A 55,367-nucleotide genomic window follows, 5' to 3' on the forward strand; every position below is an offset into this window, starting at 1 on the left:
TTCCAGCCTTCCATACGTCCACACCCCGTCACACCCCCACCCCAACGTTCCCACGCCCTCCCTTTCTTCCCCCCGAACCCACACCCGACCCCCCTTTCCAGCGGGCGCCGGGCGCGCACCAGGACCAGGAGGTCACCCGTGCAACTCCGCTTGGCCCGCCGCATCGTCCCGCTGGTGACGGCGATCGCCGCGCTGACCGCGATCCCCGCCGCCTCGGCTACCCAGGGCACGGCCCCGATCACGGCCCAGATCACGGCCCAGAGCACAACGCAGGCCACGGACCAGGCCCCGGACCAGGCCACGGCGGCCCGAGGCGCGCACCGGCAGTTCGCCGTCGGTCCGCAGTACGACTCGACCCACGTGTACGTGGCGCCGGGCACCGAGCAGGCCTTCGTGGCGAGTTGGACGTCCACCTTCGGCGGCACCACGATCGGGCCGGTCGCCACCCAGGTGACGCCCACGCCCAGCCGGACGCTGTCCGAGCTGGTGGTCTCGCCGGTCGGCACGCTGTCGGTGTTCGACTACACCACGCCCGTCCCGTACCCCTTCGGCACCGAGCGCACCGGCTGGCTGGTCACCGACCTCGACCAGGCCGTGCGCGCCGCCCGGGCCGACGGCGCGGCCGTCACCGTGGCCCCCTTCGCCGACCCGATCGGCCGGGACGCCGTCATCCAGTTCCCCGGCGGGATCAACGCCCAGCTCTACGTGCACACCACGCCGCCGTCCTACCCCGCCCTGGCGAGCGTGCCGGAGAACCGGCTCTACCTCTCACCCGACGCGGTCGGCGCCTTCCTGCGCAGCTACCTCTCCTTCACCCAGGGCCGCATCGTCTCCGACGACCGCCGCGCCGACGGCGCCGCCATCGGCCTGCCCGGCACGACCTACCGGCTGATCCGCCTGACCTCCGGCTTCGGCACCACGGTCGTCACCGTGACGGACGGCCACCTGCCCCACCCCTACGGCACCGAACTCACCGGCTACGGCGTCCCCGACCTCGGCGCCACCCTCCAGCGCGCCACCGCGGCCGGCGCCACCGTCCTGTCCGGCCCGGTCCGGACGGGCGGCCGCGACAGCGCCATGGTCCGCTTCCCCGGCGGCTACACCGCGGAGCTCCACACCGATCACTGACCCCACTCCTCCGATCCGCGACCGCCACCGGGCGGCCAGGCCCTCCCCGCCTGGCCGCCCATCGGCACGTCCGGGTCCCCCGGCTCACCGCCCCGGCTCTCCGCCCCGGCGCTGGGCACCCCGCCCGACGCAGCACAGCACCCCCGCGACCGCGGCCGGCCGCCCCGACCACCCCACCGCCCGCTCCGGACAGTCGGGCGAGCCCCGCCCCGGGGCCGCCGGGAGCCTGCTGCGAGGCGGGAGACGTGCGGCACCCCGCCTGGCGCGACCGTCGTGCTCGTCCACGACGGCCGCGCCGGGGCGGGGTGCCGGGCTGTGCCGGGGCTGCTCTTCGGATGCCGCCGGGCCGAGGCCCGCCGCAGGCGGACCGCGGTCCGGCTCATGGCGGCGGCCCGGTCAGTCAGGACGCGGTGTCTCGGCTGCCGCCCCCGGCCGCGTACGCCTGCCACTCCCGGGGCGAGACCCCGTACGCCTCGCGGAACGCCCGGCTGAAGTGGGAGTGGCTGACGAAGCCCCACCGGTGTGCGACGGCGGCGACGTTGGGCTGCCGGCGGGCGGGCCGTTCGAGCTCCCGGCGGCAGGCGTCCAGGCGTCGCCCCCGCACCCACTGGCCCACGGTGGTGCCGTCCTGCTGGAACAGCTTGTGCAGGTAGCGCACCGAGATGTGCTGCGAGCGGGCGATCGACTCGGGTGAGAGGTCCGGGTCGGCGAGGTTCTCCTCGATGTGGGCGCGGAGCCGGGTGAGGAGTTCGGCGGCGCCGCTCCGGTGCTCGGGGTCCTCCCGCTGGAGCAGTTCGGTCACCAGGACGGCGACGATGTCGGAGACGCTGCGCGCCAGGTGGTCGCCGGGCCGGGCGCGGTGGGTGCGGGTCTGGCCGGCGAGGGTGCGCAGGAACTGGGAGGCGAGCGAGCCGATGCCCTCGTTCCCGCGTGCCAGTAGGCCGCCGGTGCGCCGGACGTCGCCGTGCCGGACGCCGAGGTGGAAGCAGGGGACGCGGAACCGGATCATCCGGCACCCGGCGTCCTGCAGCAGGCCGGCCGGGTGCGGGGTGGTGTCGATCAGCAGGTCCCCGGGGGCAAGGTCGGTGCTGGCGCCGTGGCGGCGGACCGAGGCCGCGCCGTGGACGTGCAGGGCGACGTACAGGCAGTCGTCGGGGTCGCCCCCGGGCGGCGGGGCGAGGACGTCGATGCAGCCGTTGCCGCCGTCGTCGTAGGCCTGGTCGTCGCCGCCGTCACGGTGGGCCAGGCGCCCACCGTCGTTCGTGATCAGTTGGTGCATGGTGCTCGTTCGGGTCCGTTCGGAAGGTCCGGGGACCGGCGGGTCTCCGGGGGATGAGCGGCAGCTCGTACGGAGGATTCTGGCGACGGTCCGGGGCCGTTGACCACCGACCGGCGTAGGGATTGCCCGACGGAGCTTCATCGCTCTGTAGCAAGGACGGCGCCCCCTCCCGACCCCTGACGTCGCAGGTCAGACCCGGGGACGTCCCCGGGCTGCTGGAGCAGGTCCCACAGCCGCAGTCCCAGGTGGAGGACGAGTCGGTGCGCGCCGTCGTCCAGGTCCAGGCCCGTGATGTCCTGGATCCGGCGCAGGCGGTAGTACAGCGAGGTGCGGTGGACCTCCAGGGCCTCCGCCGTCCTGGGCACCGAGCCCGCGTTGTCCAGGAAGCAGCGCAGGGTCTCCTCCAGCCGGGCGCTGCCCCCGCCGTCCAGCAGGCGCCGCAGCGGCTTGGGCAGCAGCGCCGCGTCGAGCACGCTGTCGGGCAGGTGGAGCAGGACGGCGTACTCCCCGAGCCGCTCCCAGTCCCCGATGCCCTCCAGCCGGGGCAGCCGACGGGCCGCCCGGAGCGCCGCGCGGGCCTGGTCGTGGGAGATCCACGCGTCGGCGAGGCCCGTCCGGCGTCCGCCCACGCCCACCAGCGGGACGGCGTCCGCGTCCAGGAAGGTCCGCAGGGAGCGGAGGATGGCGCGGGACTGCAGGTCCAGGTCCTCGTCCGTCGGTTCCTTCTCGAAGACCTGCACCAGGACCGCCCGGTCCTGGTCGACGGCGGCCAGGCCGCGGGCCGTCCGGGTCCGGCGGAACGGTTCGAGCGCGCCGCGCAGCGCCACCGAGACGTGCCCGGACGGCCCGCGCCGGCCGGCGACGGCCACGCCGGTGACCACGACGTGGGGGCCGGCCGGCAGCAGTCCGTCGTCCAGCAGGCACCGGTGCGCGGCGCAGCGCAGTGCCACGTCCGAGCCGACCAGGTGGTGCACCAGCCGGCGGGTGCGCTCCTCGGCGGCGTCCGAGGCGAGCCGCTCGGCGTACATCTCGACGGCCACGGCGCGGGCGGCCCGGTCGATGGCCTCGGTCTCGGCCGGTGTGAGGGGCTTGGCCGCCACGACCATCAGGATGCCCAGCACGTGGCCCCGTTCGCGGATCGGGACGCAGTAGCGCGGCTGCAGTCCCAGGTCGTCCCGGCCCGGCAGGACGCCCGGGCCGGTCCACCGGGCGACCCCCTGCGCCAGCACGTAGTGGATGGCCTCGTCGTCCGCGATGCCCTGCAGCAGCGTGCGGACCCGTACCGGGTCCTCGTCCCCGAAGTGCCGGCTGGTGCAGATCATCCGCACCAGCGGGTCGTCGAGGACGACGGACCGCCCCAACTCCTCGGCCAGGCCGTCCACCAGTGCCTGGAGCGCCTCGCCTCCCGGACGCGCGCGCCGACTCCACCTCTTCATGATCAATTGCCTCCCGGGGGGCATTGATACAGGGGGTGAAACCGGCCGGACAAGCCTCCGACAAACCGAGGAACCGAGGGCCGCGACACGCCCGGGCCACACCCACACGGAGCGTCCGACACCCCCCGACCAGCGCGCTCGCCCCCACCAACTGCCCTGCACGCCACCATCATTGACGGAGCATCACCTACAAACGCCCCTACCCCCCGGCCCGCACCCCCCACGACGCGAAGCAGCCCCGCCACCGCCCGCGGCCCGGACGGACGGTGCACGGATCGTCATGTCGCGGTGCACCGCCGGAACACCTGCCCCACCTGCGCCGCCTAGCCTGGGGAGCGGCTCCGCCTCCCCCTGTTCCCGGCAGCTCCCAGGGCCCGGGGGCGAGAGCACCGGCCCGCCCCGCCCCCGCGCACCGGCCGGACGCCCTTCCCCCACGCCCCACGGGCCGCCCGTCCCGGCACGCGCCCCGCACCACCCAGGAGAACCCATGCCCACCCACCACCCCCTCCCGGAGGCCACCAGCACCGACCTCCTCCTCGACGCCCGACTCGTCCTCGGCGAGCACGACGCCGTCGACGTCCCGGTGCGCCTCGGCTACCGCAGCGACGACCCCCTCGCCGTGGCCCTGGAGTTCCTCGGGCCCGCCGCGGAAGCGGGCGTCTGGCGCTTCGCCCGCGACCTCCTCTGGGAGGGCCTGCAGAAACCCAGCGGACTCGGCGACGTCCGCATCTGGCCGCCCTGCCCCTGCCACGGCCGCCCCCACCTGCGCGTCATGCTCCGGGGACACGGCGCCGTCGTCCTCCTCGACCTCCCCGCCCGCCAAGTCCGCCGCTGGCTCCGCCGGGAGACCTTCCCCCTGGTACCCCCCGGCTCCGAAGGCCCCCTCCTCGACTGGTCCACCCCGCCCCGCTGAGGCGGCAGTGACGCGCAGTCCCGCCCCGGACGGTCTGCGGTCAGACCTGACTCGCGGAGGCGAACCGGACGAACGCCGCCCAACCAGCCGACTCGATGCGGAGGACCGGCCCTTCCGGGTCCTTCGAGTCACGGACGTGGACGAGGGCTCCTGTCAGCGCCACTTCCACGCACTGTCCGCCTTCCGCACCACTATGACTGCTTTTGAACCAGGCCAAGGCCTGCGACTCTCCGGTGCTCTCGTCGGCATTCATAGCTCTCCCAGCAACTTCTCGACGTACGCCAGTGACTCACGAGGGGTCAGCGCCTGCGCGCGGATGATCCCATGACGTGCGGCGAGGGCGCGGACTTCCTCGCGATCAGTGACCAGTGTGCTATGCCCCTGCATCTCCATGTAACCGATCTGTTCGCCGCCCTTGCGGGTGAACAAGGTGAAGCCGCCGTCGATACCCGCATTGTCCTCACGGTCGAGGGGCATGACCTGCGCCTCCACATTGCGTCGTTGCCCGACCAGGAGAATCTGCTCCAGCTGGCCGCGCATCACCGCTACACCGCCGAGTCGCCGCAGCAGCACGGACTCCTCCATGACGAAACTCATCAGCGGGGAGACCCGGGATGCGAACAGCTCCTGCCGAGCCAAGCGGGCGGCCACTCGCTGCTCGATAACGCTCTCTTCCAGGAGAGGCCTGCGCATCGCGAGCAGCGCCCGCATGTATTCCTCGGTCTGCAGCAGGCCATTCACCACATGGATGTCGTAGGTCTGCAGCTCCACCGCCTCCGCCTCCAGCTTGGCGGCGTCCCGGAAGAACGCGGGGTACCGGGCCCGGGCGACCTCGTCCTTCATCGCGATCAGCACGCCGCCCGCGTTCAGCTCGTGATCCGCCCTGTCGATCAGCTCGGGCCGGGGAATCCTCCGCCCGAGCTCCACCGAGGCGATCAGGTCCTCGCCGTACCCCAACCGGGCGCCCAACTGGGCCCGGGACAGACCCGCCCGCTCCCGCAGGAGCTTCAATTGCCGCCCGAAGGCGCGTAGAAGGCCTGCCCCGTCGTCCTGTTCCGCCATGTCGACCACCTCCGGCCCGCCAAGTCCACCCGGACATCCGCCCACGATCGGCTAGCGGAACCCTACGGAACGCAACCGGTCGGGGTGTCCGGAATACTGCGAATTCACCCGCTACGCGGCTGGTGCGACGGCCGCACCCCGCAGCAGGCCGCGCGCGCGTTCCGCGCCCCGGCGGTTGCGTTCGACCACGGCCACATCCGGCCCGGCCTGAGGAGGTGCTACTCCCCTACAGCGTCCGCAGATCACGCCGCCACCCGGCACGGGATCCGCGCAACTCGCGCATTCCCCCATGCCACCGGCCGCAGCGCCGGGCGCGGCGACGACCGCCCCCGGCATCCGTCGCTCCAGGCGTGCTCGCACGAAGCCCGCCGGCGCGAGCACATGCGGGGGCAGACCGCCCAACAGGGCCTCCCGCAGCCGCCCGACGTCCGGATCCCGGGCGAGCCAGTCCGCCACGAGCGGCGCGAGATCGAGGACTTCAGCCGCCCCCAACCGCAACCGCCGGTCCCGGGCGGTCAACCGACCGAGCAACCCGGCTGCTTCTCCCTCGCCGCACCCCGCGCGGGAGGAGGTGTTCCCCTCGGTCTTCTCCCCCTTGGGGGAGGTGCCGACTTCCCGACGCTCCCCCTCACCGAGTGCCGGGTTTCGGACCGAATCGCACCAGGCCGCCTCGATCTCGTCCGCCTCCGTCAGCGGCACGCTGCTGACGAGGACGCGGGTCGTCCACGTGCCCTTCGTCGGGTGCTGGGAGCGCCGGACGTGCAGGTAGCCCTCCTCGATCAGCTGGGCCCGCGCGCGGGCGATCGCCGTGCGCCCTTCGGGCATCCGCCTGCCGATGGTGAGGACGGTGTCCCGGCTGCCGGGCGGCAGCGACAGCGCCCACAGCAGCAGTGTCTTCGCGGTGGCCCGCAGACGCGGGTGGCGGACGATCTCGTGTGACGCCCGTACATAGCGTTCGGGCGCGATAAAGTGCACGTGCATGAGGAGTGCTGCTTCCTTGTGCCCGACCCCGGGGTGTTCCAGCACCGCCGGGGTCATCTCTTGATCTGTAGCCGGACGGTAGCACGCGGTGACCGCCTCCCGCCCCCGAATCCGTGAACCGCCGGCCTCAGCCCGCTCGGCCGCAGACGGCACCGGACTCCGCCGCTATCAGCCGCACCTGGCACACCTGGCACACCGTCAATGTGAGGGGTTCACCGGCCGCCCGCTCCCAGAGCGCCGCCGCGCACCTCGTTCAGCGTCAGAACGCGCCGGTCGTCCACCTTCGTTCCCGTGCGCGGCCTACCCGCAAGGACCTCCTCGACACCCGCGTACACGGCTGCCCGCCGGCCGTACACGGCCCGGCCGTACGCGCGTCGCCGCTGGTCACGGCCTCTCCGCGCCCGGCACGCTCCTGCCCATGACATCCCTGGACAGCCCCAGCACTCCCGAAGCGACCACTCCTCTCCGGGAGTTCGCCACGCGGTTCCGCCCCACCCCGCGCGGTGCCCGGCTCGCCCGCCGACTCGTCTCCCGCCGCCTCGACGACTGGGGGTACGGCTACGACTCCCCGCTCAACGAAACCCTGGCCCTGATCACCGCCGAACTCGCCTCCAACGCCGCCCGCCACGGCCGCGTCCCCGGCCGGGACTTCGCCGTCCGGCTCGCCGAGCACCCCGGCGTCCTCCGCATCGAGGTATCCGACACCCGCGCCGAACGGACGCCGCCGACCGCTCCCCCGGCCCTGCCCACCGACGCCGAGTCCGGTCGAGGACTGCTCCTGGTCGCCGCCCTCGCCGACGACTGGGGTACCTCCCCGCGCTCGGCAGCCCCGGGCAAGACGGTCTGGGCGGAGTGCCGGCGTCGGTAGTCCCGGAGTCGTCCCCCTCCCCCACGAACCGAGCAGTAGGATGACCGTACGTATGCCGGTCGTCACCGGCGCATCGGGGGCAGGGGACACATGAACGACATCCGGAGGCCCTGCGCCGACAAGCCTCCACGCACAGTGGGGCGCGGGCGGTGACGGGCTGTCCCAGCGAGCCGACTGCGCGAAGAGCCGGGCCGGCGCGCAGAACATGGACGACTTCCTGATGCGCGGGAGCAGCACGGCCCCCGGAAACCGCCCTTCGTCCGCGTCAACCCGGACCGGTACCGGACCGACGTCGGACGACCAGCGCCCCCCCTCGCCCGTTCCGGGCACGCGGCCCACTGGTCCTCGTCTGCGCGAGCTGGCTGTGCACCGTGCCCACGGTCATCGCGGACGGCGACGTCCATGCGCTCGTCAGCCGGTGCCACGACGGCCCCGGCGCCCCGGCCTACGTCCTACCGCTGGCCTGGACCGGCCTGGCGTTGGGGATCGGCGCGCTCTGCTGGGGCGGTTGGCAGCTTTTCACCGCCCTGCGACGGAAGGACCTGCGGCTCAGCCTGGGGCACGGCCTGCTCTGCGTCCTCCTCCCGGCGGCGACCATCGGCCTCCCGTTCCAGTACGCCCTTGCGCAGACCGCCGCCCACGACACCGGCCCGCAGCGGAGCAGCTGCTTCGGGAACGGCCCGCTTCGCATCACCGTCGACGCTGCGGGAGGCCCCCGAACACACGGTGTCGACATCTTCCGGCACGGCGAGCCGGGCCCCTCCTGAAGGCCGTTCTCACGCCCTGGGACACGTCACGACGCCAAGCCGGTCGGCCGCAGAACAGGAAGCGCCCGGGTGAGCCCGTCCCCGGGGCCCGTCCCTTGTCCGCGCCTGCACGGAACGCGCGATGCGACGACCCCCGGGCCGCCCTCCGAACGGCCTCCCCCGGAGGGGCCGGCGGCGCGGAACGCCCGGGCGCGTGCCCCCGGGTCAGCGCTCCCGCCCGCGGGGCTTCAGGGGCAGCGCGGGGAGCTCGGGGGCGGGGAGGCGGTCGCCGGCGTAGCCGTGGACCTCGCCGAAGCGGGTGCCGGTCATCCAGTCGGCGCGGGCCTGGGCGATGTCCTCGGTGGAGCGGCCGATGAAGTTCCACCACATGACGATCTTCTCGTCGAAGGGTTCGCCGCCGAGGAGGAGGACGGCGGCGTCGGTGTAGGCGTGGAGGGGGAGGTCTGGGCGGCCGCAGCCGAGGTAGAGCATGGAGCCGGGTTCGACGGGGACGCCGTCGACGTCGGCCCGGCCGGACATGGCGAGGACGGCGTACTCGAAGTCGGGGACGAGGGGGAGCCGGAGGTCCGCGCCCTCGGTGAGGGCGAGGTCGGCGCCGACCAGGGGGGTGTGGGTGGTGCCCGGCGAGGTGGCGGTGTCGAGGGTGCCGAGGATGACGGTGCCGCGCAGCCCGGGGGCGGTGACGACGGGCAGGTCGGGGTGGTGCTCGAAGGCGGGGGCGGTGTGCCGGCGGGCCTCCGGGAGGGCCACCCAGAGCTGGGCGCCGTGCAGGTGGCGGGCGTGCGGGCGCGGGGACTCCTCGGAGTGCGAGATCGCCCGGCCGGAGGTCATCAGGCCCAGCTCGTACGGCCGGACGGTCTGCAGGCTGCCGAGGCTGTCGCGGTGCAGCACCTCGCCCTCGTGCAGCCAGCTGACCGTCTGCAGGCCCATGTGCGGGTGCGGCGGCACCTGCATGCCGGGCTCGTCGGCGATGTCGTCGGGGCCGTAGTGGTCGACGAAGCACCAGGCGCCGACCATCCGGCGGCCCAGGTTGGGGAGCAGGCGGCGGACCACCGTGCTTCCCCCGAGCGGGACGTGACGGGGCGTCAGCAGATCCCTCACCGGGCCGGGGCCGGCCTCGCGGCCGCAGGTGGTCGGGGCGGGCTTGAGGTCGAGGTTGCTCATCGCGGTTCCACCACCGTACGAGGAGGGGCTGGCGGAGGGGAGCCCGCAGGAGGGCTCCCTCACCGATCATCCGGCAGCGGCCGACGTTCCTCCACCCGTGCCCGCCCCGTCCGGCGCCCCGCCGGCCGACGCCCGGCGCTGGGCACCCGGTCGCGAGCACCCCGCCCAGGCCGCCCCGCCCCCGACCCCAGGCAGCCCCCGACCGCGCCCCGTAAGCCCCGGGCCGTAAGCCCCCAGGCCCGGCCCCCGCCCCGACTCAGTGCCGGCAGGCCCACCAGGCGTCCGCCGACGCCTGGTCGGCGAGCTCCCGCAGCTTGCGGACCGCCTCCGCCGGGTCCTCCGCCCCGTACACCGCCGAGCCGGCCACGAACACGTCCGCGCCGGCCTCGGCGCAGCGCTCGATGGTGCTCGCCGAGACGCCGCCGTCGACCTGCAGCCACAGCTCCAGGTCGTGCTTGGCGATGAGCTCCCGGGTGCGGCGGATCTTCGGCAGCATGATGTCCAGGAACGCCTGGCCGCCGAAGCCGGGCTCGACGGTCATGATCAGCAGCATGTCGAGCTCGGGCAGCAGGTCCTCGTACGGCTCGATCGGCGTGCCGGGCTTGAGCGCCATGGAGGCCCGGGCGCCCTTGGCGCGGATCTCGCGGGCGAGCCGGACGGGCGCGGCGGCGGCCTCGACGTGGAAGGTGACCGAGCCGGCGCCGGCCTCGACGTACTGGGGGGCCCAGCGGTCCGGGTCCTCGATCATCAGGTGCAGGTCGAGCGGGATGTCGGTGGCGCGGGCGAGCGACTCGACCACCGGGACGCCCAGGGTCAGGTTGGGCACGAAGTGGTTGTCCATGACGTCCACGTGCAGCCAGTCGGAACCCCGGACGGCCTCGGCCTCGTCGGCGAGCCGGGCGAAGTCCGCGGACAGGATGCTGGGGTTGATCTGGGCCATGACCGACTACCTTCACATGAGGGCTGGGGCGCCCCGGGATCGGGCACCTCGCCCCATCATCTCGCGCCGTCCCACCGCCGACCGCACACGGTGACCCCCGCGTGACCGTCATCACACCCGCGCCGGGGTTACCGGGGCCGTCGCCGTGGTCATCAGCCCTGGAACGGTCCGCGCACCCGCCGGAGCGACCCGTCCCCGGGCCGCCACGACGCCCGCGGACCGTCCCGAAACACGGGCCGCCACGGCACCCGCCGGACCGTCCCGACCAGCCGAGCTCCCGCTCCCACCCGGAGCTCCGTCCGAGGAAGGTCTCCCGATGACCGATCTCGTCCACCCCGCCCGCGCGCTGTGGTGGCTCTTCGAGCCGGTGCACGCCGTCACCTACTTCCAGCCCGAGGGGCGCGCCGCCTTCGAGGAGGCCGGACTGCACGGCCGGCTGCACGGCTACTTCGCGAGCCGCTCGGCCCCGCTCGGCGCGGTGGACGCGGCGCCGGTGGTGGCCGCCTTCTTCACCTTCGCCCCGGCGATGGTGGAGCGCGCGCTGCCGGAGGTGTGGACGCTCGCGAGCCCCGAGGAGGCGCTGGCCGCCCGTCTGAAGGGCTCGGCGGCGACGCTGGCCCGGCTGCTGGAGCGGGTGGACCCGGAGCAGGTCGAGCTGGTCGCGGAGACCCTGGAGCGGGCCGCGTCCCGACTGGACTGCGCCGGCCGGGTGCTGGCCGCCGCCAACGCGGCGCTCCCGCGGCCCAGCGGCCGGTACGAGCGGCTCTGGCAGGCCGCCACCGTGATGCGCGAGCACCGCGGGGACGGCCACGTGGCCGCGCTGGTGGCGGCCGGACTGGACGGCTGCGAGGCGCTGGTGGTCCGGTGCGCGATGGACATGCGGCGGGAGATGATACAGCCGCTGCGCGGGTGGACGGACGCCGAGTGGGAGGCGGCCGCGGAGCGCCTGGTCGAACGCGGCTGGCTGACCGAACGGGGCACGCTCACCGAGCTCGGCCGGATGGGCCACCAGTCGCTGGAGGCCGCCACCGACCTCGCCGCCGCCCGGGTCTGGGAGGACTACCCGCGCGCCGAACTCGACCGGCTGGCGGCGGCGTTGAAGCCGATGTCGGCGCTGTGTCGCAGCGGACAGCCGGTCAACCCGGCGGGGCTGCCTGACCAGCCGTAGGGCAGATCCCGGGCCGGCCGTCAGCGGGGCCGGCCCGGCCGACTTTCGGCAGCGGCGGACGTCGGCAGCGCCGACCCGACCGGCCGTCAGCAGCGCCGAGCCGGCCGGCCGCAGACCGCGCGGCCCCGGCGGCGCGCCCCCTCAGACGCCGGGCGGCGGCCCCAGGACGATCCCCCGCCCGGCGTAGAACGCCCCGAACGACCGCCACGGCACGCGCGCGAAGGCCTGCGACTCCCCCGGGAAACCGGACGGGTTGTGGATCACCAGCGCCGTGTCCGTGGCGCCCACGGCCAGTACGAGGTGCCCGCCGCGCCGCACCGGCGCCGGCCCGCCCGGCTCCCGGATCGACGGGTGCACCGACAGCATCACCAGCCGACCGCCGACCACCTCGGCGGCCACCTCCTCGGGCGTCAACTCCCCTGCCTGCGCCACCAGTCCCCACCGCCGCCGGACGTAGTCGGCGAACGGCTGGTGGATCAGCCCGCGCAGGTTCTCGCCGTCCCGCACGTACGCACCGGCGGCCATGCACTCACCCGCGAGCGCCATCGCCGTCGGTGTCACGCCCCACCAGTGCTCCAGCACCATCCGCAGGCAGGCCACCCCGCACAGCCGCCACGACCACCACGCGTACTCCTCGGGATCGGCCGCCCCGGACTCGCCCCACCGCGGGTCCGCCGACGCGTTCAGCCGTCCGTCGACGATCTCGCGCACCAGCTCGGGCGACTCCCACTGCGCGCGGTACGGCACCTCGTGCACCACAACCTCGTCCGCCATCCCCCGACGCTCTCACGCCGGGGCGACCGACCGACTCACGACACTCCTGAGTACCCGTACTCAGGCGCCCGACCTGCGGCTTTTCCTATCGCGATGACGCCGCGGAGAACCACCGGGCACACCGAGGACGACCGAGGGCCGAGGCCCGGGAGGCGACGCCGATGAACGCCGGAGCAAAGGTACTGCTGGGTCTGCTGAGCGTCCTGGCGGCGGGTGCCCTGATCGTCATCGGACCATGGCTCTACCTCGCGGCCACCCTGGGGCCCGACTCGCCCCCCGCCCCCGCCACCTACGCGCCCGGCGCGGCCGTCGGGCCCACGCCGTCCCCGGCGGCCGCCTCCCCGACGGCCCCCTCCCCGAGCCGCTTCCCGGCGCCGGCCGAATCGCCCGCCCCGCCCGTCTCGCTCGACCGGTAGGCCAGCCGCTGCGCCGCGTGCCGTCCGCGCTGCTCCACGGGGACCGCCCCGGTGGCACGGGCCAGGCCGAACGGCGGCATGTCGAAGTAGATCGACTCGTACCCGCCCTCCGGCGCGATGTACGTCTCGTGCCAGAGCCCGACGTGCCCGCGGGCCTTGCCCTCGCGCAGCTTGCGGTTGGCGATGCCCCACACGGTGTGGTGGAAGCCGTCCGGCGCCGTGGCGTAGCCGTACAGCTTCTCCTTGGACTCCCAGTACTGGACGACGTAGTAGGTGCGCGGCGAGGCGGTGAGCAGCACCCGCGCGAGCAGGCCGCGTTCCCGGCCGCGCTCGGAGCCGCGGCGCAGTTCCCAGAGCATCCGGAACATCGCGAACATCACCGGGCCCCAGTGGTGGACGGCCCAGAACCGGTTGATCCGCATGCCGATCAGCAGGACGACGGTGTCGCCGGTGGCGGCGGCGGTGGTGTAACCCCGCAGCGGCTTGGCGGACACCGACCGGACGAACGCGCCCTCCGCCCCGACGGCCGCGCCCGCCGACCCACCGGACGTGCCCCCCGCCCCGACGGACGTGCTCTCCGCGTGCATCCCGGCCTCCCCCTGCCCGCACCCATGTAATCGGTGATTACATCAGCGCGCGACGACCCGGTCAAGGCTCGTCACCACCACAATTCGGCTACGTCGCAGGACGGTTGACCATCGCGATGCCCTGCCCGAAGGTGTCCAGCACCTGCCCGGCCAGCTCCTCCGCCCGCTCCGGCGGCAGGTAGCCGTCGACGATCATCTGCGCCAGCCCGTACACCAGCGCCTGCCCGGCCAGCGTGACCAGCGCCGGGTCGCCCGGCCGCAGCCGACCCGCCTCCTGGTCCGCGACGACCACGTCCGTCAACGCCCGGTCGATCCCGTCCAACCGCTCCCGCAGCTCCGGCTCCGGCGCGGACGTGAACACCCGTGAGCGCACCAGCTCGAACCGCCGCGGATGCCGCATCGCGTACCGGACGAACCCCAGTCCGACCGTCCGCATCACCGAGCCGCCACCCGAGCCACCGCCCGGCCCGCCACTCGACTCCCCGCCCGACCCGGCGGTCGACCCGGCGCCAGGCCCGGCGGCCGCCACCTCCGCCTCCTGCCACCGCATCAGGTCCGCCAGCACCCGGTCCGCCAACGCGGTCAACAGCGCCTCCCGGTCGGCGAAGTGCCGGAACGGCGCCCCCGCCGACACCCCCGCCCGGCGGGCCACCTCCCGCACACTGACCTTCGCCTGCCCCTGCTCGTCCAGCACCTCCAACGCCGCCGCGATCAGCGCCTCCGGCAACGCCCCGTGGTGGTACGCCCCCCGGCTCTTCGTCTCCCTCATGCCCGCCTTGCTACCACAGCCGACCGGCCCCGCCCCCTCCGTCCGGGGGCGGGGCCGGCAGCCTCCGCGACGACCGCGCCGCCTACCGGCGCGGTCACCTACCAGGCGTAGTCCTCCGGGGCGGGCCGGTGGCCCGGGAAGAGCTCGTCGAGGCGGTCCAGGGTCTTCCGGTCGAGCTCCAGATCGAGCGCACGGAGGGACGCGTCCAGGTGGGCCGGGGTGCGCGGGCCGATGATGGGGGCGGTGACGGCCGGACGGGAGAGCAGCCAGGCCAGGGCGAGGTCGGCGGGGTCGGTGCCGAGCTCGTCGGCGAAGTCCTCGTAGGCCTGGATGCGGTCGCGGTGCTCGGCGAGGATCTCGCTCGCGTGGCCCAGGGCGCTGCGGCCGCGGGTGCCCTCGCGCTCCTTGCGCAGGACGCCGCCGAGCAGGCCGCTGCGCAGCGGGGACCACGGGAGGAGCCCCAGGCCGTAGTGCTGGAGCGCGGGGATGACCTCCAGCTCGACGGTGCGGTCGAGCAGGTTGTAGAGGGACTGCTCGCTGACCAGGCCGAGGAAGTGGCGGGAGCGGGCGGCCTCCTGGGCCTGGGCGATGTGCCAGCCGGCGAAGTTGCTGGAGCCGACGTAGATGATCTTGCCCTGGGTGACCAGGACCTCCATCGCCTGCCAGATCTCCTCCCAGGGCGTGGCCCGGTCGATGTGGTGCATCTGGTAGAGGTCGATGTGGTCGGTCTGCAGTCGGCGCAGGCTGGCCTCCACGGCCCGGCGGATGGCGAGCGCCGAGAGCTTGCCGCCGTTGGGCCAGTCCGTCATGTCGGCGTAGGCCTTGGTGGCGAGGACGGTGCGCTCGCGGCGGCCGCCGCCCTGGGCGAACCAGCGGCCGATGATCTCCTCGGTACGGCCCTTGAGGTTGCCCTCGCTGTCGCGGCCGTAGGCGTTGGCGGTGTCGAAGAAGTTGATGCCGTGCTCGTGGGCGGTGTCCATCAGGCGGTGGGCGTCGGCCTCTTCGGTGTGCGGGCCGAAGTTCATGGTGCCCAGGCAGAGGCGGGAGACGGTCAGGCCGGTGCGGCCGAGGTGGGTGTACTCCATGGCGCTCCACCCAAGTCCACACCGGCCCCGCTGTCCAGCACATTCCACGGGTGTGCCGGAGCCCCTGCTCACCGCCCGTGCGTGGCGAACTTCCGTACGGTGAGCGGCAGGCAGAGCGCGAGCAGCACGGCGCTCCAGAGCAGTGCGGCGAGCACGGCGTGCTGCACCGGCCAGGCCGAACCGGGCGCCGAGGGGTTCCCGAAGAGCTCCCGGCACGCCCGGACCAGGTCTTCGACCGCACCCCGGACCGGATGACCTCCGCCATACCGGCCCCAGCGAGGAGCATCTGATGGCCCGTCAGTCCGAGAGGTCCTCCCGCGACAGCATCCCGGCCACCCGTCCGTCCACCAGCACCAGGACGGCGGGGTGCGCCGCGCCCGGCCCCCCGCCCGCCAACGCCGCCCGCGCCTCGGCCGGCGACTGCCCGACCCCCACCGTCGGCAGCGCGGGCCCGAGCAGCGCGCCCAGCGGATCGTCCGGCTTGGCACCGCCGTCCGCGAGCGCCGCCGCCAGCACCTCCCGCGACACCGAGCCCACCACCTCCGTCGCGCTCACCCCGAACGGGCGCGCCGCCCGGGCCAGCGCCACCGGGGCCACACCGCCCGGCACGTCCCGCAGCGCCTCCACCGCCCCGCCGACCGTGGCGTCGGCCGGCACCACCGCCAGCGGGCCGGCCGCCGCCAGCGCCTCCCGCAGCGCCGTCCGCCCGTCCTCCGCCGGCTCCTCCAGGAAGCCCCACTCCCGCATCCACGCGTCGCTGTGCACCTTGGACAGGTACGAGCGGCCCGAATCCGGCAGCAGCACCACGACCAGGTCCTCCGGGCCCAGCCGCCGCGCCACCCGCAGGGCCGCCGCCACCGCCGTCCCGGAGGACGGGCCGGCCAGGATGCCCTCCTCCCGCGCGAGCCGGCGCGCCGTCAGCAGCGACTCGCGGTCCGGGATCCGCTCGAAGGAGTCGACCACCTCGGGCCGGTAGGCCTGCGGCCGGCGGTCCTCGACCGTCTCGGGGTGGAGGAAGTGCCCGATGCTCTCGACGAACCAGGGGCTGCCGTCCCCGCCCCCGTAGGTGGAGGACTCCGGGTCCGCGCCGACCACGGTCACCGCGCCGCCGGACACCTCCTTCAGGTACCCGCCGGTGCCGGTGATCGTGCCGCCGGTGCCGACGCCCGCGACGACGTGGGTCACCCGGCCGCCGGTCTGCTGCCAGATCTCGGGGCCGGTGGTCCGGACATGGGCGTCCGGATTGGCCAGGTTGTCGTACTGGTTCGCGAGCCAGGCCCCGGGGATCTCCTCGGCCAGCCGCTGCACCACGTTGAACAGGTGCCGCGGATCCTCCCTCGCCACGGCACTGGTGCCGAGCACCACCTCCGCGCCGTACGCCCGCAGGATGTCCGCCTTCTCGGGCGCCGACCGGTCCGACACCCCGACGATCACCCGGTACCCGCGCTGCCGCCCGACGATGGTCAGGCCGATGCCGGTGTTCCCGGAGGTCGCCTCGACGATCGTCCCGCCCGGCCGCAACAGGCCCTCCCGCTCGGCGGCCAGCACCATGGACAGCGCCGCGCGGTCCTTGACGCTGCCACCGATGTTGAGGAACTCGGCCTTGGCGTACACCGGCGCCCCGACACCGGCGCCGAGCCGCGCGAGGCGGAACAGCGGCGTCCCGCCGATCGCATCGAGGACGGATTCGTGCACTGCGGTCATTCCGGGCTCCTTCATCGGTGCGGTCCTGTACGAACGCTCCGCCCGAGCCTGCCCCACCCGACCCCCGGCTAGGCCCGCGTCCTCCTTCCGGCACCGAAGCGCGCCGAACGACCGGACGACCGGCAGGCCGGAAAGACCGGACGACCGAAGCGCGCCGGACGACCGGAGAGCCGGGGTCGGCGCGTGTCCGTCCGTCACACCCGTCCCACCAGCCCCGGCCTGAGGTAATCCGCTCGTCACGGCCGTCCGGCTCCCGTAGCGTGGTCCGGTCGATCTTGAAGGCAGAACGGGGCACCACATCATGCACCAGTATCAGGGTTGGGCCGACGAACGGTTCGGCGCCGTGGCGGGCGTCTTCGCCGCCAACTTCGAGGAGTTCCCCGAGCTGGGCGCCGCGGTCACGGTGTTCGCCGGGGGCCGCAAGGTCGTCGAGCTGTGGGGCGGCACGGCCGACGAACGCACCGGCCGTGCCTGGACGCAGGACACCGTGGTGCCGGTGTTCTCCTGTGCCAAGGGCGCGGTGAGCATCTGCGCGCACCTGCTCGCCCAGCAGGGCCGGCTCGACCTGGACGCCCCGGTCGCCCGCTACTGGCCCGAGTTCGCGCAGCACGGCAAGCAGGCCGTCTCCACCCGGATGATCCTCGGCCACCGGGCCGGTCTGCCGGCCCTGGACGCGGTGCTCTCCTTCGAGGAGATCGCCGCCTGGGATCCGGTGATCCGGGCGATCGAGGCGCAGCGGCCGCTGTGGGAGCCCGGCACGACGTACGAGTACCACGGCCATGTGCTGGGCTTCGCGGTCGGCGAGCTGATCCGCCGGATCACCGGGCTGACCCCGGGCGCGTTCCTGCGCAAGGAGCTCGCCGAGCCGCTCGGCCTGCCCGTCTGGATCGGCCTGCCCGAGAGCGAACTTCCGCGCCTGGCACGGCTGGTGGATGCCGAGGGACGCCGTCCGATGCCCGGCCCGGAGCACCTGCTGACCAGGATCGTGACGATGAACGGCGCGCTGGTCTTCCCCGGCCTGGACGCGCCGCACGGCTGGAACGACCCGGCCCTGCACGCGATCGAGCTGCCCGGCGCGGGCGCCGTCGCCTCCGCGACCGGCCTGGCCGGCCTCTACGCGGCGGCGGTCACCGGCCTGGACGGCTCGCCCCGCCTGCTCTCCCCCGACACCGTCACCGACGCGGTGCGCGAAGTCTCCTCCGGCGCGGGCTTCCTGGGCTTCGACATGGGCGCCCGCTGGGGCTCCGGCGTCCTGCTCGACTCCCCCGCCTTCCGCCCGCTGCTCGGCGCGCGGAGCTTCGGCAACGACGGCGCCGGCGGCCAGTTCGCCTTCGGTGACGACGAGTTCGGCATCGGCTTCGCCTACGTCGCCAACCGGATGATCGGGCACGGCGACGCCCGGGCGAACCGGCTGATCGAGGCGGTGCGCGGGTGCCTGGGGTGACGGACTTCCTCCCCCTCCTCACCGGTCTGGCCACCACCGGCGGCCTCGGCGACCTGCACTGCGGCGCCTCGCTGCCCGAACTCGCCGCCCGCTACGGCGAACCGTGGGACGGCGGTCGGATCCACCGCGCCACCCGCTGGCCGCACGGCTTCGGCTGGGGCGACGTCCAGACGGTGTTCTGCCGCTGCCGGGAACTCCGTTCGCTGTCCCTGCCGGTCTGGCACGGGGAACTCGAACTCCCGCTGCCGGGCGGCGAGTCGGTGACGCTCGGCACCCGCGTCACCGAGTCCGCCCTGATGGCGGCCCTGACCGCCACCGGCCACAGCTGGCGGACGGTGACGTACGAGAACCTCCCCGACCAGCGGAACCTGATGTTCTCGCCGGCCGAGGAGGTCCGGGTGGAGCTGGTGCTGACCAACCGCGAGGCCTACGACGAGCCTCCGCTGGAGGAGTTCGTCCTGTACAAGGCCGTGCTCTGGGACTGCGACCACGTGGACTGCCCCGAGCCGGACGGCGCCCTGCCGGACGACGGCTGGGGCGCGGCCGACCACTGAGCCGCCGGCCGCGCCGCCCAGCCCCGGAGCCCCGGGAAGCCCCCAAACACCCTCGCGCCCCGAGCTCCCGGACTCCCGGACTCCCGGGATTCCCGAGCTCTCCCGAGCTCCCGAGCTCCCGGGATTCCCGAACTCCCGAACTCCCGAGTCCCCGAGCTCCCTGGCCGGGCCACCCTGCCCTCGCCCCGGGCCCGCGGCGGGCCGCTCCCACCCCCGTGGGGAGCGGCCCACCGCGCCTACCCCCGCGGTTACTTGAGCAGGAAGTCGTACACCGCCTGCTGCCCGGCCGTGGTCCGCTGCACCGAGTGCGCCGCCCCGGGGACGATCACGATCTTCGGGTCGTGCGCCGACTTCGCCTGCTGGTACAGCCACTCGTACGGCGTCGAGAGGTCCCGGTCACCGCCGAGCAGCAGCACCGGCACGTGGGGCAGCTTGCGGTGCGCCGGCGGCGTCGGCGGCACCTGCTCGCGCGGCCAGTCCTGGCAGACCAGCAGGCTGCCGAGCCCGGTCGCGGTCGCGGCGTCGTAGGGCCAGGTCTGCTCGGTGGTCAGCGCCTGCCGGGTGCGCTCCAGCGCGGCCGCCCGGCCCGCGACCGGGGTGTCCGACGTGCCCCACGGGTAGCGCCCGTCCGCGCACAGGGTGGCGGCGTGCAGGCCCTGGCTGAGCAGTTCGGCCGGAGCGGCGTCGTTCGTGTGCACGTCGGCGATGAAGGCCTGGAGCTTCTCCGGCTTCCCGGCGGCCGCCTCGTGGAGCACCTCCGGCACGCCGCCGTAGTTCGGGTCGGCGAACTCGTAGCTGGTCAGCGCGTCCAGGATCTGCACCCCGTTGCCGTACTTCCGCACGGTGGCGGCGAGGTCGGCGGCCGGGTCGGTGGTGCAGCCGGTGGCTTGGCAGGCGGCCCGCAGCACCCGGGCGGTGGCGGGCAGCGCGACGAGGTCGAGCGGGTCGTAACCCTGCTGCGGGACCACCGAGTCGAGCACCAGACCGGCCACGTGCGCCGGGTGGGCGAGCGCGTACCGCTCGGCGACGAAGCTGCCGTACGAGACGCCGTCGATGGTCAGCCGACGGGCGCCGAGGGCCTGGCGCAGCAGGTCCATGTCGGCGACGGTGTCCGCAGTGCTGTAGAAGCGCGCGTTCGGGCCGAGGGCGGCGGCGCAGTCGGCGATGGACTGCTTGCGCGGCGGGGTGAGGTCGGAGGAGCCCATGTCCTCCTGCAGCCCGGGGCACTGCAGCGCCCGCTGACCGGTCCCGCGCTGGTCGTACATCACCAGGCGGTAGTCCTTGAGGAGCGGGGCCAGCCTGGTCGCGACCCGCTGGAGCAGCGGCAGGCCGGGCTGGCCGGGGCCGCCGGTGAGGAACAGCAGGTCGCCCTTGGGGGCGTCGGCGTTCCCGGTCATCGCCACGTCGAGCTGCAGGGTGCCGGGGACGGCGCCGCCGTGGTCGAGCGGCACGGTGAGGGTGCCGCAGGTGTACTCGGGCATGCCCTGGCAGGGCGCCTGCCCGGTGATCCCGCCGTGCCGGTCCGGTCCGGCCGGCGCCGCGACGGCGGGGGTGGCCAGGGTGGTACCGGCGACCACCGCGACGGCGCCCAGCAGGGCGGCGACGCGGCCGCGCGTGCTCGTCATGTTCGTCCTTCCGGTCGCACCGCGTCCGTACTGACGCGGTCACGGAGTCAGCTTGGTCCCGGGCCGCGTCGAAGGCGAGCTTTCATGCCAGGATTCGACCAGGGTCGAAACGTCGTGGGCCGAATGGCCGGCAAATCCGGTCAGGTCCGGCGTTCGACGATGCGAAGGAACGACACGCGACCGACAGCAGCCGACCGACCCGACCGCCCGTCAGCCGCCGGCCCGACGGTCCGGCGACCCGAAGATCCGGCCACCCGGCAACCCGCCGGCCTGACACATCCACGAGCCGACCCGCTTGACGAAGCGTCAGACCGCCCGCTCGCCAGCCCGCCAGTCCGCAAGCCCGCCAGCCCGACAACCAGCCCGCCCGTTGGTCCGACAGGGGAAGGACGCCGTGATCCGGCTCACGATCGACTCCACCGGCCTCGCCCGCACCCGCTTCGTGCTCTCGCCACTGCACGAGGCGGTCAACACCCTGATGGCCTCGGCGCGCAACTCCCCCACCGGGCCGTACGCCTGGGTCGGCCGCACCCGCCGACTGCTGCGCCGGGAGAAGCTGGAGCTGCTGTCCGGGCTGGCCCTGGACCAGGACGGCGGCTACATCCCCGACTTCCTCTCCCCGCACCCCGACGGCCCGGAGCCGACGGTGGCCGAACAGCTGGAGGCCGTCCGCCGCACCGACCCGGCGCGAGTACTGGCGGAGCTGGAGACGGCCCAACGCGGGCTCCCGCAGGCGAACTTGGCGGGCCGCCGCCTGCCCGAGCCGGTGCTGCGCACGCTGCGGCGCGGCCCCCGCTACTTCGCCGAGCGGGTCGCCGACGAACTGGGCCACTACTGGGAGTCGGCGCTCGCGCCGTACTGGCCGGACGCCCGGGCCGTGCTGGACGCCGAGATCGACCAGCGCGGCCGTTACCTGGCCCGGTACGGCTCCGGCTCGCTGTTCAACTCCCTTTCCCCGCAGCTCTCCTGGGCCGACGGGCTGATCCGGCTGGAGAGCCGCTTCGACGTGACCCTGCCGGCCAGGATGGTGCTGCTGATGCCGACCCTGGTGAGCCGGAGGATCCACGTCATCCTGGACCCGGTGGACGGCTGCCACCGGGCACCGACGCTGATGTACCCGATCGGCACGCCGACGGCCGTCCCGCAGAGCCCGACCCCGGCGCTGGCGCAGCTGCTCGGGCCGACCCGGGCGGACCTGCTGGCCGCCCTGGTCGACCCGATCACCACCGCCGACCTGGCCGCCCGGCACTTCCTGAGCGCGGGCACCGTCTCCTACCACCTGGGCGTCCTGCACCGCTCCGGGCTGGTCAGCCGGGTGCGCAGCGGCCGGGAGGTGCTCTACCGGCGCACCCCGCGCGGCGAGGAGATGCTGGCCCCCGAATAGCCGGCCGCTCGCGCCCCCGCCCCGGGGCTGCCAGGCACCAGGGCCCCGCCCCGCCCCCGGCCCTCAGGCCCCCACCCCCGGCCCTCAGGCCACGGCCCGCGGCAGGACCACCCGCACCCACTCCTCCGGCTGCGACAGATGCGGGGCGTGCCCGGCGCCCGTGTACAAGTGCCGCTCCGCCTTCGGCAGGGCGAGGTCGACGAGGTCCAGCACCTCGCCGAACATCGGCGCACTGTCGTCACTCTGCGTGAGCAGTGCAGGTTCGGTGAACCGTCCCAGCCCGGTGAGGTCGAGGTCGAGCGCGTCGGGGTCGCGCAGCTCGTCCAGGTAGGTGGGCGCGTTGCGGATGTAGGTGTGCCGGACGGGCGCGGGCAGCTGCTCCCAGGCGCCCGGCCCGAAGGCGAGGCTGTCCACGTACAGTTCGGCGGCAGCGGCCGACTCGGCCTGCTCCAGCAGCTCACGGACGGCGGCGATCCGGTCGGCGAAGGCGGTGCCGATCGGGCGCAGATCGGGGTCGGCGAGCAGGATGCCGGTGCCGGGCGGCTCGTGCACGCCGATCCCGCGGAGCAGGTCGGGCCGGGCGGCAGCGAGCCGGAGAGTGACCAGGGCGCCGTAGGAGTCGCCGTAGACGAAGGCGGGTGCGAGGCCGAGTCCCTGGATCAGCCCGGCCAGGTCGGCCGCGTCCTCGTGCACCGAACCCTGGGTGAGCAGGTCCTCGCTGCGGCTGTGGCCCCGGCGGTCGTACGTGACCACGCCGGCGGACTCCGCCAGGCCCGGGATCACCCGCGCCCAGGTGTCCCCATCGCTCCACGAGCCGTGCACCAGGACGACGCCGGGGCCCTCGCCGTGGACCTCGTAGTGCAGCGCCACCCCGTTCACCCTGATCTCGGCCATCATGAGCCTCCCGATCTCGGCGGTGCTCCCCCACCAGCCTGACACAACCGTCTGGAAGGCTCAGTTCCGCCGGTCACGGGCCTCGTCTCCCCGCCGCGGACGGGCCCCGGTGCGCCCCGGCCCGGGCGAGCCCCCTCAGCCCATGCCGCGCACCGGAGGCTCGTCCCGCGTCCCGTCCTCCGCGACCACCGTGAACCGCCTGGCCCCCGACCCCGACCCGGCGCCCGACCCCGACACCGCCAGGTCCGCCGGGTACAGCGAGGCCGTGCCGTTCACGTCCAGCTCGGCGCTCCGCCGGCCCGTCGCGGTGTCCACCCGGGCGAGCCGGCTGCGCGTCATCGCCCACACCGACGTCCCGTCCACCGTCAGCCCGGTGACCTGGTCGTCCAGCCCCGCCGTCCAGCGCTGCCCGCCGTCCGCGAGCGAGTACGCCACCAGGCGGCCCGTCGCGCTGCGGCTCGGGTGCCTGCCCCCGCTGATGCTGACGTCACCGGGCTTCTCGCCCGGCACGATGAACAGGTCCCCGACGACCACCCCGCCGAACAGCGGCCGGGCGTCGAACTGGTCGAAGGCGTGCAGCCCGCCCAGCATCACGTCCAGGTCGTACTCCGCACCGGAGACGGGGATCGCCGCCCGTTGCCTGCCCGCGCGGTCGTAGCTGAGCACCGCGTGCGTGCCGCGTTCGCCCTGGGCGTCGACCCAGACCGCGAGCGGCTCGACCGACACCACCGCCAGGTTCTTCAGCCCGCCCGCCGCCGGGAGCGCGATCCGCGACTGCTCCCGCCCGTCCGCGGCGGCCAGCGACGTCAGGACGGGCTCCGCCGCGCCGCACTGCGCGACCGTCACCACGTCCGCCGCCCCGCCCGCGACCTGCAGCGGGGTGCAGCCCGCGTCGGCCGTGCCGCGCCAGGCCGGCGCGCCGTCCGCCAGCCGGACCGCCCGCCAGCCGGACCTCTCCTGCAGGACGGCCTGCCGCCCGGCGACGGCGACCACGTCGGGCGCCGCCGCGTCCCCGCCCCGGGGCGGCGCGTCCACGGCGGTGGTCCAGGCCTCCGTGCCGGCGGCGAGGTCGAGCGCGGTCACCGCCGAGCACGGCCGGTCGTGCGGCGAGTGGCCGATCAGCCCGACCGCGCCCGCGCCGGCCCGCCCCGGGGCGCCGGGCCCCGCGCCGACCTGCCCCCCTCCGGCCTGCTCCGCGCCGGCCTGCCCCAAGGCGCCGGGCCCGGTCCCGCGGCTCATCGCGCACACCGAGTCCTCCCCGGGCGGCGTCCACCGCCAGGCGACGGCCCCGGTGGCACTGCGGTACGCGACCACCAGATCGGGGCGGACCCGCACCACCAGGTCACCGTCCGCCCAGCTGCCCAGGGCGCGGGTCGTGGACGGCCGGTCCAGCGGCGCCGTCCAGGAGTCGTTGAGGCCGTCACCGGCGAAGCCGACGAAGATCCCGAGGCCGAGCAGCACGCCGACGGCGGCCGCGGGCAGCCCGCGCCGGGGGTGGATCAGCGCCCAGACGAAGCCCGCGCCGCACGGCATCAGCCCGAGGATGCTGATGATGCCCATGTACGCGAGGCTGTCGCCGCCGAACCCGTTGGCGGGACCGAACAGCACCGCGAGCCCCATGCTCGCGAACAGGGCCCCCAGCACCCCGCCGCAGACCACCAGCCAGGTCTCCTTGTCCCAGGCGAGCCTGGCACCCCACCCCGCCCGGACCACGCTGTCCTCGGGCCCAACGGCCATGCCGGTCTCTCCCCTGCGACGCCCTGCGACGCGTCGCCCGCCACAGCAGGCGACGATCATCGGATCGTCGCAGAGGCCCGGGGCGCTCCGAAACAAAGAGCAGGGAAAACCCGGGCCATCACCTGCACATGAGAGGCGTGGAATGGGCCGCTCATGACGAATCCTCACCTCCCCGCACCCGACCGGCCGTTCGGCCGACGACGTCGAGCCCTCCCGGGACCACGCCCGCCCTGACACCGACCGACGTCGGCGCGGTCTCGCTCCCGCTCCTCCCTCACTCGACCGGGTGGGCCTCGGCGTCCGACAGTGCGTGTACGCCGGGTCGACTCGTTCTGCAGGGCATGGCTCCCCCGCTCTTCACACCTCCGCCACCATCCGCGCACAGCGCCGCGCCGAGGCCCCCGTGGCGGTGATCGGCCGGGCGACGGCGGCGGCGATCTCCCTCACGATCCTGCTCGTCCCGGCGGCGGTCACCCCGGCCGCCGAACGGCCCCCGCCCGTCGGGGCCGGCCGGTGGGAGGTCTCGGCGACCGCCGCCAACGTACGGAGCGACCACTCCGGCGGGGAGCCCGTCGTCGGACTGGCCCGCTCCGGCGACGTCGTGGAGGTCATCGACACCTGGACCTCGCCGCTCGGCGCCCGCTGGGCCGAGGTCATGGTGGCCCGCACCCGGGTCACCGGCTGGGTCCTGTGGTCGCTGCTCGCGCACCGTGACGCGCCGCCGGAACCGTAGAATCCACCGGTACGAACCAGGGAGGATTCCGCGTGTTCCGAGCGCACCGTCCGCGCACCCCCGAACTGACCCCGCGCCGGGGGGACGGACCGGTCAGCGGCGTCGCCCTACTGCTGCCCGGCGGGTTCGTCCGGAGCCGGACCGGTCCGTCGAAGGTCGCCGAACTGGGTCTGCGCGAACTCGCCGCCGAACTCACCGAGCGCGGCCGGCCGCACGGCCTCGCCGTGCACCTGCTCCGCTACCGCTACAGCGGCTGGAACGGCGACGACGCCGACACCGCCGTCGACACCCGGTGGGCGCTCGACGAACTCGCGCGACGCCACGAGGGCGCGCCGGTGGTCCTGATCGGCAACTCCCTCGGCGGACGCGCCGCTTTCCGGTGCGCCGGACACCCCTCCGTCGTCGGTGTCGCCGGCATCGCGCCCTGGCTGCCCAGCGGCGAGCCCGTCGCCCAGCTGGCCGGGCGCCGGGTCCTGATCGTCCACGGCACCGGCGACCACAGCGCGGCCAACGCCGCCCAGTCCCTGGAGTACGCGCTGCGCGCCCGGGAGGTCGTCCCGGACCTCGCCCGCTACGAGATCCCCGGCGGCAACCACTACCTGCTCCGCGCGACCAGCGGCATCAGCGCCCTCACCACCGCCTTCACCCTCGCCACCCTGGACGCCGAACCCGCCGCCCTGGCCACCGGCGCCGTCTGCACCCCCCTCCCCGCCCGGACCTGACCCCCTCCCCGCCCGCAGCTGACCCCCTCCCGCACCGAACCCCTGCCCCTCCCGCCCCGAACCCCCGGCCCTCACCCCGCCGCCGGCCCCTCGTCCCCCTCGCGTCGCGCACCCTCCTCCTCGCCGGGCGCGACTCCGGACAGCCCGACCCTCGCCTGCCCCGCCAGGAGGTCGGCGAAGGCCACGGTCAGCGGGTCGGGGCGGGTCCGGGTGTAGGCGGTGAGGGTGCGGCGGACGGCCGGGTCGGGGCGGAGCACGACCCCGTCGAAGTGCGGCGGGACGATGTTCGCCGGCACCAGCGCGGGGCCGAGCCCGGCGGCGGCCAACAGCGGTGCGGCGGAGGTCTGTTCGGCGCGGACGGCCGCGCGGGGGTGGAAGCCGGCCTCGGCCGCGACGCGGTCGAGCAGACCGGCGAGCCCGTTGTCGGGTGCGTAGTGCACCCAGGCCCGATCGGCGAGTTCGGCGAGCCGGACCGTGCCGGTGGACCGGTCGGCCGGCGGGTCGTCGGCCGGCAGGACGACCACGAACTCCTCGACGCCGAGCTCGCGGATCGGGCCCTCCCAGTCCACCGGCGCGGGCCCGACGGCGACATCCGCCCGGCCCGCGGCCATCGCGGCCTGGAGCCGGTCGGCGTGCGGGTACTCGCGCAGCCGGATCCGCACCCCGGGGTGGAGCCGGCGCCAGGCACGCAGCACGGGCGGCAGGATGCCGAGGCTGACCGAGTAGATCGCCGCCACCTCCAGCTCGCCCTCCTCCAGACCGGCCGTCCGCCGGGCCACCGCGCGCAGCCGCTCCACGTCGGCGAGCGCGGCCCGGGCGTGCGGCAGCACCGAGCGTCCCAGCGGGGTGAGCCGCACCGAGCGCGGCAGGCGTTCGAGCAGCGGGCCGCCGACGGCCCGCTCCAGCGCGCGCATCTGGTGGGACAGCGCGGGCTGGGTGACGTGCAGCCGCTCGGCCGCACGTGTGAAGGAGCCGGTGTCGACCACCGTGACCAGGTATTCGAGCTGCCGCAGCGTTGCCATGAAGAAATGTTATCGCTGGGCTGAACAGCATGCCTTGGACTCATCACCGCAGCTCGGGAGAGGGTCGAGGTACGGCCGCCGCCGACGGCGGCAGCCGACCGATCCCACCACTGCGAAGGAGTTCCCATGTCCACCGACGGTTCCTTGAAGGGCCGACGCCTCGTCGTGGTCGGCGCGGGTTCGCACACCGGACGGGCGCTCGCCAAGGCCGCCTCCGCCGCCGGGGCCGAACTCGTGCTGGCCGGTCCCGATCCGCGCAAGCTGGAGTGGACGGCCGGCGAGCTGGCCGGACCCTCCGAGGTGCTCGCGCTCGACATCGCGGACGAGCGCTCGATCGCCGACTTCGCCGCGCGGGTCGGCCGGTTCGACCACCTGGTGTCCACCGCGGCGATACCGGCCAACGGCCCGCTGCGGGAGCTCGACCCGGCCGACGTGCGGCGGGCCTTCTCGGCCAAGGTGATCGGACCGCTGCTGCTGGCCAAGCACCTGGCCGACCTGGTGTCCGCGAACGGCTCGTTCACCTTCTTCTCCGGAGTCGCCGCCTGGCGCCCGGCTCCGGGCCGGACGGTGATGGCCACCACCAACGGCGCGCTCGCCTTCCTGGTGCAGGCGCTGGCCGTGGAGATCGCGCCGGTGCGGGTCAACGCCGTCTCCCCGGGCATCGTCGACACCGGTTCCTGGGACGGCCTCGGCGCCGACAAGGAGGCCTTCCTGCGCGGCGTCGCCGCCCGCAACCCGGCCCGCCGCGTGGGCAGCCCGGAGGACCTGGTCAAGGCCGTCCTCTACGCCGTCGACAACCCGTACGTCACCGGCACCGTGCTGCACGTCGACGGGGGCGGTCGGCTTGTCTGAGCGCCGTCCGACGGTAGCGGCACCGCACCGCTCCCGCCTCCTGACCCGGGCGGCCGCCACGGCCGCCGCCCTCGCCGCCCTGGTCGGCGGTACCGCCGCGGCCGCGCCCGTGCACGACACCACCCGCCCGGGCTCCTCGAACGCCTGGCCGCAGCGCCTGATCGACCGCTCACCCGACCTGGTCCAGCCGAAGGCGCTCACCGCGGACCGTTCGCTCGGCGCCCGGCGCGCGACCCAGGAGGTGCGTCTGGCCCAGCAGTTGTACACCTTCTGGAACACCGGGCAGCAGCGCTACCTGGACGCGGCGATCGATCCGCGGTTCCGGGACAACACGCTGCCGCCCGGCCGCCCCCAGGGCCCCGCCGGCCCGGTGGCCGCCTCCCGGGCCTTCCGCGCCGCCGTGCCGGACCTCACCTGCGAACTGTCCGACGTCCTGGTCACCGGCGACCGGATCACCGCCCGGCTGGTCTTCCGCGGCCACTTCACCGGCACCTTCAACGGGGTGCGGGGCCGGGGCCAGCGCGTGGAGTTCGGCGCCATCGACATCCAGCACGTCGGCACCGAGCGGATCGTCGAGGACTGGCACATCGAGGACAACACGACCCTGCTGTCCCAACTGGGCGTCGAGGGCTGACCGCAGGCTCCCCCGAGGGGCCGGCGACCGCGGTCGCGCGGAAAATCGCGTTGGCGGTCGGCGGCCCCTCCTGCCTATCGTCGGGGGATGACCATCCGAACCTTCCGCATCCTGGTGCGCGGCGTCTTCGACGGCCTCAGCGACGAGCAGCGCGCCGAACTCCTCGCCGCCGCACCCGAGCACGACGTCCTGCACGCGGCCTTCACCCGCGAGGGCCACCTCAGCTACGACCTCTCCGCCCGGTCCGCCTTCACCTTCCGCTTCCTCGACGAGGGCGAGGCCGAGGAGGACATCCTGACGGCCACCGAGCGGGCCGAGCGGACGGCCCGGGACTGGCTCGCCGCACGCGGGTACGGCCACAAGAACCTCCGCTCCCAGGCCGAGGACCTCTCCCAGGCGCCCCTCGGCAAGCGACAGCGCCGGGCCGCCCACACCGCCCGCTGACCCAGCCCCTCCCCCCTTTCGCCACCTCCTTGACGGCTCCCTGCGGGGATATACTTGAGCAGTCAAGGAGGTGGCAATGACAACCCCGGAGCCCCCGGCACCGCAGAATTCGGCCCCGCAGCACCCGGCCCCGCCGGCCACGACCCCGGCAGCCCCCGCGCCCCCCGACCCACTGGACACCGCCCTCCGGCTGGTCCGCGCCCAGACCGCCGTCGTCAAGCGCTTCGACGCGAGCCTCAGCGGCCTGCACGGCGTCAGCCTGTCCGACTTCACCATGCTGCTCCACCTCGCCCAGGCCCCCGGCGGCCGGATGCGCCGGGTCGACCTCGCCGAGGCGCTCGGCCTCACCGCCTCCGGCGTGACCCGGGGCCTCGCGCCGCTGGAACGGATCGGCCTGGTCACCCGCGAGGCCGCCGCCCGCGACGCCCGGGTCGCGTACGCCGCGCTCACCCCGACCGGCCGCGACCGGCTCGCCGAGATGCTGCACACCGCCCGCCAGGTCGCCGCCGACCACTTCGCCGCCGAGCAGTGGAGCCCCGAGGACCTCTCCCGCCTCTCCGCCCTGCTCACCCGCCTCGGCGGCACCGCCCCCGGCCAACGCCTCCGCTGAACGCCCCTTCCGGGAGCCCCACCGCACCCGCCGACCACCCCGCGTCATAGCCTGGACCGGCACCCCGCACCGCCCCCCACCCGCGAAGGCCAGCACCATGTCCGACACCCCCGGCGCCCCGGAGAGCACCGTCCCGACCGGCACCGCCCCCGACCTCACCGTCGACGGCACCGGTCTGCTCTGCGTCCAGCTCCTGCTCCGCCTGCGCGCCCGGATCGCCCACCTGCCGGCCGGCGCGGTGGTCCACATCCACACCACCGACCCCGCCGCCCCGCTCGACCTGCCCGCCTGGTGCCACCTGACCGGCCACCAGTACCTCGGCCCGGTCCCGCACGAGGCCACCGACCGCGAGGTCTACGCCCTGCGCCTCACCTCCACGCCGCTCCCCACCCGCCCCGACCGCCCCTGGCACCCGGCCCCCGCCGCCGACTGACCGAAGGAGGCGGGGCGGACGTGGACGCCGTCCCGCCACGACCGGCTGCGCGATCCCGTGGCGGCCGGGCCGAGAACGGCTCACTCCCGACTTCCCTCCCACCGCCCGGTGCGCCCACCATGAAGGACGACGAACCACCGGGAACCACAAGGGGGTTGACCACCATGGACCAGGACCGGACCCTCCACTGCCACTGGCAGGACAAGGAGGGCGACTGGGCACTGACCGTCAGCCACAACGGCCGGGAGTGGGAGCTGTTCGCCGCCGGCCCTTACGGATCCGAGTCGCTGCCGTTCGCCGAGCCGGACGAAGTCCGCCGGCTCGCCCAGGCCCTGCTGGACCTGCCCGCCGAACCGGAGCCCTACGAGTTCGAGTGGGAGCTCTCCCGCACCGAGTTCGGACGCTCGGGGCGCGAGCGCACCCGCTTCGCGACCTTCGCCGTCGGCCTCGACCCCAGCGACGACCACCGCCCCTACCTGGCCTTCCAGTCCTACTTCCACTGGGACCAGACGACCGCGCTCGGCATGGAGGTGATCTGCGAGGACCCGCCGGTCGACGACCTCCGCGCCCAGGCCCACGCCTTCCTCACCGGCTTCCCCGGCCCCGGGCGCCCCCGGCCGTGACCACCGCGCGCCCGCGCGCCCCGAACCGGTTCAGGCCACCACAGGCCGCACCCGGCCCGGCTCCGCCGTCCGATACCGGGCGCCACGCACCCGTCGGCCACCGTCAACAGCTCCGGCCGACCCTCCCCGGCGCGGATCCGCCGTCCCGTCGGCCTCTCCCCCACCGCCGCCCACGGCACAGCGGCCGCTCAGGCCGAAGCCCGAGCGGCCGCCGCCGGTCGACCGCGCTCCGTCAGGCCGTGCGCCGCAGCAGTGCCAGGTACATCGCGTCCGTCCCGTGCAGGTGCGGCCACAGCTGCACGTCCGGCCCGTCGCCGAGCGCCGGGACGCCGGGCAGCAGCGGACGCGCGTCGATCCACTCGACCCGGCCGCCCTCGGCCCGCAGCACGTCGTCCACGACCGCCCGGGTCTCCGCGAGGTGCGGCGAGCAGGTCGCGTAGCCGACCACGCCGCCGACCCGGGTGGCCTCGATCGCCGAGCGCAGCAGGTCCCGCTGCAGCGGCCCGAAGGCCGCCACGTCGGCCGGCCGGCGCCGCCAGCGCGCCTCCGGGCGGCGCCGCAGCGCGCCCAGGCCGGAGCACGGCACGTCGACCAGCACCCGGTCGAAGCCGCCGGCCCGCCAGGCGGGGCGCGTCCCGTCCGCCGCGATCACGGTGTACGGACCGGGGTTGCCCTCCAGCGCCCGCGCCACCAGCCGGGCCCGGTGCGGCTGCTTCTCGCTCGCGACCAGCGCCGCCCCGCGCTCGGCGGCCAGCGCGCCGAGCAGCGCGGCCTTGCCGCCGGGGCCCGCGCAGCCGTCCAGCCAGACCCGGTCCGGGCCGTCCAGCGGTGCGGAAGCCAGGGCGAGCGCGACCAGCTGGCTGCCCTCGTCCTGCACGCCCGCCCGGTTCTCCCGCACGGCCGCGACCGACCCCGGGTCACCGCCCTCGGCGAGCCGCAGGGCGAACGGCGACCAGCGGCCCGGTTCGGCCTCGGGCAGGGCGTCGGCCAGCTCGCCGACGGTGGCCCGGCCGGGGCGGGCGACCAGGGTGACCTCGGGCCGCTCGTTGTCGGCCCGCAGCAGTGCCTCCACGTCGCCGCGCCCGGAGGCGTCGGGCTGCCAGCGGCCGAGCGAGTCCCAGAGCGCGGAGACCACCCAGCGCGGGTGGGAGTGGACGACCGCCAGGTGGTCCTCGGCGTCCTGGTCGTACGGCGGGGCGACCTGCGCGATCCAGGCGTCCAGGTCCTGGGCGCTGATCCGGCGCAGCACGGCGTTGACGAACTTCGCCTTGCCGTCCCCGAGCACCACCCGGGCCAGCTCGACGGTCGCCGAGACGGCCGCGTGGGTGGGGATCCGGGTGGTGAGCAGCTGGTGGGCGCCGAGCGACAGCACGTCCAGCACCGGCGGGTCGACCTTGCTGAGCGGCCGGTCGATGCAGGCGGCGATGACCGCGTCGTAGGTGCCCTGCAGCCGCAGGGTCCCGTAGACGAGTTCGGTGGCGAGGGCGGCGTCGCGCCGGTCCATGCCCTTCTGCTCGGCCTCGCGGAGCAGCGAGGGCAGGATCAGGTTCGCGTAGGCGTCGCGCTCGTCGACGGCGCGCAGGGCGCGGAACGCGACGATCCGGGCCGGGTCCTTCTTGGGACGGCGGTGCGGACGGGGTGCGCGCTTGGCGCTGGGGGTGGTCACAGGTGCCTCAAGGTGCTGCGGTGGTTATCGGGTGGTTCGGGCTCGGGTGGTACGGAATCGGGTGGTACGGAACGGGGTGCTTCGGGCCGGTCGGCACGAAACGACGTGCTCGGGGCCGGGCGGCACGAAACCGAGTGCTCGGGCCGGGTGGTACGAAGACTATCGCCGAACGGAGCGCTCAGCCCTCGGAGCCGAACCGCTCGCCGGCCTCCAGGCGGGCGCCGCGGGCCCAGTCGGCCGCCCGCATCTCCTTCTTGCCCTGCGGCCGGACCTCGCCGAGTTCGACGTCGTGGCTGCCGGTGCCGACCCGGACGCTGTTCTTGCCGACCATCGCCACCTCGCCGGGCGCCAGCTCGGCGGACTCCGGCAGCAGCGTGACCGGCCCGGTGACCTTCAGCCGCTCGCCGCGGAACTCGGTCCACGCCCCGGGCGCGGGCGCGCAGCCGCGCACCACCCGGTCGACCCGCAGCGCGGGGTGGTTCCAGTCGATCCGCGCGTCCTCGACGCTGATCTTCGGCGCGAGCGTGACGCCCTCGGCGGGCTGCGGCACGGCGTGCAGGGAGCCGTCCTCGATCCCGTCCATGGTGGCGGCGAGCAGCCGCGCGCCGGAGAGGGACAGCCGGGTGAGCAGTTCGCCACTGGTGTCGGTCGGCCGGATCTCCTCGGTGATCACGCCGTAGACCGGGCCGGAGTCCAGGCCCTGCTCGATCAGGAAGGTGGAGGCACCGGTGACCTCGTCGCCGGCCAGCACCGCGTGCTGGACGGGCGCCGCGCCGCGCCACGCGGGCAGCAGGGAGAAGTGCAGGTTGACCCAGCCGTGCTTGGGGATCTCCAGGGTGCCGGGGCGGAGCAGCGCGCCGTAGGCGACCACCGGGCAGCAGTCGGGGGCGAGTTCGGTGAGCCGGGCGACGAACTCCGGGTCGCTGGGCTTCGCCGGCTTGAGGACCTCGATCCCGGCCTCCTCGGCGCGCTGCGCGACGGGGCTGGCCACCAACTTGCGCCCGCGCCCGGCAGGGGCGTCGGGGCGGGTGACCACCGCGACGACCTCGTGCCGGTCGGAGGCGAGCAGGGCGTCCAGGGCGGGAACGGCGACCTCGGGGGTGCCGGCGAAGACGAGGCGCATCAAGTGCCTTTCTGCAGAAGAGGATCGGAGGAATGCGGGTTCAGCGCGCGGCGCCGAAGGTGCTGTGCGGCGAGACCTTGACGACCGGGGCCGGCCCCTCGCCCCATTCCGCCTCCCGGATCGCCTTCAGCGCGGCCTTGCGCTGCTCGCGGTCGAGCCGGTCGATGAAGATGATGCCGTCCAGGTGGTCGGTCTCGTGCTGGATGCACCGGGCGAGCAGCTGGGTGCCCTCCAGGGTCACCGGATCGCCGTACATGTTGAAGCCCTTGGCCACCACGCCGTACGCGCGCTTGGTGTCGTAGCGCAGCCCGGGCAGCGACAGGCAGCCCTCCGGGCCCTCCTGCTCCTCTTCGGTCAGCGACAGGTCGGGGTTGATCAGGTGCCCGGTGACGCCGTCCACGTGGTACGTGAACACCCGCAGGGAGACGCCGAGTTGGGGCGCGGCCAGGCCGGCGCCGGGGGCGTCCAGCATGGTCTCGGTGAGGTCGCGGACGAGGTTGCGCAGTTCCTTGTCGAACACGGTCACCGGCTTGGCGGTGGCCCGCAGGACGGGGTCTCCGAAGAGACGGATGGGCTGGATCGCCACGGGGTACGGGCTCCTGTCCGTCGGGATGTCGGGAGTCGGAAGGGACTGCGGGCAACGGCTGTTCCCGCCAAGTCTATGCAACGCACCGCCGGCGTCCCCCATGCCCGTGGGGCGGGCCCACGGGCACGGCCATGGACCCCCGGCACACCGCACTGGCATATCCCGACTCTGCCGAGCGGCGTTACCCCGGCCCCCGCTTCGGCGTTGGTCAAGAGAGATTGACCGGGGCCGGGAGCACGGGACACCGCGCCCCGGCCGAGCCGAACCGTACGGAAGGTGGCACGTAGGCCATGGCCGAGCAGATCAATCACGACGCCCGGGCGCGGGCGAGCCTGCACCTGCTGGTGCGGGACATCGAGCGGGTGAGGCGCCAGGTCGACGCGCTGCGGACGCTCACCGCCCAGCTGGGCAACGTCTACCGTCCGCGCCGTCCGAGCACCTCGGCCGGCTTCGTGGTGTACGGGCGGGCGCCGGCACCGACCGTGCGCCTGGCGCAGGAGCTGCGGGAGAGCGTGGAGACCCTGGTGGCGGCGGCGGTCGAGTTCGACCGGGCGCTCGGCTTCTCCTGGGACTCGGTGGGCTCCGCCCTCGGGGTCACCAAGCAGGCCGTGCACCGCCGCTACGGCATGCGCCGCCCGACCAGCGAACTCCTCGCCGCCAGCGGCGCCGTCCCGGGCCCGGCCCGTCCGGACCGCTCCGAGGACCTGCCCGCCGCGCCCACCGGCGGCCTGACCGCGACCGTCCCGGCGGCCCGCCAGGGCGGCCTGGACCGCACCAGCCTGGAGCGCGGCACCATCGACCGCGCCATCGACCGCACCGCCCTGGACCGCACCCCCGTCGAGCGCCCGCAGCCCGGACTCCCCCTGCGCGGCTGACGCCCCCGAGGAGCCCACCGCACCACCGCACCACGACATCACCGCACCACCGCACCACCCGCACCACCGACCGGCCACCCCGGGGCGGGGTGGCCCACTCACCCCGCCCCCACTCCGCCCAAGACCGCCGGAACCCCCGAAACCCCTGGAACCCCCGAAACCCCGGCCCCCGGCCTCGCCGGGACCACCCGAACCACGGGAAAAGCGCCGGAAACCCCGGGCCGGCCCCCGCACCACCCGTCAGCCGATGTCCGTCGGATCCACCCGCACCCGCACCGGCTCCGCCGTCCGCAGCGCGATCCGCGCGATCTGCGCCGCCTTGAGCGCCGCCGCCAACGCCGCGCCCTGCCCGGGCGGCACCCGCAGCAGTGCCCGTTCCTGTTCCTCGCCCCGCAGCGCCGGCACCGGCACCGGCCCGAGCACGTCGGCCTCCGCCGGCAGCCGGATCAGCCCCAGCAGGTCGGCGACCGCCGCCGGGCTCCCGCTGACGGAGGCCATCCGCGACACCGGCGGGAAGTGCAGCTGCGCCCGCTCGTCCCGCTCCAGCCCGGCGTGCCCCAGCGGGTCCCAGCGCACCAGTGCCTGGACCGGCCGGGCCGAGGGCTCGGCGACCACGACCACCGTGCCGCCCTCGGTCGAGGACCGCACCAGCGCGGCGGCCGCGAGCCAGAGCCGCAGGGTCTCCTCCCCGGCCCGCAGGTCCGGCCGGCTCAGCAGTGCCCACCCGTCCAGCAGCAGCGCCGCCCCGTACCCGGCGCCGCCCTCCACCACCGGTTCCGCGCCCGGGGTGGAGATCACCAGCGAGGGTTCGTCCGGGACGGTGGCCAGGACGGCGTCCCGTCCGGAGGTCCGCACCGGGATCCGGGGGAACGCCTTGCCCAGTTCCTCGGCCGTCCGCCGGGCGCCCACCACCTGGGCCCGCAGCCGGAACGAGCCGCACTCGGGGCAGTGCCAGTCGTTCTCGGGCTCCCCGCACCACCCGCAGCGCAGCGCGGCGTCCGCCGAGGGCGCCTCCAGCGGCCCCTCGCAGCGCCGGCAGCGCGCCGGGGTGCGGCAGCGCCCGCAGGCCAGCCGGGGCACGTAGCCGCGCCGGGGCACCTGGATGAGCACCGGGTGCCCGGCGGCCAGCGCCTCCCGGGCGGCCTCCCAGGCCACCGAGGGCAGCCGGGCGGCCTGCGCGGCGGCGTCCCGGTGCTGGTCCTGGTCGGTGACGGTGCGCACCCGCGGCGCGACCTGCCGGACGGTATCCCGGTCGGCGACCAGCGGGCGCGCCCAGCCGGTGCTGACCAGCTGCGCGCCCTCCACGGTCACCGCGTGTCCGCCGAGCAGCACCGCCGCGCCCTCCTCGGCGGCGCGCAGCAGCGCCACCTCGCGGACGTGCGGGTGGGGGGCGCGCGGGTCGCTGTGGCTGCCGTCGCCGTCCGACCAGACGACGACCAGTCCGAGGCCGCGCACGGGCGCGAACATGGTGGCGCGGGTGCCGATGACGGCGTGCACCGAGCCGCGGCTCACCGCGAGCCAGCGCTTGTACCGTTCGCGCGGGCCGAGGTCGGCGCCCAGGGCCACGTGCATGCCCGGTCCGAGCAGCTCGGTCAGCGCCTGGTCGACCCGGGCCGCCGACCGCCCGTCCGGCAGCACGACCAGGGCCCCGCGCCCGCCCGCCAGCGTGGCCGCCACGGCCCGCGCGATCTCGTACGGCCAGCCGGGCCCCGGCAGGGCGGCCCACACCGCGCGGGGCGCACCGCCCTCGGCCAGCGCGGTGAGGAACTCGGGCCCGGCCGGGTAGCGCTGCCAGCCGCCGGGGGCGGGGGCCGCCGGTCGGGGCAGCGGCGGCGGCGAGGGCTCGGCCTCGGCCTTGGCGTGCCGGGGCGGGACGGCCAGCTGCAGCACGTCGGCGAGCGTCCCGGCGTACCGGTCGGCGACGGTGCGGCACAGCCGCAGCAGCTGCGGGGTGAGCACGGGCTCGGGCGAGAGCACCTGCGCCAACGGGGCGAGCGGTCCGGGGAAGTCGCTCTTCTCCAGCCGGGCGACGATGAACCCGTCGTGCAGTTCCCCGCCCTCGCGCTGGCCCTTGACCACCCGCGCGCCGAAGCGCACCCGCACCCGGACGCCCGGCTGGGCCTCCTCGGCCATCCCGGCCGGCACCTCGTAGTCGAAGAACTTGTCGATGGTGAGCACGCCCTTGTCCACCACGACCCGGGCCACCGGCAGGTGCTCGGCCCGCTTGGCCCCGCGCCAGGTGCGCGGCTTGGCCCGCTTGACCGTCTCCCGGATGAACGCCAGCTGCTCCGGCTCGGCGCCCCCGCTCTCCCCTGAGTTGCTCATCGCTCCCAAGTAGTACCAGGTCACACCGACAGGACGCACACAGCGGAGCGGCGCCCGCCCCGGAGGGCGAGCGCCGCTTCACGACGGACGGACGTCAGTCCTGCACGGCCGCCTTCAGCTGCTCCACGCGGTCGGTGCGCTCCCAGGTGAAGTCCGGCAGCTCGCGGCCGAAGTGGCCGTACGCGGCGGTCTGCGAGTAGATCGGCCGCAGCAGGTCCAGGTCGCGGATGATCGCGGCCGGACGCAGGTCGAACACCTCGGAGACGGCCTTCTGGATCGTCAGCACCGGCACGCTCTCGGTGCCGAAGGTCTCCACGAACAGACCGACCGGCTCGGCCTTGCCGATCGCGTACGCGACCTGCACCTCGGCCCGGCGGGCGAGGCCGGCGGCGACGATGTTCTTCGCCACCCAGCGCATCGCGTACGCGGCCGAGCGGTCCACCTTGGACGGGTCCTTGCCGGAGAAGGCGCCGCCGCCGTGGCGGGCCATGCCGCCGTAGGTGTCGATGATGATCTTGCGGCCGGTCAGGCCGGCGTCACCCATCGGGCCGCCGATCTCGAAGCGGCCGGTCGGGTTGACCAGCAGCCGGTAGCCGTCGGTGGCGAGCTTGATGCCCTGCTCGGCCAGCGCCTTCAGCTCCGGCTCCACCACGAACTCGCGGATGTCCGGGGTCAGCAGCGACTCCAGGTCGATGTCACTGGCGTGCTGGGTGGAGACCACCACGGTGTCCAGGCGCACGGCCTTGTCACCGTCGTACTCGATGGTGACCTGGGTCTTGCCGTCCGGGCGCAGGTACGGGATCGTCCCGTTCTTGCGCACCTCGGTCAGCCGGCGCGACAGCCGGTGGGCCAGGGTGATCGGCAGCGGCATCAGCTCGGGGGTCTCGTCCGACGCGTAGCCGAACATCAGGCCCTGGTCGCCGGCACCCTGCTTGTCCAGGTCGTCCTCGTCGCCCTCGACCCGGGCCTCGTACGCCGTGTCGACGCCCTGCGCGATGTCGGGGGACTGCGCGCCGATCGAGACGGAGACGCCGCAGGAGGCGCCGTCGAAGCCCTTCTTGGAGCTGTCGTAGCCGATCTCCAGGATCTTGTCCCGGACGAGCTGCGCGATCGGCGCGTACGCCTTGGTGGTCACCTCGCCGGCCACGTGCACCTGGCCGGTGGTGATGAGCGTCTCCACGGCGACCCGGGAGGTCGGGTCCTCGCGCAGGAGCGCGTCAAGGATGGTGTCGCTGATCTGGTCAGCGATCTTGTCGGGGTGGCCCTCGGTGACGGACTCCGAGGTGAACAGGCGGCGAGACACAGCGCTCCCTGGGGTTGCAGCGGCTGCTGACTGAAGTTCCCCAGGTGACTCCGGGGAACTCCGGAAAGACTTGATTCCTGGAGTCTAACGGGCCGGTTCCGCCGAACGTCACCGGCTTCAGGAATTCTCAAGCGATCCGCAGCCGGTTCTGATCAGTTGCCGACCGTTTCCAGCCGCTTTGCGACCAGGTCCCAGACCACGTCCGCGAGCGCCTCCTTCGGACCGACCGGAACCGGCGTCTCACTGCCGTCCGAGCCCAGCACGACGGCCTCGTTGACGTCCGTGCCGAAGGCCTTGCCGTTGCCCACCTCGTTCACCACGAGCAGGTCGCAGCCCTTGCGGGCGAGCTTGGCCCGGCCGTTGGCGAGGACGTCGTCGGTCTCCGCCGCGAAACCCACCACCAGTTGACCCGAACGGGGCCGGTGGGCCGACAGCTCGGCCAGGATGTCGGGATTGCGGACCAGCGCGACCGGAGCCGGCTCGACCCCCTCGACCTTCTTGATCTTGCCGGTCGCGTACGCGGCGGGCCGGAAGTCCGCCACCGCCGCGGCCATCACCACGGCGTCCGCGTCGGCGACCGCCTTGAGCGCCGCCTCGCGCAGCTCCAGCGCGGTCGAGACGTGCACCACGTCCACCCCGGCCGGGTCCGGCAGCTCGGCGTTGGCCGAGAGCAGGGTCACCCGCGCCCCGCGGGCCGCGGCGGTCACCGCGAGCGCGTAGCCCTGCTTGCCGGAGGAGCGGTTGCCCAGGTAGCGCACCGGGTCCAGCGGCTCCCGGGTGCCGCCGGCCGACACCACCACGTGGCGGCCCGCGAGGTCGGTCGGCACCGCGCCGCCGCGGCGTAGCACGGCCCGGCAGGCGTCGAAGATCGCGGACGGCTCGGGCAGCCGCCCCTTGCCGGTGTCCTTGCCGGTGAGCCGCCCGACGGCCGGCTCCAGCACGATCACGCCCCGGCGGCGCAGCGTGGCGACGTTGTCCCGGGTGGCGGGGTGCTCCCACATCTCGGTGTGCATGGCGGGCGCCACCACGACCGGGCAGCGGGCGGTGAGCAGGGTGTTGGTCAGCAGGTCGTCGGCGAGGCCGTGGGCGGCCTTGGCGATCAGGTCGGCGGTGGCCGGGGCGACCACGACCAGGTCGGCCTGCTGCCCGATCCGCACGTGCGGCACCTCGTGCACGCGCTCCCAGGTCTCGGTGGCGGCCGGCCGGCCGGACAGCGCGGCCCAGGTCGCCTCGCCGACGAAGTGCAGCGCCGCCTCGGTGGGCACCACGGTGACCTGGTGGCCGGACTCGGTGAACCGGCGCAGCAGCTCGCACGCCTTGTAGGCGGCGATCCCGCCGCTCACGCCGAGGACCACGCGGGGGGCGTCCGCAGTCGTCATGGACCGACCTCTCTACGCATCGGGAACCCGCCCACCCTACGGCCCCTCAGCTGCCGCGGGCGCGGCACCCCACCCCCGGTGACACGACGGGAGGGCCCGGCGGAAACGATTCCGCCGGGCCCTCCCGGAAATTCAGCGACCGCCTCAGGCAGCCTCGACCGCCTCGGCGGTCAGCATGCCCGCGTTGATCTCGCGCAGCGCGATCGACAGCGGCTTCTCGTGCACGTGGGTGTCGACCAGCGGGCCGACGTACTCCAGCAGGCCCTCACCGAGCTGGGAGTAGTACGCGTTGATCTGACGCGCGCGCTTGGCGGCGTAGATCACGAGGCTGTACTTCGAGTCGGTGGCCTCGAGCAGCTCGTCGATCGGCGGGTTGATGATGCCCTCGGGCGCGGTCATGGAAGAGGACACGCGAAAACCTTCCGAAAGGGTGGGAACGACAGACAGGTCAGGCTACACCGAGCAAGGCTAGCAGTTCGGCCGCTACCTGCTCGACGGAGGTGTTGACAAGGGTCGTGTCGAACTCCGGTTCGGCCGCGAGCTCGATCTTGGCGGCGTCGAGCCGCTTCTCGATCACGTCCTGCGGCTCGGTGCCCCGGCCGGTCAGCCGGCGGACCAGCTCGTCCCAGCTCGGCGGGGCCAGGAAGACCAGCTGCGCCTCGGGCATCGACTCGCGCACCTGCCGGGCACCCTGCAGGTCGATCTCCAGCAGCACGGGCTCGCCGCGCTCCAGCTTCTCCAGCACGGCCGCGCGCGGGGTGCCGTAGCGGTTCCCGGCGAACTCGGCCCACTCCAGCAGCTCGCCGTTGGCGACCAGCTTGTCGAACTCGTCGTTGTCGACGAAGTGGTACTGGACCCCGTTCTTCTCGCCGGGCCTCGGGTGGCGGGTCGTCGCCGACACCGAGAGCCAGACCTCGGGGTGCATCTTCCTCATATGAGCGACGACCGTGCTCTTGCCGACCCCCGAGGGGCCGGAGAGCACGGTCAGCCGCGGACGCTCACTCATGCACCGATTATCCCGGATCGCGGACGATGACGGGACCACCGGGGCACGGTCAGGCGGCACCCCCGCCGAACTCCCGCTCCAGGGAGGCGATCTGGTTCGTGCCGAGACCCCGGACACGCCGGCTCTCGCTGATGCCGAGGCGCTCCATGATCTGCTTGGCGCGAACCTTGCCGACGCCCGGAAGCGACTCCAGCAGGGCCGACACCTTCATCTTGCCGATCACGTCGTTGTCGGCCTTGCCGGCCTTGATCACCTCGTGCAGGGAGGCGCCGGAGTGCTTGAGCCGGTTCTTGACCTCGGCGCGCTCCCGGCGAGCCTCGGCGGCCTTGGCGAGCGCGGCGGTGCGCTGTTCAGGGGTAAGGGGCGGAAGAGCCACGCCGTTCACCTCAGGTGTGGATGGAAGGGATTGAGCTATGACTGGTTTGGTACCCAGGACACCGTCCGCAAGGGGAACCACAGGGCCCTGACCTGCGGGAGCCACGGAATTCGCGGCTCGCCGATGACCTATCGCCGGACACTACCCGCATTGCGGCGCCACGTCAGGAAAAGAACACGAAAAGTCCTGGTCAGCCAAGGCCGACCAGGACTTTCCAGGGCAAAATGACCGCGATTGCGAAACTTTGACGGGCTCGATGTGACGGCGCTCACGTCGGCTCCCGGCGGCGCCGCCGTCCTGCGGACACTCCACAGGGTCACCGACCGGCTACCGGCAGGGCGCCTCCCGCCACCCGCCGGACGCCGCCCGGTCCGCCACGCCGTCCGGTTCCGGTCCTTGACGGCCGTCGCGGCGCCCACCCGAGGGCGCCGGGCACGCGCAGCCGACGGCCACCGCGGCGCCCACCCGACGGCCACCGGGCCGGCTGCCCGACCGCGTCCGCGCCGGCTACTTGACCGCGTCCGCGAACTCGCCGACGAAGCGGTCCGCCGCCTCTCGCAGCGCCGCCACCGACGGACCGTGCTTGAGCACGTCCCGGCTGACGCTCGGCACCACGTTGATCACCGTGCCGCCGAACACCCGCGGCAGGTCCGCCATGGTCGCGCCCTGGGCGCCGATCCCCGGGGCCAGCAACGGGCCGTTGATGGCCAGCTCCACGCCCGCGTCGGCCAGCGTGGCGCCGACCACCGCGCCGAAGGAGCCCAGCGGCGCGGCGCCCTCGTTCTCGGCCGCCAGCTGCCGCAGCACCGAGGCCGCGACGGGCTCGCCGTCCGCGCCCACCGCGCGCTGCACCTCGGCGCCCTCCGGGTTGGAGGTGAGCGCCAGCGCGAACACGCCGCAGCCCTGCTCCCGGGCCAGGTCGAGGGCCGGGCGCAGCGAGCCGAAGCCCAGGTAGGGGCTGACCGTCACGGCGTCCGAGAACAGCGGGCCGGCGGGCGACAGGAAGGCCTCGGCGTAGGCGGCCATGGTGGAGCCGATGTCGCCGCGCTTGGCGTCCATCAGGACGAGCGCGCCGGCCGCCCGGGCCTCCTGGACGGTCCTCTCCAGCACCGCCACGCCCTTGCTGCCGAAGCGCTCGAAGAACGCGGCCTGCGGCTTGAGCACGGCCACCCGGTCGGCCAGTGCCTCGACCACGGTCCGGCTGAAGGTCTCCAGACCGGCGAGGTCGTCGCCGAGCCCCCAGGAGGAGAGCAGCGAGCCGTGCGGGTCGATGCCGACGCAGAGCTGGCCGCGGGTGTCGAGGGCGTGGCGCAGCCGGGTGCCGAACGGGGCGAGGGTCATGTCGTCTCTTTCCGGAGGTGGTGGGAGGGGTTCAGGAGCTGCGCACGGCGCTGCCGACCGCCGAGGCCAGGTCGCGGAAGCCGGCGGCCCGGAGGCGGGCGGACAGGCCCTTGTGGATCTTCCGGCACCAGAACGGGCCCTCGTAGATGAAGGCGCTGTAGCCCTGGACGAGGTCGGCGCCGTGGACGATCCGCTGCCAGGCGTCCTCGGCGGTCTCGATGCCGCCGACCGAGACCAGGGTCAGCCGGCCCCCGGTCCGGGCGCGCAGCCGCTGCAGCACCTCCAGGGCGCGGGCCTTCAGCGGGGCGCCGGACAGGCCGCCCATGCCGATCTCCTCGACGCGGCGGGCGTCGGTGCGCAGGCCCTCGCGGCCGATGGTGGTGTTGGTGGCGATGATGCCGTCCAGGCCCAGCTCCAGGGCGAGGTCGGCGACGGCGTCGACGTCCTCGTCGGCCAGGTCGGGGGCGATCTTGACCAGCAGCGGCACGTGGTGCGGGGTCGTGCGGTCGGCGGCCTCGCGGACGGCGGCGAGCAGCGGGCGCAGGTGGTCCACGGCCTGCAGGTTGCGCAGCCCCGGGGTGTTCGGCGAGCTGACGTTGACGACCAGGTAGTCCGCGTACTTCGCCAGCCGCTCGGTGGACTTGACGTAGTCGGCGACGGCGTCGGCCTCCTCGACCACCTTGGTCTTGCCGATGTTGACGCCGATCACCGGGGTGGAGCTGGTGTGCGGGCGGGCGGCGAGGCGGGCGGCGACGCGCGCCGAGCCCTGGTTGTTGAAGCCCATCCGGTTGATCAGCGCGCGGTCCTCGACCAGGCGGAACAGCCGGGGCGCGGGGTTGCCGGGCTGGGGCTCGCCGGTGATGGTGCCGATCTCGACGTAGTCGAAACCGAGCATGGACAGGCCGTCGATGCCGACGCCGTTCTTGTCGAAGCCGGCCGCGAGCCCGAACGGGCCGGGCAGGTCGAGGCCCAGGGCACCGGTGCGCAGCGCCCGGTCGCGCGGGGCGAGGACGAGCCGCACGAGGGTGCGCAGTCCGGGCACCGAGGAGGCCAGCCGGATCCAGAAGAAGGCCAGGTGGTGGGCCTTCTCGGGGTCCATCCTCTTGAAGACCAGGTCGAACAGAAGCTTGTACACGGGTGGTTCAACTCCCGGGGCGGAGAGGGGGGCGCGGGCGCGGCCCGTCGGAAGGCGGGTGGCGGCGGGCGGCGGGCGGCGGGTGGGCGGGCATGGAAGTGGGGGGCACCCAACGGTTCCGGTGCCCCCCACTGCGGTGGTGCTACTTGCGGCCGGCGTTGATCAGCTCGGCGTGCTCCTGGAGCGACATGACCCCGACCTCGTCGCGCAGCAGCCGGTCGATGCCCTGGACGGCCGCGCCCATCGCCTGGACGGTGGTCAGGCAGGGCACCGCGCGGGCCACGGCCGCGGTGCGGATCTCGTAGCCGTCGAGGCGGCCGCCGGTGCCGTACGGCGTGTTGATGATGAGGTCGACCTCGCCGTCGTGGATCAGCTGGACGATGGTCCGCTCGCCGTTCGGGCCCTCGCCCTCGCTGTGCTTGCGCACCACGGTGGCGGGGATGCCGCCGCGCTGCAGCACCTCGGCGGTGCCGGCGGTGGCGAGCAGCTCGAAGCCGAGGTTGACCAGCGCCCGGGCCGGGAAGACCAGGTTGCGCTTGTCGCGGTTGGCGACGGAGACGAAGACCTTGCCCTTGGTGGGCAGCGCGCCGTAGGCGCCGGTCTGGGACTTGGCGTAGGCCGTGCCGAAGACCTTGTCGATGCCCATGACCTCACCGGTCGAGCGCATCTCCGGGCCGAGCACGGTGTCCACGCCGCGGCCGTGGACGTCGCGGAAGCGGCTCCACGGCATCACCGCCTCCTTGACCGCGATCGGCGCGTCGGCGGGCAGCGTGCCGCCGTCGCCCTCGGCCGGGAGCAGGCCCTCGGCGCGCAGCTCGGCGATGGTGGCGCCGAGCGAGATCCGGGCGGCGGCCTTGGCCAGCGGCACGGCGGTCGCCTTGGAGGTGAACGGGACGGTCCGGGAGGCGCGCGGGTTGGCCTCCAGCACGTAGAGGATGTCCCCGGCCATGGCGAACTGGATGTTGATCAGGCCGCGGACGCCGACCCCGCGCGCGATGGCCTCGGTGGAGGTGCGCAGGCGCTTGATGTCGTAGCCGCCGAGGGTGATCGGGGGCAGCGCGCAGGCGGAGTCGCCGGAGTGGATGCCGGCCTCCTCGATGTGCTCCATGACGCCGCCGAGGTAGAGCTCGGTGCCGTCGTAGAGCGCGTCGACGTCGATCTCCACCGCGTCGTCCAGGAAGCGGTCGATGAGCACCGGGTGCTCGGAGATCAGACCGGCGTGCCGCTCCAGGTAGGAGGCGAGCGAGGCCTCGTCGTAGACGATCTCCATGCCGCGGCCGCCGAGCACGTAGGACGGGCGGGCGAGCACCGGGTAGCCGATCTCGTCGGCGATCGCCTTGGCCTCCGCGAAGGAGAAGGCGGTGCCGTGCTTGGGCGCGGGCAGGCCGGCGTCGCGCAGGACGCGGCCGAAGGCGCCGCGCTCCTCGGCGAGGTCGATCGCCTCGGGCTGGGTGCCGACGATCGGCACGCCGTTGTCCTTGAGCGCCTGGGCCAGGCCCAGCGGGGTCTGGCCGCCGAGCTGGACGACGACACCGGCGAGCGGGCCGGCCTGCTGCTCGGCGTGGACGATCTCCAGCACGTCCTCCAGGGTGAGCGGCTCGAAGTAGAGCCGGTCGGAGGTGTCGTAGTCGGTGGAGACGGTCTCCGGGTTGCAGTTGACCATGACGGTCTCGTACCCGGCCTCGGCGAGCGCGAAGGAGGCGTGCACGCAGGAGTAGTCGAACTCGATGCCCTGGCCGATGCGGTTCGGACCGGAGCCGAGGATGATCACGGCGGGCTTGGAGCGCGGGGCGACCTCGCTCTCCTCGTCGTAGGACGAGTAGAAGTACGGGGTCTTGGCGGCGAACTCGGCGGCGCAGGTGTCGACGGTCTTGAACACGGGCCGGATGCCGAGGGCGTGGCGCACCTCGCGGACCACGTCCGGCTTCAGGCCGCGGATCTCGCCGATCTGCTGGTCGGAGAAGCCGTGCCGCTTGGCGTGGCGCAGCAGCTCGGGGGTGAGCTCGGCGGCCGCGGCCAGCTCGCCGGCGATCTCGTCGAGCAGGAAGAGCTGGTCGACGAACCACGGGTCGATCTTGGTGGCCTCGAACACCTCCTCGGGGGTGGCGCCGGCCCGGATCGCGTCCATCACGGTGTTGATCCGGCCGTCGGTCGGCACGACCGCCTTGGCCAGCAGTTCGGCCTTGTCGCCGACGGGGCCGGTCCAGGAGAACTGGGAGCCCTTCTTCTCCAGCGAGCGCAGCGCCTTCTGCAGCGCCTCGGGGAAGTTGCGGCCCAGCGCCATGGCCTCGCCGACCGACTTCATGGTGGTGGTCAGCGTGGCGTCGGCGCTCGGGAACTTCTCGAACGCGAACCGCGGCACCTTGACCACGACGTAGTCGAGGGTCGGCTCGAAGGAGGCCGGGGTCTCCTCGGTGATGTCGTTGGGGATCTCGTCCAGGGTGTAGCCGACGGCCAGCTTGGCGGCGATCTTGGCGATCGGGAAGCCGGTGGCCTTGGAGGCGAGCGCCGAGGAGCGGGAGACGCGCGGGTTCATCTCGATGACGATGACCCGGCCGTCGGCGGGGTTGACGGCGAACTGGATGTTGCAGCCGCCGGTGTCGACGCCGACCTCGCGGATGACGGCGATGCCGATGTCGCGCAGGATCTGGTACTCGCGGTCGGTGAGGGTCATCGCCGGGGCGACGGTGATCGAGTCACCGGTGTGCACGCCCATCGGGTCGAAGTTCTCGATGGAGCAGACGACCACGACGTTGTCCTGCTTGTCGCGCATCAGCTCCAGCTCGTACTCCTTCCAGCCGAGGATGGACTCCTCCAGGAGCACCTCGGTGGTCGGCGAGAGAGTCAGGCCCTGGCCGGCGATGCGGCGCAGGTCCTCCTCGTTGTGGGCGAAGCCGGAGCCGGCGCCGCCCATGGTGAAGGAGGGGCGGACGACGACCGGGTAACCGCCGAGCGTGTCGACGCCGGCCAGCACCTCGTCCATCGTGTGGCAGATGACCGAGCGGGCGGACTCGCCGTGGCCGATCTTGGCGTTGACGGCCTCGACGACGCCCTTGAAGAGGTCGCGGTCCTCGCCCTTGTTGATCGCCTCGACGTCGGCGCCGATCAGCTCGACGCCGTACTTCTCCAGCGTGCCGGCCGCGTGCAGCGAGATCGCGGTGTTCAGCGCGGTCTGGCCGCCCAGGGTCGGCAGCAGCGCGTCGGGGCGCTCCTTGGCGATGATCTTCTCGACGAACTCGGGGGTGATCGGCTCGACGTAGGTGGCGTCGGCGATCTCCGGGTCGGTCATGATCGTGGCCGGGTTGGAGTTGACCAGGACGACCCGCAGGCCCTCGGCCTTGAGGACGCGGCAGGCCTGCGTGCCCGAGTAGTCGAACTCGGCGGCCTGGCCGATCACGATCGGGCCGGAGCCGATGACCAGGACGGACTTGATGTCGGTGCGCTTAGGCACGCTGGCCCTCCATAAGGCTCACGAAGCGGTCGAAGAGGTAGGCGGCGTCGTGCGGGCCGGCGGCCGCTTCGGGGTGGTACTGCACGCTGAAGGCGGGGACGTCGAGCGCCTGCAGGCCCTCGACCACGTCGTCGTTCAGGCAGACGTGGGAGACCTCGACGCGCCCGTACGGGGTGTCGCTCACCTTGTCCAGCGGCGCGTTCACGGCGAAGCCGTGGTTGTGGGCGGTCACCTCCACCTTGCCGGTGGTGCGGTCCTGCACCGGCTGGTTGATGCCGCGGTGGCCGTACTTGAGCTTGTAGGTGCCGAAGCCCAGGGCGCGGCCGAGGATCTGGTTGCCGAAGCAGATCCCGAAGAACGGGGTCTTGCGCTCCAGCACGCCCTGCGCGACGGCGACCTGGTGGTCGGCGGTGGCCGGGTCACCGGGGCCGTTGGAGAAGAACACGCCGTCCGGCCGGACCGCGTAGACGTCCTCCAGGGTGGCGTCGGCCGGCAGCACGTGGACCTCGATGCCGCGCTCGGCCATCCGCTGCGGGGTCATCGCCTTGATGCCGAGGTCCAGCGCGGCGACGGTGAACTTCTTCTCACCGATCGCGGGGACGACGTACGGCTCGGTGGTGGCGACCTCGGCGCACAGGTCGGCGCCCTTCATCTCGGGCGACTGCTGCACCCGGGCGAGCAGGGTGGCCTGGTCGGCCAGCGCCTCGCCGGAGAAGATGCCGCAGCGCATCGCGCCGCGCTCGCGCAGGTGGCGGGTCAGCGCGCGGGTGTCGATGCCGCTGATGCCGACGACGCCCTGGTTGACCAGTTCCTCGTCGAGCGAGCGGCGGGAGCGCCAGTTGGAGGCGACCCGGGCGGGGTCGCGCACGACGTAGCCGGCGACCCAGATCCGCTGGGACTCGTCGTCCTCGTCGTTCCAGCCGGTGTTGCCGATCTGCGGGGCGGTCATCGCGACCACCTGGCGGTGGTACGACGGGTCGGTCAGGGTCTCCTGGTAGCCGGACATGCCGGTGTTGAAGACCGCCTCGCCGAAGGTCTCGCCGATCGCGCCGTAGGCCTGGCCGCGGAAGGTCCGGCCGTCCTCCAGGACGAGCACGGCGGGGACGCGTTCCCGCCGTTGGCGCTGCGTGGTGGGGGCAGGTGCGGTCATCGAGCGGCCTCTTCCGTCATCTTCTTCTGCGTACGTGTGGCAAGGTGAGCGACCGCCTCGACCCAGGCGGCGTGCTCGTCGGGGTGGTCGGCCCGGAAGCCGGAGTCCAGCTCGGTTCCCTCGTGCGTCCAGGTGACGACGAGCAGGCCGGAGGGGACGACCTTGCCGGCGATCCCGTCGTCCGTCCGGGCGCCGGTGAGCTGGTCGGCCGGAATCCAGAAGTCGACGTCGCCGGGGCGCCGGACCAGCAGGCCGTCCTCGCCGAGGGTGAGGTCGGCCCGGCTGCGGGTACCCAGGCCGTGCGCGACGACCCGGTCGAGCCAGTTCCCGGCGGTGGTCGTGCCGTGGTACCGCCCGCTGGTCTCCAGGATGGTGCGCCCGGCCCGGTCCGGCACGGCGGGCAGCGGCGGGATGCCGGACTGCAGGGTGCGCCGCCAGTTCCAGCCCTGGCGCATCAGCCAGTAGACGAGGCCGATCAGGATCAGCAGGCCGACGGACCAGCCGATGTACCCGGGCCAGTCGGTGACCTTCGCCTGCTCCTTGGCGAGCGTGAGGTGGTCCATCACCGCTCGCCGTCCTGCTCCACCAGGTCCCCGGCGAGCACGGTGGCGCGGCCGCGCAGGAACGTGGCGTGCACCCGTCCGGGCAGGTCCAGGCCCTTGTAGGGGGTGTTGCGGCTGCGGGTGGCGAAGCTGTCCGGGTTCACGGCACCACGGTACGCGGGATCGAACAGCACCAGGTTGGCGGGCTCACCCACCGAGATCGGTCGGCCGTGGCCGGTGAGACGGCCGATCCGGGCCGGGCGGTGCGACATCCGGTCGGCGACGCCCTCCCAGTTCAGCAGGCCGGTCTCGACCATGGTCTGCTGGACGACCGACAGCGCGGTCTCCAGGCCGACCATGCCCATCGCGGCGACGGCCCACTCGCAGTCCTTGTCCTCGGCCGGGTGCGGCGCGTGGTCGGTGGCGACGGCGTCGATGGTGCCGTCGGCCAGCGCCTTGCGCAGCGCCTGGACGTCCTCGGCGGTGCGCAGCGGCGGGTTCACCTTGTACACCGGGTCGTAGGAGCGGACCAGCTCGTCGGTGAGCAGCAGGTGGTGCGGGGTCACCTCGGCGGTGACGTCCCAGCCCTTGCTCTTGGCCCAGCGGATGATCTCGACCGAGCCGGCCGTGGAGACGTGGCAGACGTGCAGCCGGGAGCCGACGTGCGCGGCGAGCAGCACGTCGCGGGCGATGATCGACTCCTCGGCGACGGCCGGCCAGCCGCCGAGCCCGAGCTCGCCGGAGACCTGGCCCTCGTTCATCTGGGCGCCCTCGGTCAGCCGCGGCTCCTGGGCGTGCTGGGCCACGACGCCGTCGAAGGCCTTGACGTACTCCAGGGCGCGGCGCATCAGCACCGCGTCGTCCACGCACTTGCCGTCGTCCGAGAAGACCCGGACGCCGGCGGCGGACTCGTGCATCGCGCCGAGCTCGGCGAGCTTCTTGCCCTCCAGGCCGACGGTGACGGCGCCGACCGGCTGCACGTCGCAGTAGCCGGCCTCCTGGCCGAGCCGCCAGACCTGCTCGACCACACCGGCGGTGTCGGCGACCGGGGTGGTGTTGGCCATCGCGTGCACGGCGGTGAAGCCGCCCATCGCGGCGGCCCGGGTGCCGGTGAGCACGGTCTCGGCGTCCTCGCGGCCGGGCTCGCGCAGGTGGGTGTGCAGGTCGACCAGGCCGGGGAGCGCGACCAGCCCGGTCGCGTCGATCTCGATGTCCGCCTCGGCCGTCAGGCCGGTGCCGATCTCCTTGACCACACCGTCGGCGACGAGGAGGTCCTGCGGGGCGCCGCCGAGGATCTGGGCGTTGCGGATCAGGTAGCTGACCATCTCGTCGGTTCGCTCGCTGCGCTCGTTCACTGGGCGTTCTCCACGGAGTCGGTGCGGGGGGCGTCGGCGAGGGTGGCACCGCCGAGCAGCAGGTACAGGACGGCCATGCGGACCGAGACGCCGTTGGCGACCTGCTCCACCACGGTGCAGCGCGGCGAGTCGGCGACCTCGGCGGTGATCTCCATGCCGCGGACCATCGGGCCGGGGTGCATCACGATGGCGTGCTCCGGCAGCTGGGCCATCCGGAGGCCGTTCATGCCGTAGCGGCGGCTGTACTCGCGCTCGGTCGGGAAGAACGCGGCGTTCATCCGCTCGCGCTGCACCCGGAGCATCATCAGCGCGTCCGTCTTGGGGAGCACCCGGTCCAGGTCGTAGCTGATCTCGCAGGGCCACCCGGCTGCGCCGGTGACGGGGTTGGGTTCGATGCCGATCGGCAGCAGCGTCGGCGGGGCGACGAAGGTGACCTGGGCACCGAGGGTGTTCAGCAGGTGGACGTTGGAGCGGGCGACCCGGCTGTGCAGGACGTCGCCGACGATCGTCACCCGGCGGCCGGCCAGGTCGTGACCGGCGCCCGGGTTGAGGTGGCGACGCATGGTGAAGGCGTCGAGCAGTGCCTGGGTGGGGTGCTCGTGGGTGCCGTCGCCGGCGTTGATCACACTGCCGTGCAGCCAGTCGGACTGGGCCAGCCGGGCCGGCGCGCCGGAGGCGTGGTGCCGGATGACGACCGCGTCGGCGCCCATGGCCTGCAGGGTCAGCGCGGTGTCCTTGAGGCTCTCGCCCTTGGAGACCGAGGAGCCCTTGGCGGAGAAGTTGATGACGTCGGCCGAGAGGCGCTTCTCGGCGACCTCGAAGGAGGTCTTGGTCCGGGTGGAGTCCTCGAAGAAGAGGTTGACGACGGTGCGGCCGCGCAGCGTGGGCAGCTTCTTGACGGCCCGGCCGGAGAGCTGGGCCAGCTCCTCGGCGGTGTCCAGGATCAGCAGCGCGTCGTCGCGGCTGAGATCGGCGGCGGAGACGAGGTGGCGCTTCACGCGGGCTACTCCGGGAGGTGCGGTTCGGTGGGCTTGGCGGCCATGGCCTGCGAGGAGCGCAGGGTGAAGTCGCGGTCCCCGACCAGGACGGCGTCCACGCCGTCGGTGTCGGAGAGGCGCACCTGCACGGCCTCGCGCAGCGAGGTGGGGAGGTTCTTGCCCACGTAGTCCGCACGGATCGGCAGCTCGCGGTGGCCGCGGTCGACCAGGACGGCGAGCTGGACGGCCCGCGGCCGGCCGATGTCGTTCAGCGCGTCGAGCGCGGCGCGGATGGTGCGGCCGGAGAAGAGCACGTCGTCGACGAGGACGACGAGCTTGCCGTCGATGCCGCCGGGCGGGATCTCGGTGTGCTCCAGGGCGCGGGCGGGCTTCAGCCGCAGGTCGTCCCGGTACATGGTGATGTCCAGGGTGCCCAGCGGGATCTCGCGCCCGGTGATCTGGGCCAGCCTGCCGCGCAGGCGGCGGGCGAGGTGGACGCCCCTGGTGTGGATGCCGAGCAGCACGACGTCCTCCGCGCCCTTGGCGCGCTCGACGATCTCGTGCGCTATCCGGGTGATGACCCGGGCGATGTCCGTGCCGTCCAGCACCTGGTGCGGCGGCCGCGGCGTCTGTTCCTGGTGTGCGGTCATGCCGAAGCGGACCTCCTTCCCCGCCTCACTGGACGGGCCTTAAAGGATGTCTGGGACTGCCCCCGCCGACTCGGCGCGGGCTTCGGAACATCCTAGCAGTGCCCCGGGCGGCGAACCGAAGTGCACCATTCCGCTTCCAGCGGTTCACACCCCGGACGCGCCGACGATGCGGGCCATTCGCACGACTGCCCCATTCGGCTTGACGCAACTACCTTACTCTACGTAACCTCACAGTGAGTTACGAGACGGACGTCGAACCCACCGGTAACGGCGTCGGCAATCGCCCGTGACCCACCACTGAACGCGAAGCAATCTCGTCCGGGGAGATCAATGTCCAGCGACTACGCGAAGCAACTCGGAGGCAAGCTCCGAGCGATCCGCACTCAGCAGGGGCTCTCCCTGCACGGTGTCGAGGAGAAGTCCCAGGGGCGCTGGAAGGCGGTCGTCGTCGGCTCGTACGAGCGTGGCGACCGTGCGGTCACCGTGCAGCGACTGGCCGAGCTGGCCGAGTTCTACGGCGTCCCGGTGCAGGAGCTGCTGCCCGGCGGCACCCCCGGCGGCGCGGCCGAGCCGCCGCCGCGCCTGGTGCTCGACCTGGAGAGACTGACTCAGGTCCCCTCCGAGAAGGCCGGCCCGCTGCAGCGCTACGCGGCGACCATCCAGAGCCAGCGCGGCGACTACAACGGCAAGGTGCTGTCGATCCGCCAGGACGACCTGCGCACCCTCGCGGTCATCTACGACCAGTCGCCGTCGATCCTCACCGAGCAGCTGATCTCCTGGGGCGTGCTGAACCCCGACGCGCGCCGCGCGGTGCGCGAGGAGGACGCGAGCTGAGGCTCACCGCACCGGCTCCCGCCGGCGGATCCTTACCAGTTCCGGCACTCGCGACACCTGTGCCGGCAAGCAGAAACGTCACGGCGCGGCACCCCGAACGGGGGCCGCGCCGCGGTGTTTCGGGGCGCGGTGTCCCGGGGGCGCCGGGGCGCTCAGCAGACCGTACCCAGGCTGTAGCCGGGCTGCGCCGCCACCCCGTCCAGCCGGACCGGCCGGTCCGCCGGCGCCCAGTCCTGCCCGCCGGTCGACCAGGCCCAGGAGGCCGGCAGGTACTCCCCGCAGGAGGCGGCCGAGCCCTGCGAACCGTGCAGCACCGCCACCCCCGGCAGCTCCAGGGCCAGCCCGGCGCACAGCACCGCGCAGAGCAGCTCCAGGTCCTCGTCGTTGATCCGCACCACGCCGTCCTCCCACTGCAGGACCCGCGCCGCCGCCGCCAGCTGCCCGCCGGGGGCGTCGACCCGCAGGCGCAGCTCGTACACACCGGCGCCCGCACCGACCAGCATCCGGCGGAACACCTCGGCCCCGCGCTGGTAGGCGGCGCGCACCCAGCGGCCGTGCTCCTCGTCCGGCTCGCCCGCGCCCCCGTACAGGCCGCCGTCGAGCAGCAGGTCGACGTGGCAGAGCGTCAACCCGTTCTCCCGCGCCCGGACCAGGCGCGGCACGAAGTCCCCGGCCAGCTCCTCGCCCTGGTAGGCGAGCAGCTGGGTGTGCAGCGACGGGTTGACCAGGTAGCGGTCACGGGCGGTGGGCTCGGCCGGGTCCAGCGCGTTGAGCAGGCAGAACTCCTCGAAGTCCTGCGGGTGGAACATCCGCGCCCGGACGGTCTCGAAGCGTTCCAGCGCGTCGGCCAGCAGCTCGGCGGTGCCGGCCAGGTAGCGCTCGAAGTCGGGGGCGTCGGTGATCCCCCAGGCGCGGGCCCGCGCGAAGTCCGCGGCGCTGGTCAGCACCCCGATGACGAACGCCCGGTCGGCGCCCTCGGCCCCCTCGGCCGGACGCGGCCGGTGCGGAGCCCGTACCGCGGGCCGCGGGCCGCCGGCGGAACAGTCGGAGTTACGGCGGCCGCGGCGGCTGTTCATCGGAGGCTCCTGGCTTCGGCGGGCGACCGTCGGCGGTGACGGTCGGCGGCGGGCTCGCCGCTGACCGCCTTCCTCCCCATCACCCGCGCGCCGCACACGTACGGCGTGTCACAGGAATGTAACCACCGGTAATAGCACTGGCGCCGCGGCCCGCGCTCAGGCCTGGCGCGGCACCCGGGCCAGCTGACGGGACTGCGCGACCAGGCGGCCGGACTCGTCCCAGATCTCGGCGTCCTCCTCGAAGTACCCGCCGGCCAGGTTGCGGGTCGCGTGGGTGACGCGCAGCCAGCCCGGGGCCGGCTTGGCCCGCAGGTGGACGGTCAGCTCGATGGTCGGCGCCCAGCCCGGCATGCCGAGGTCGAAGGTGACCGGCGGCAGGGCGTCGGCGACCAGCAGGAGCAGCAGCGGGTCGGGCTCGCGGCCGTCGGCCAGCCGGAACCAGCCCTGGATCCGCCCGCGGCCGGAGGGCTGCCCGAGCGCCCAGCCGACGGTGGCCGGGTCCAGCCGCAGGTCGAAGCGCTCCAGCAGGGCGGCCTGGGCGATCAGCTCCTTGGGCGCGTGCTCCACGCCGATGCACTGGTCCGGCGGCGGCAGCTGCGGCGGCTGCGCGCTGGTGCGCACCTCGCCGTCGTCGCCGGAGAGGTCTCCGTGGCTGGCCACCACGCGCAGCCGCTCGACGCCGTCCTGGCTGAGCGAGGCGGTGCCGGTGGAGAGGCCGCGGCCGGTGCGCAGCACCTCGGTGCGGACGGTGGCCGGGCCGGGGGTGGAGGCGGACAGGTAGTAACCGCTGATCGACACCGGGTCCGGGTGGGTGCCGTGCTCCAGCGACAGCGCGTGTCCGGCCACGGCGAGCAGCAGGCCGCCGTTGACCCCGCCGCCGATCTGCCAGCCGTCGCCGAGTTCGGCCTCGTAGCGGCCGGGCTCCTCGGGGTGTCTGCTCAGGGCGATGCCCCGGTCGAACTCGCTGCGCGTCGCGGTGGTCATGGGGGTGGCCTGCCCTTCAAGTTACTGACGAGTAGGGCCCCACCCTACGCCTCCGGGGCGAAACGCGGAACGGCCGCCGGACCCGAGATGACTCGGATCCGGCGGCCGTCCGGCGGGCACCGCGGGTTACCGGCGGATGCTCGGCTTCAGCTCCAGGAAGCGGGCGAGCAGGCCGTTGACGAAGGCCGGGGAGTCGTCCGTGGAGAACTCCTTGGCGATCTCGACCGCCTCGTCCAGGACGACCGCGTCCGGGACGCCGTCCTCCCAGATCAGCTCGTACGCGCCGAGCCGCAGGACGTTGCGGTCCACGATCGGCATCCGGTCGAGCGTCCAGCCCACCGCGTACTGCTCGATGAGGTCATCGATGCGGCGGGCGTGCTGTACGTAGCCCTCGATGAGCTCCATGGTGTACTCGCCCACCTGCGGGGTGCCCTCGTCGGGCTTGGGCTCGCGGGCGCGGGCCACCCAGTCGGCGAGGACC

The 55,367-nt window shown here is 74.0% G+C and carries 54 protein-coding genes (1 of these 54 running past the window's edge); 18 read left to right on the forward strand and 36 right to left on the reverse strand.

The genetic code is table 11. The features are described 5' to 3' along the window. Positions 1-138 precede the first annotated feature (138 nt). Entirely contained in the window at positions 139-1,128 is a 990-nt protein-coding gene (locus ACZ6Y7_RS29415) for a VOC family protein (RefSeq protein ID WP_465760984.1), read from the forward strand. A gap of 400 nt (positions 1,129-1,528) precedes the next feature. On the opposite strand, the gene ACZ6Y7_RS29420 is transcribed toward ACZ6Y7_RS29415, so the two are convergent. Continuing rightward, positions 1,529-2,407 (reverse strand): helix-turn-helix domain-containing protein, encoded by an 879-nt coding sequence (locus ACZ6Y7_RS29420; protein ID WP_465760985.1) that lies wholly within the window; start codon positions 2,405-2,407, stop codon positions 1,529-1,531. Positions 2,408-2,544: 137 nt separating this feature from the next. Next, positions 2,545-3,843 (reverse strand): PucR family transcriptional regulator, encoded by a 1,299-nt coding sequence (locus tag ACZ6Y7_RS29425; protein ID WP_465760986.1) that lies wholly within the window; start codon positions 3,841-3,843, stop codon positions 2,545-2,547. Positions 3,844-4,330: 487 nt separating this feature from the next. Between ACZ6Y7_RS29425 and ACZ6Y7_RS29430 the strand changes: the two genes are divergently transcribed. Then, a complete protein-coding gene (locus ACZ6Y7_RS29430) occupies positions 4,331-4,756 on the forward strand; it encodes an SsgA family sporulation/cell division regulator (RefSeq protein WP_465760987.1) in 426 nt (141 codons plus the stop codon). A 40-nt stretch (positions 4,757-4,796) separates the two neighbouring features. Here the strand turns inward: ACZ6Y7_RS29430 and ACZ6Y7_RS29435 are convergent, their stop codons facing one another. The 3 genes from ACZ6Y7_RS29435 to ACZ6Y7_RS29445 form a co-directional block, all read right to left on the reverse strand. Beyond that, positions 4,797-5,009 carry a DUF397 domain-containing protein gene (locus ACZ6Y7_RS29435; protein ID WP_465760988.1) on the reverse strand — a complete coding sequence of 71 codons (213 nt, stop codon included), beginning with the start codon at positions 5,007-5,009 and terminating at the stop codon, positions 4,797-4,799. Next, complete coding sequence (locus tag ACZ6Y7_RS29440) at positions 5,006-5,818, reverse strand: helix-turn-helix domain-containing protein (protein ID WP_465760989.1); 813 nt, start codon at positions 5,816-5,818, stop codon at positions 5,006-5,008. Before ACZ6Y7_RS29440 ends, ACZ6Y7_RS29435 begins: the two co-directional genes overlap by 4 nt. 111 nt (positions 5,819-5,929) lie before the next feature. After that, on the reverse strand, positions 5,930-6,856 hold the full coding sequence (locus tag ACZ6Y7_RS29445) for a hypothetical protein (protein WP_465760990.1): 927 nt from the start codon (positions 6,854-6,856) through the stop codon (positions 5,930-5,932). 361 nt (positions 6,857-7,217) lie between these two features. Between ACZ6Y7_RS29445 and ACZ6Y7_RS29450 the strand changes: the two genes are divergently transcribed. Next, positions 7,218-7,667, forward strand: coding sequence for an ATP-binding protein (locus tag ACZ6Y7_RS29450; RefSeq protein ID WP_465760991.1), 450 nt, complete (start codon positions 7,218-7,220; stop codon positions 7,665-7,667). A 371-nt stretch (positions 7,668-8,038) separates the two neighbouring features. Then, positions 8,039-8,434 carry a hypothetical protein gene (locus ACZ6Y7_RS29455; protein WP_465760992.1) on the forward strand — a complete coding sequence of 132 codons (396 nt, stop codon included), beginning with the start codon at positions 8,039-8,041 and terminating at the stop codon, positions 8,432-8,434. A 204-nt stretch (positions 8,435-8,638) separates the two neighbouring features. Here the strand turns inward: ACZ6Y7_RS29455 and ACZ6Y7_RS29460 are convergent, their stop codons facing one another. Both ACZ6Y7_RS29460 and rpe read right to left on the reverse strand, forming a co-directional pair. Next, the gene (locus ACZ6Y7_RS29460) at positions 8,639-9,598 is read right to left on the reverse strand and encodes a pirin family protein (RefSeq protein ID WP_465760993.1); all 960 of its coding nucleotides are present in this window, start codon (positions 9,596-9,598) and stop codon (positions 8,639-8,641) included. A gap of 256 nt (positions 9,599-9,854) precedes the next feature. Further along, positions 9,855-10,538 carry a ribulose-phosphate 3-epimerase gene (gene rpe, locus ACZ6Y7_RS29465; protein ID WP_465760994.1) on the reverse strand — a complete coding sequence of 228 codons (684 nt, stop codon included), beginning with the start codon at positions 10,536-10,538 and terminating at the stop codon, positions 9,855-9,857. A gap of 316 nt (positions 10,539-10,854) precedes the next feature. Between rpe and ACZ6Y7_RS29470 the strand changes: the two genes are divergently transcribed. Next, the gene (locus tag ACZ6Y7_RS29470) at positions 10,855-11,706 is read left to right on the forward strand and encodes an SCO6745 family protein (protein ID WP_465760995.1); all 852 of its coding nucleotides are present in this window, start codon (positions 10,855-10,857) and stop codon (positions 11,704-11,706) included. Between the two features lie 141 nt (positions 11,707-11,847). Here the strand turns inward: ACZ6Y7_RS29470 and ACZ6Y7_RS29475 are convergent, their stop codons facing one another. The 5 genes from ACZ6Y7_RS29475 to ACZ6Y7_RS29495 form a co-directional block, all read right to left on the reverse strand. After that, positions 11,848-12,480: a C39 family peptidase gene (locus tag ACZ6Y7_RS29475; RefSeq protein WP_465760996.1), complete on the reverse strand. Its 633-nt coding sequence runs from the start codon at positions 12,478-12,480 to the stop codon at positions 11,848-11,850. Between the two features lie 289 nt (positions 12,481-12,769). After that, positions 12,770-13,390 (reverse strand): DUF4188 domain-containing protein, encoded by a 621-nt coding sequence (locus ACZ6Y7_RS29480; RefSeq protein ID WP_465761110.1) that lies wholly within the window; start codon positions 13,388-13,390, stop codon positions 12,770-12,772. 181 nt (positions 13,391-13,571) lie between these two features. Beyond that, positions 13,572-14,252: a TetR/AcrR family transcriptional regulator gene (locus ACZ6Y7_RS29485; RefSeq protein ID WP_465760997.1), complete on the reverse strand. Its 681-nt coding sequence runs from the start codon at positions 14,250-14,252 to the stop codon at positions 13,572-13,574. Positions 14,253-14,350: 98 nt separating this feature from the next. Next, on the reverse strand, positions 14,351-15,337 hold the full coding sequence (locus ACZ6Y7_RS29490) for an aldo/keto reductase (RefSeq protein ID WP_465760998.1): 987 nt from the start codon (positions 15,335-15,337) through the stop codon (positions 14,351-14,353). 297 nt (positions 15,338-15,634) lie between these two features. Further along, positions 15,635-17,041: a PLP-dependent cysteine synthase family protein gene (locus ACZ6Y7_RS29495; RefSeq protein ID WP_465760999.1), complete on the reverse strand. Its 1,407-nt coding sequence runs from the start codon at positions 17,039-17,041 to the stop codon at positions 15,635-15,637. Positions 17,042-17,342: 301 nt separating this feature from the next. Between ACZ6Y7_RS29495 and ACZ6Y7_RS29500 the strand changes: the two genes are divergently transcribed. Beyond that, positions 17,343-18,485, forward strand: coding sequence for a serine hydrolase domain-containing protein (locus ACZ6Y7_RS29500; RefSeq protein WP_465761000.1), 1,143 nt, complete (start codon positions 17,343-17,345; stop codon positions 18,483-18,485). After that, positions 18,482-19,039: a hypothetical protein gene (locus tag ACZ6Y7_RS29505; RefSeq protein ID WP_465761001.1), complete on the forward strand. Its 558-nt coding sequence runs from the start codon at positions 18,482-18,484 to the stop codon at positions 19,037-19,039. Before ACZ6Y7_RS29500 ends, ACZ6Y7_RS29505 begins: the two co-directional genes overlap by 4 nt. 248 nt (positions 19,040-19,287) lie before the next feature. Here the strand turns inward: ACZ6Y7_RS29505 and ACZ6Y7_RS29510 are convergent, their stop codons facing one another. Then, a complete protein-coding gene (locus tag ACZ6Y7_RS29510) occupies positions 19,288-20,664 on the reverse strand; it encodes an alpha/beta fold hydrolase (protein WP_465761002.1) in 1,377 nt (458 codons plus the stop codon). A 394-nt stretch (positions 20,665-21,058) separates the two neighbouring features. Here ACZ6Y7_RS29510 and ACZ6Y7_RS29515 point away from each other — a divergent pair, with 394 nt between their 5' ends. Further along, the gene (locus ACZ6Y7_RS29515) at positions 21,059-22,048 is read left to right on the forward strand and encodes an ArsR/SmtB family transcription factor (protein WP_465761003.1); all 990 of its coding nucleotides are present in this window, start codon (positions 21,059-21,061) and stop codon (positions 22,046-22,048) included. Positions 22,049-22,132: 84 nt separating this feature from the next. Here the strand turns inward: ACZ6Y7_RS29515 and ACZ6Y7_RS29520 are convergent, their stop codons facing one another. Next, positions 22,133-22,942, reverse strand: coding sequence for an alpha/beta fold hydrolase (locus ACZ6Y7_RS29520; protein WP_465761004.1), 810 nt, complete (start codon positions 22,940-22,942; stop codon positions 22,133-22,135). Between the two features lie 135 nt (positions 22,943-23,077). Then, entirely contained in the window at positions 23,078-24,679 is a 1,602-nt protein-coding gene (locus ACZ6Y7_RS29525) for an outer membrane protein assembly factor BamB family protein (protein ID WP_465761005.1), read from the reverse strand. A 403-nt stretch (positions 24,680-25,082) separates the two neighbouring features. On the opposite strand from ACZ6Y7_RS29525, the gene ACZ6Y7_RS29530 reads away from it, so the two are divergent. After that, positions 25,083-25,412, forward strand: coding sequence for an SH3 domain-containing protein (locus tag ACZ6Y7_RS29530; RefSeq protein WP_465761006.1), 330 nt, complete (start codon positions 25,083-25,085; stop codon positions 25,410-25,412). A gap of 32 nt (positions 25,413-25,444) precedes the next feature. After that, complete coding sequence (locus tag ACZ6Y7_RS29535; RefSeq protein ID WP_465761007.1) at positions 25,445-26,134, forward strand: alpha/beta hydrolase; 690 nt, start codon at positions 25,445-25,447, stop codon at positions 26,132-26,134. A 71-nt stretch (positions 26,135-26,205) separates the two neighbouring features. On the opposite strand, the gene ACZ6Y7_RS29540 is transcribed toward ACZ6Y7_RS29535, so the two are convergent. Further along, complete coding sequence (locus ACZ6Y7_RS29540) at positions 26,206-27,156, reverse strand: LysR family transcriptional regulator (protein WP_465761008.1); 951 nt, start codon at positions 27,154-27,156, stop codon at positions 26,206-26,208. Positions 27,157-27,282: 126 nt separating this feature from the next. On the opposite strand from ACZ6Y7_RS29540, the gene ACZ6Y7_RS29545 reads away from it, so the two are divergent. From ACZ6Y7_RS29545 to ACZ6Y7_RS29570, 6 genes are all read left to right on the forward strand, one after another. Continuing rightward, on the forward strand, positions 27,283-28,008 hold the full coding sequence (locus ACZ6Y7_RS29545) for an SDR family oxidoreductase (RefSeq protein WP_465761009.1): 726 nt from the start codon (positions 27,283-27,285) through the stop codon (positions 28,006-28,008). Further along, on the forward strand, positions 28,001-28,642 hold the full coding sequence (locus ACZ6Y7_RS29550) for an ester cyclase (protein WP_465761010.1): 642 nt from the start codon (positions 28,001-28,003) through the stop codon (positions 28,640-28,642). The genes ACZ6Y7_RS29545 and ACZ6Y7_RS29550 overlap by 8 nt, the downstream gene beginning before the upstream one ends. Positions 28,643-28,729: 87 nt before the next feature. After that, a complete protein-coding gene (locus ACZ6Y7_RS29555; protein WP_465761011.1) occupies positions 28,730-29,086 on the forward strand; it encodes a DUF6204 family protein in 357 nt (118 codons plus the stop codon). 76 nt (positions 29,087-29,162) lie between these two features. Beyond that, the gene (locus ACZ6Y7_RS29560; protein ID WP_465761012.1) at positions 29,163-29,696 is read left to right on the forward strand and encodes a MarR family winged helix-turn-helix transcriptional regulator; all 534 of its coding nucleotides are present in this window, start codon (positions 29,163-29,165) and stop codon (positions 29,694-29,696) included. Between the two features lie 97 nt (positions 29,697-29,793). Next, positions 29,794-30,129 (forward strand): sulfurtransferase TusA family protein, encoded by a 336-nt coding sequence (locus ACZ6Y7_RS29565; protein WP_465761013.1) that lies wholly within the window; start codon positions 29,794-29,796, stop codon positions 30,127-30,129. Between the two features lie 164 nt (positions 30,130-30,293). Continuing rightward, positions 30,294-30,752 carry a hypothetical protein gene (locus tag ACZ6Y7_RS29570; RefSeq protein ID WP_465761014.1) on the forward strand — a complete coding sequence of 153 codons (459 nt, stop codon included), beginning with the start codon at positions 30,294-30,296 and terminating at the stop codon, positions 30,750-30,752. Positions 30,753-30,984: 232 nt separating this feature from the next. Here ACZ6Y7_RS29570 and ACZ6Y7_RS29575 read toward each other — a convergent pair whose 3' ends face one another. The 3 genes from ACZ6Y7_RS29575 to def form a co-directional block, all read right to left on the reverse strand. Beyond that, the gene (locus tag ACZ6Y7_RS29575; protein WP_465761015.1) at positions 30,985-32,418 is read right to left on the reverse strand and encodes an RsmB/NOP family class I SAM-dependent RNA methyltransferase; all 1,434 of its coding nucleotides are present in this window, start codon (positions 32,416-32,418) and stop codon (positions 30,985-30,987) included. A 178-nt stretch (positions 32,419-32,596) separates the two neighbouring features. Then, positions 32,597-33,541 (reverse strand): methionyl-tRNA formyltransferase, encoded by a 945-nt coding sequence (gene fmt, locus ACZ6Y7_RS29580; RefSeq protein ID WP_465761016.1) that lies wholly within the window; start codon positions 33,539-33,541, stop codon positions 32,597-32,599. Between the two features lie 40 nt (positions 33,542-33,581). Next, positions 33,582-34,127 carry a peptide deformylase gene (def, locus tag ACZ6Y7_RS29585; RefSeq protein ID WP_465761017.1) on the reverse strand — a complete coding sequence of 182 codons (546 nt, stop codon included), beginning with the start codon at positions 34,125-34,127 and terminating at the stop codon, positions 33,582-33,584. 290 nt (positions 34,128-34,417) lie between these two features. Here def and ACZ6Y7_RS29590 point away from each other — a divergent pair, with 290 nt between their 5' ends. After that, positions 34,418-35,002: a hypothetical protein gene (locus ACZ6Y7_RS29590; protein ID WP_465761018.1), complete on the forward strand. Its 585-nt coding sequence runs from the start codon at positions 34,418-34,420 to the stop codon at positions 35,000-35,002. Between the two features lie 240 nt (positions 35,003-35,242). On the opposite strand, the gene ACZ6Y7_RS29595 is transcribed toward ACZ6Y7_RS29590, so the two are convergent. From ACZ6Y7_RS29595 to pyrR, 14 genes are all read right to left on the reverse strand, one after another. Continuing rightward, positions 35,243-37,327, reverse strand: coding sequence for a primosomal protein N' (locus ACZ6Y7_RS29595; protein WP_465761019.1), 2,085 nt, complete (start codon positions 37,325-37,327; stop codon positions 35,243-35,245). Between the two features lie 94 nt (positions 37,328-37,421). Further along, positions 37,422-38,630, reverse strand: a complete 1,209-nt coding sequence (gene metK / locus ACZ6Y7_RS29600) for a methionine adenosyltransferase (protein ID WP_465761020.1) — start codon at positions 38,628-38,630, stop codon at positions 37,422-37,424. Positions 38,631-38,782: 152 nt separating this feature from the next. After that, on the reverse strand, positions 38,783-40,009 hold the full coding sequence (coaBC, locus tag ACZ6Y7_RS29605; RefSeq protein ID WP_465761021.1) for a bifunctional phosphopantothenoylcysteine decarboxylase/phosphopantothenate--cysteine ligase CoaBC: 1,227 nt from the start codon (positions 40,007-40,009) through the stop codon (positions 38,783-38,785). A 144-nt stretch (positions 40,010-40,153) separates the two neighbouring features. Further along, on the reverse strand, positions 40,154-40,420 hold the full coding sequence (rpoZ, locus tag ACZ6Y7_RS29610; protein ID WP_030056185.1) for a DNA-directed RNA polymerase subunit omega: 267 nt from the start codon (positions 40,418-40,420) through the stop codon (positions 40,154-40,156). Positions 40,421-40,457: 37 nt separating this feature from the next. Next, positions 40,458-41,015 carry a guanylate kinase gene (gene gmk, locus ACZ6Y7_RS29615; protein ID WP_465761022.1) on the reverse strand — a complete coding sequence of 186 codons (558 nt, stop codon included), beginning with the start codon at positions 41,013-41,015 and terminating at the stop codon, positions 40,458-40,460. A 49-nt stretch (positions 41,016-41,064) separates the two neighbouring features. Next, positions 41,065-41,391, reverse strand: a complete 327-nt coding sequence (gene mihF, locus ACZ6Y7_RS29620; protein ID WP_030056187.1) for an integration host factor, actinobacterial type — start codon at positions 41,389-41,391, stop codon at positions 41,065-41,067. A 507-nt stretch (positions 41,392-41,898) separates the two neighbouring features. Further along, on the reverse strand, positions 41,899-42,732 hold the full coding sequence (gene pyrF / locus ACZ6Y7_RS29625) for an orotidine-5'-phosphate decarboxylase (protein WP_465761023.1): 834 nt from the start codon (positions 42,730-42,732) through the stop codon (positions 41,899-41,901). Positions 42,733-42,763: 31 nt separating this feature from the next. Then, positions 42,764-43,867 carry a quinone-dependent dihydroorotate dehydrogenase gene (locus ACZ6Y7_RS29630; protein ID WP_465761024.1) on the reverse strand — a complete coding sequence of 368 codons (1,104 nt, stop codon included), beginning with the start codon at positions 43,865-43,867 and terminating at the stop codon, positions 42,764-42,766. A gap of 142 nt (positions 43,868-44,009) precedes the next feature. Further along, complete coding sequence (gene carB, locus ACZ6Y7_RS29635; protein ID WP_465761025.1) at positions 44,010-47,318, reverse strand: carbamoyl-phosphate synthase large subunit; 3,309 nt, start codon at positions 47,316-47,318, stop codon at positions 44,010-44,012. After that, positions 47,311-48,468, reverse strand: a complete 1,158-nt coding sequence (gene carA, locus ACZ6Y7_RS29640; protein ID WP_465761026.1) for a glutamine-hydrolyzing carbamoyl-phosphate synthase small subunit — start codon at positions 48,466-48,468, stop codon at positions 47,311-47,313. Before carA ends, carB begins: the two co-directional genes overlap by 8 nt. Continuing rightward, positions 48,465-49,031 (reverse strand): PH-like domain-containing protein, encoded by a 567-nt coding sequence (locus tag ACZ6Y7_RS29645; protein WP_465761027.1) that lies wholly within the window; start codon positions 49,029-49,031, stop codon positions 48,465-48,467. Before ACZ6Y7_RS29645 ends, carA begins: the two co-directional genes overlap by 4 nt. Then, positions 49,031-50,335: a dihydroorotase gene (locus ACZ6Y7_RS29650; protein ID WP_465761111.1), complete on the reverse strand. Its 1,305-nt coding sequence runs from the start codon at positions 50,333-50,335 to the stop codon at positions 49,031-49,033. Before ACZ6Y7_RS29650 ends, ACZ6Y7_RS29645 begins: the two co-directional genes overlap by 1 nt. 26 nt (positions 50,336-50,361) lie before the next feature. Further along, positions 50,362-51,363: an aspartate carbamoyltransferase catalytic subunit gene (locus ACZ6Y7_RS29655; RefSeq protein ID WP_465761028.1), complete on the reverse strand. Its 1,002-nt coding sequence runs from the start codon at positions 51,361-51,363 to the stop codon at positions 50,362-50,364. A gap of 5 nt (positions 51,364-51,368) precedes the next feature. Beyond that, a complete protein-coding gene (gene pyrR / locus ACZ6Y7_RS29660) occupies positions 51,369-51,992 on the reverse strand; it encodes a bifunctional pyr operon transcriptional regulator/uracil phosphoribosyltransferase PyrR (protein ID WP_465761029.1) in 624 nt (207 codons plus the stop codon). Between the two features lie 330 nt (positions 51,993-52,322). Here pyrR and bldD point away from each other — a divergent pair, with 330 nt between their 5' ends. Beyond that, on the forward strand, positions 52,323-52,826 hold the full coding sequence (gene bldD, locus ACZ6Y7_RS29665; RefSeq protein WP_030056198.1) for a transcriptional regulator BldD: 504 nt from the start codon (positions 52,323-52,325) through the stop codon (positions 52,824-52,826). Between the two features lie 152 nt (positions 52,827-52,978). On the opposite strand, the gene ACZ6Y7_RS29670 is transcribed toward bldD, so the two are convergent. The 3 genes from ACZ6Y7_RS29670 to nusB form a co-directional block, all read right to left on the reverse strand. Continuing rightward, positions 52,979-53,902: a hypothetical protein gene (locus ACZ6Y7_RS29670; protein WP_465761030.1), complete on the reverse strand. Its 924-nt coding sequence runs from the start codon at positions 53,900-53,902 to the stop codon at positions 52,979-52,981. Between the two features lie 156 nt (positions 53,903-54,058). Continuing rightward, complete coding sequence (locus ACZ6Y7_RS29675; RefSeq protein WP_465761031.1) at positions 54,059-54,886, reverse strand: thioesterase family protein; 828 nt, start codon at positions 54,884-54,886, stop codon at positions 54,059-54,061. Positions 54,887-55,012: 126 nt separating this feature from the next. After that, positions 55,013-55,367, reverse strand: partial view of a transcription antitermination factor NusB gene (nusB, locus tag ACZ6Y7_RS29680; protein WP_049651353.1) — the 3' portion only. 83 nt of this gene lie beyond the right edge of the window; 355 of the gene's 438 nt are visible here — the last part of the coding sequence; the start codon falls outside the window, past its right edge; it ends in the stop codon at positions 55,013-55,015.

This window comes from Kitasatospora sp. NPDC053308 (assembly GCF_055585785.1).

Coding starts and splice junctions, on each gene's coding strand:
- ACZ6Y7_RS29420 (WP_465760985.1), bottom strand. CDS start 2,407: ATGCACCAACTGATCACGAACGACGGTGGGCGCCTGGCCCACCGTGAC.
- ACZ6Y7_RS29425 (WP_465760986.1), bottom strand. CDS start 3,843: ATGAAGAGGTGGAGTCGGCGCGCGCGTCCGGGAGGCGAGGCGCTCCAG.
- ACZ6Y7_RS29430 (WP_465760987.1), top strand. CDS start 4,331: ATGCCCACCCACCACCCCCTCCCGGAGGCCACCAGCACCGACCTCCTC.
- ACZ6Y7_RS29435 (WP_465760988.1), bottom strand. CDS start 5,009: ATGAATGCCGACGAGAGCACCGGAGAGTCGCAGGCCTTGGCCTGGTTC.
- ACZ6Y7_RS29440 (WP_465760989.1), bottom strand. CDS start 5,818: ATGGCGGAACAGGACGACGGGGCAGGCCTTCTACGCGCCTTCGGGCGG.
- ACZ6Y7_RS29445 (WP_465760990.1), bottom strand. CDS start 6,856: ATGACCCCGGCGGTGCTGGAACACCCCGGGGTCGGGCACAAGGAAGCA.
- ACZ6Y7_RS29450 (WP_465760991.1), top strand. CDS start 7,218: ATGACATCCCTGGACAGCCCCAGCACTCCCGAAGCGACCACTCCTCTC.
- ACZ6Y7_RS29460 (WP_465760993.1), bottom strand. CDS start 9,598: ATGAGCAACCTCGACCTCAAGCCCGCCCCGACCACCTGCGGCCGCGAG.
- rpe (WP_465760994.1), bottom strand. CDS start 10,538: ATGGCCCAGATCAACCCCAGCATCCTGTCCGCGGACTTCGCCCGGCTC.
- ACZ6Y7_RS29470 (WP_465760995.1), top strand. CDS start 10,855: ATGACCGATCTCGTCCACCCCGCCCGCGCGCTGTGGTGGCTCTTCGAG.
- ACZ6Y7_RS29475 (WP_465760996.1), bottom strand. CDS start 12,480: ATGGCGGACGAGGTTGTGGTGCACGAGGTGCCGTACCGCGCGCAGTGG.
- ACZ6Y7_RS29485 (WP_465760997.1), bottom strand. CDS start 14,252: ATGAGGGAGACGAAGAGCCGGGGGGCGTACCACCACGGGGCGTTGCCG.
- ACZ6Y7_RS29490 (WP_465760998.1), bottom strand. CDS start 15,337: ATGGAGTACACCCACCTCGGCCGCACCGGCCTGACCGTCTCCCGCCTC.
- ACZ6Y7_RS29495 (WP_465760999.1), bottom strand. CDS start 17,041: ATGACCGCAGTGCACGAATCCGTCCTCGATGCGATCGGCGGGACGCCG.
- ACZ6Y7_RS29500 (WP_465761000.1), top strand. CDS start 17,343: ATGCACCAGTATCAGGGTTGGGCCGACGAACGGTTCGGCGCCGTGGCG.
- ACZ6Y7_RS29510 (WP_465761002.1), bottom strand. CDS start 20,664: ATGACGAGCACGCGCGGCCGCGTCGCCGCCCTGCTGGGCGCCGTCGCG.
- ACZ6Y7_RS29520 (WP_465761004.1), bottom strand. CDS start 22,942: ATGGCCGAGATCAGGGTGAACGGGGTGGCGCTGCACTACGAGGTCCAC.
- ACZ6Y7_RS29525 (WP_465761005.1), bottom strand. CDS start 24,679: ATGGCCGTTGGGCCCGAGGACAGCGTGGTCCGGGCGGGGTGGGGTGCC.
- ACZ6Y7_RS29540 (WP_465761008.1), bottom strand. CDS start 27,156: ATGGCAACGCTGCGGCAGCTCGAATACCTGGTCACGGTGGTCGACACC.
- ACZ6Y7_RS29545 (WP_465761009.1), top strand. CDS start 27,283: ATGTCCACCGACGGTTCCTTGAAGGGCCGACGCCTCGTCGTGGTCGGC.
- ACZ6Y7_RS29555 (WP_465761011.1), top strand. CDS start 28,730: ATGACCATCCGAACCTTCCGCATCCTGGTGCGCGGCGTCTTCGACGGC.
- ACZ6Y7_RS29560 (WP_465761012.1), top strand. CDS start 29,163: ATGACAACCCCGGAGCCCCCGGCACCGCAGAATTCGGCCCCGCAGCAC.
- ACZ6Y7_RS29565 (WP_465761013.1), top strand. CDS start 29,794: ATGTCCGACACCCCCGGCGCCCCGGAGAGCACCGTCCCGACCGGCACC.
- ACZ6Y7_RS29570 (WP_465761014.1), top strand. CDS start 30,294: ATGGACCAGGACCGGACCCTCCACTGCCACTGGCAGGACAAGGAGGGC.
- fmt (WP_465761016.1), bottom strand. CDS start 33,541: ATGCGCCTCGTCTTCGCCGGCACCCCCGAGGTCGCCGTTCCCGCCCTG.
- ACZ6Y7_RS29590 (WP_465761018.1), top strand. CDS start 34,418: ATGGCCGAGCAGATCAATCACGACGCCCGGGCGCGGGCGAGCCTGCAC.
- ACZ6Y7_RS29595 (WP_465761019.1), bottom strand. CDS start 37,327: ATGAGCAACTCAGGGGAGAGCGGGGGCGCCGAGCCGGAGCAGCTGGCG.
- coaBC (WP_465761021.1), bottom strand. CDS start 40,009: ATGACGACTGCGGACGCCCCCCGCGTGGTCCTCGGCGTGAGCGGCGGG.
- gmk (WP_465761022.1), bottom strand. CDS start 41,015: ATGAGTGAGCGTCCGCGGCTGACCGTGCTCTCCGGCCCCTCGGGGGTC.
- pyrF (WP_465761023.1), bottom strand. CDS start 42,732: ATGACCCTCGCCCCGTTCGGCACCCGGCTGCGCCACGCCCTCGACACC.
- carA (WP_465761026.1), bottom strand. CDS start 48,468: ATGACCGCACCTGCCCCCACCACGCAGCGCCAACGGCGGGAACGCGTC.
- ACZ6Y7_RS29645 (WP_465761027.1), bottom strand. CDS start 49,031: ATGGACCACCTCACGCTCGCCAAGGAGCAGGCGAAGGTCACCGACTGG.
- ACZ6Y7_RS29650 (WP_465761111.1), bottom strand. CDS start 50,335: ATGGTCAGCTACCTGATCCGCAACGCCCAGATCCTCGGCGGCGCCCCG.
- pyrR (WP_465761029.1), bottom strand. CDS start 51,992: ATGACCGCACACCAGGAACAGACGCCGCGGCCGCCGCACCAGGTGCTG.
- bldD (WP_030056198.1), top strand. CDS start 52,323: ATGTCCAGCGACTACGCGAAGCAACTCGGAGGCAAGCTCCGAGCGATC.
- ACZ6Y7_RS29670 (WP_465761030.1), bottom strand. CDS start 53,902: ATGAACAGCCGCCGCGGCCGCCGTAACTCCGACTGTTCCGCCGGCGGC.
- ACZ6Y7_RS29675 (WP_465761031.1), bottom strand. CDS start 54,886: ATGACCACCGCGACGCGCAGCGAGTTCGACCGGGGCATCGCCCTGAGC.